At 61.7% G+C, this 56,284-nt stretch carries 53 protein-coding genes and 3 pseudogenes (1 of these 56 running past the window's edge); 35 read left to right on the top strand and 21 right to left on the bottom strand.

Features of this window, described 5'->3' with window-relative positions; translation table 11 throughout:
- Nucleotides 1–166, bottom strand: partial view of a helix-turn-helix transcriptional regulator gene (locus K0H47_RS25400; protein WP_219273812.1) — the 5' portion only. Its footprint begins 527 nt before the window's first position; 166 of the gene's 693 nt are visible here — the first part of the coding sequence; its start codon is at nucleotides 164–166; its stop codon lies off the left edge, out of view.
- A gap of 138 nt (nucleotides 167–304) precedes the next feature.
- A complete protein-coding gene (locus tag K0H47_RS25395; protein ID WP_063033286.1) occupies nucleotides 305–1,234 on the bottom strand; it encodes a LysR family transcriptional regulator in 930 nt (309 codons plus the stop codon).
- A 117-nt stretch (nucleotides 1,235–1,351) separates the two neighbouring features.
- On the opposite strand from K0H47_RS25395, the gene K0H47_RS25390 reads away from it, so the two are divergent.
- The 3 genes from K0H47_RS25390 to K0H47_RS25380 all read left to right on the top strand — a co-directional run bounded on the left by K0H47_RS25390 (nucleotide 1,352) and on the right by K0H47_RS25380 (nucleotide 3,012).
- Nucleotides 1,352–1,645, top strand: a complete 294-nt coding sequence (locus K0H47_RS25390) for a putative quinol monooxygenase (RefSeq protein ID WP_218263907.1) — start codon at nucleotides 1,352–1,354, stop codon at nucleotides 1,643–1,645.
- 28 nt (nucleotides 1,646–1,673) lie between these two features.
- Nucleotides 1,674–2,687 (top strand): zinc-binding alcohol dehydrogenase family protein, encoded by a 1,014-nt coding sequence (locus tag K0H47_RS25385; protein ID WP_063033288.1) that lies wholly within the window; start codon nucleotides 1,674–1,676, stop codon nucleotides 2,685–2,687.
- Nucleotides 2,688–2,832: 145 nt separating this feature from the next.
- Nucleotides 2,833–3,012 (top strand): hypothetical protein, encoded by a 180-nt coding sequence (locus K0H47_RS25380; RefSeq protein WP_063033289.1) that lies wholly within the window; start codon nucleotides 2,833–2,835, stop codon nucleotides 3,010–3,012.
- Between the two features lie 5 nt (nucleotides 3,013–3,017).
- Here the strand turns inward: K0H47_RS25380 and K0H47_RS25375 are convergent, their stop codons facing one another.
- Nucleotides 3,018–4,211 (bottom strand): multidrug effflux MFS transporter, encoded by a 1,194-nt coding sequence (locus tag K0H47_RS25375; RefSeq protein WP_063033290.1) that lies wholly within the window; start codon nucleotides 4,209–4,211, stop codon nucleotides 3,018–3,020.
- 86 nt (nucleotides 4,212–4,297) lie between these two features.
- Complete coding sequence (locus K0H47_RS25370) at nucleotides 4,298–4,498, bottom strand: heavy-metal-associated domain-containing protein (protein ID WP_063033291.1); 201 nt, start codon at nucleotides 4,496–4,498, stop codon at nucleotides 4,298–4,300.
- A 147-nt stretch (nucleotides 4,499–4,645) separates the two neighbouring features.
- Between K0H47_RS25370 and K0H47_RS25365 the strand changes: the two genes are divergently transcribed.
- A complete protein-coding gene (locus K0H47_RS25365; protein WP_063033292.1) occupies nucleotides 4,646–5,026 on the top strand; it encodes a hypothetical protein in 381 nt (126 codons plus the stop codon).
- A 6-nt stretch (nucleotides 5,027–5,032) separates the two neighbouring features.
- Here K0H47_RS25365 and K0H47_RS31215 read toward each other — a convergent pair.
- Nucleotides 5,033–5,125 (bottom strand): annotated as a pseudogene (locus K0H47_RS31215) (outer membrane lipoprotein carrier protein LolA); the annotation flags it as partial.
- 98 nt (nucleotides 5,126–5,223) lie between these two features.
- Here K0H47_RS31215 and K0H47_RS25360 point away from each other — a divergent pair.
- Both K0H47_RS25360 and cueR read left to right on the top strand, forming a co-directional pair.
- Entirely contained in the window at nucleotides 5,224–7,425 is a 2,202-nt protein-coding gene (locus tag K0H47_RS25360) for a cation-translocating P-type ATPase (protein WP_219273811.1), read from the top strand.
- Nucleotides 7,422–7,823 (top strand): Cu(I)-responsive transcriptional regulator, encoded by a 402-nt coding sequence (cueR, locus tag K0H47_RS25355; RefSeq protein WP_177070053.1) that lies wholly within the window; start codon nucleotides 7,422–7,424, stop codon nucleotides 7,821–7,823. Before K0H47_RS25360 ends, cueR begins: the two co-directional genes overlap by 4 nt.
- Nucleotides 7,824–7,966: 143 nt before the next feature.
- Here cueR and K0H47_RS25350 read toward each other — a convergent pair whose 3' ends face one another.
- On the bottom strand, nucleotides 7,967–8,866 hold the full coding sequence (locus K0H47_RS25350) for a PA4780 family RIO1-like protein kinase (RefSeq protein ID WP_017478460.1): 900 nt from the start codon (nucleotides 8,864–8,866) through the stop codon (nucleotides 7,967–7,969).
- Between the two features lie 151 nt (nucleotides 8,867–9,017).
- Nucleotides 9,018–10,295, bottom strand: a complete 1,278-nt coding sequence (locus tag K0H47_RS25345; protein ID WP_063033295.1) for an acetyl-CoA C-acetyltransferase — start codon at nucleotides 10,293–10,295, stop codon at nucleotides 9,018–9,020.
- Nucleotides 10,296–10,409: 114 nt separating this feature from the next.
- Between K0H47_RS25345 and K0H47_RS25340 the strand changes: the two genes are divergently transcribed.
- From K0H47_RS25340 to K0H47_RS25320, 4 genes are all read left to right on the top strand, one after another.
- The gene (locus K0H47_RS25340) at nucleotides 10,410–11,762 is read left to right on the top strand and encodes a 3-oxoacyl-ACP reductase (protein WP_201142971.1); all 1,353 of its coding nucleotides are present in this window, start codon (nucleotides 10,410–10,412) and stop codon (nucleotides 11,760–11,762) included.
- 2 nt (nucleotides 11,763–11,764) lie between these two features.
- The gene (locus K0H47_RS25335; RefSeq protein ID WP_177070051.1) at nucleotides 11,765–12,613 is read left to right on the top strand and encodes a MaoC/PaaZ C-terminal domain-containing protein; all 849 of its coding nucleotides are present in this window, start codon (nucleotides 11,765–11,767) and stop codon (nucleotides 12,611–12,613) included.
- A 292-nt stretch (nucleotides 12,614–12,905) separates the two neighbouring features.
- A complete protein-coding gene (locus K0H47_RS25325) occupies nucleotides 12,906–14,624 on the top strand; it encodes a collagen-like triple helix repeat-containing protein (protein WP_257626730.1) in 1,719 nt (572 codons plus the stop codon).
- 175 nt (nucleotides 14,625–14,799) lie between these two features.
- Nucleotides 14,800–16,485, top strand: coding sequence for a ShlB/FhaC/HecB family hemolysin secretion/activation protein (locus K0H47_RS25320; protein ID WP_063033300.1), 1,686 nt, complete (start codon nucleotides 14,800–14,802; stop codon nucleotides 16,483–16,485).
- Between the two features lie 99 nt (nucleotides 16,486–16,584).
- Here the strand turns inward: K0H47_RS25320 and K0H47_RS25315 are convergent, their stop codons facing one another.
- Nucleotides 16,585–16,992, bottom strand: a complete 408-nt coding sequence (locus tag K0H47_RS25315; protein ID WP_017478453.1) for a response regulator — start codon at nucleotides 16,990–16,992, stop codon at nucleotides 16,585–16,587.
- A gap of 67 nt (nucleotides 16,993–17,059) precedes the next feature.
- Nucleotides 17,060–17,251, bottom strand: a complete 192-nt coding sequence (locus tag K0H47_RS25310; protein ID WP_063033301.1) for a Flp family type IVb pilin — start codon at nucleotides 17,249–17,251, stop codon at nucleotides 17,060–17,062.
- Nucleotides 17,252–17,566: 315 nt separating this feature from the next.
- On the opposite strand from K0H47_RS25310, the gene cpaB reads away from it, so the two are divergent.
- Genes cpaB through K0H47_RS25270 form a run of 8 tightly spaced genes read left to right on the top strand, consistent with a single transcriptional unit; the run spans nucleotide 17,567 to nucleotide 25,013 of the window.
- On the top strand, nucleotides 17,567–18,499 hold the full coding sequence (cpaB, locus tag K0H47_RS25305) for a Flp pilus assembly protein CpaB (RefSeq protein ID WP_177070049.1): 933 nt from the start codon (nucleotides 17,567–17,569) through the stop codon (nucleotides 18,497–18,499).
- Nucleotides 18,500–18,519: 20 nt separating this feature from the next.
- Nucleotides 18,520–19,743: a type II and III secretion system protein family protein gene (locus tag K0H47_RS25300; RefSeq protein ID WP_177025955.1), complete on the top strand. Its 1,224-nt coding sequence runs from the start codon at nucleotides 18,520–18,522 to the stop codon at nucleotides 19,741–19,743.
- Nucleotides 19,740–20,930, top strand: coding sequence for a pilus assembly protein (locus K0H47_RS25295; protein WP_177025954.1), 1,191 nt, complete (start codon nucleotides 19,740–19,742; stop codon nucleotides 20,928–20,930). Before K0H47_RS25300 ends, K0H47_RS25295 begins: the two co-directional genes overlap by 4 nt.
- Nucleotides 20,927–22,198 (top strand): CpaF family protein, encoded by a 1,272-nt coding sequence (locus K0H47_RS25290; RefSeq protein WP_063033305.1) that lies wholly within the window; start codon nucleotides 20,927–20,929, stop codon nucleotides 22,196–22,198. Before K0H47_RS25295 ends, K0H47_RS25290 begins: the two co-directional genes overlap by 4 nt.
- Nucleotides 22,199–22,209: 11 nt before the next feature.
- A complete protein-coding gene (locus K0H47_RS25285; protein WP_063033306.1) occupies nucleotides 22,210–23,094 on the top strand; it encodes a type II secretion system F family protein in 885 nt (294 codons plus the stop codon).
- A gap of 1 nt (nucleotide 23,095) precedes the next feature.
- Nucleotides 23,096–23,980: a type II secretion system F family protein gene (locus tag K0H47_RS25280; RefSeq protein ID WP_063033307.1), complete on the top strand. Its 885-nt coding sequence runs from the start codon at nucleotides 23,096–23,098 to the stop codon at nucleotides 23,978–23,980.
- 11 nt (nucleotides 23,981–23,991) lie between these two features.
- Nucleotides 23,992–24,714: a tetratricopeptide repeat protein gene (locus K0H47_RS25275; RefSeq protein WP_063033308.1), complete on the top strand. Its 723-nt coding sequence runs from the start codon at nucleotides 23,992–23,994 to the stop codon at nucleotides 24,712–24,714.
- 20 nt (nucleotides 24,715–24,734) lie between these two features.
- Nucleotides 24,735–25,013 (top strand): DUF3613 domain-containing protein, encoded by a 279-nt coding sequence (locus K0H47_RS25270; RefSeq protein WP_063033309.1) that lies wholly within the window; start codon nucleotides 24,735–24,737, stop codon nucleotides 25,011–25,013.
- Here the strand turns inward: K0H47_RS25270 and K0H47_RS25265 are convergent.
- Both K0H47_RS25265 and K0H47_RS25260 read right to left on the bottom strand, forming a co-directional pair.
- Complete coding sequence (locus K0H47_RS25265; protein ID WP_063033310.1) at nucleotides 25,010–25,798, bottom strand: response regulator transcription factor; 789 nt, start codon at nucleotides 25,796–25,798, stop codon at nucleotides 25,010–25,012. The two genes, K0H47_RS25270 and K0H47_RS25265, sit on opposite strands and share 4 nt — an antisense overlap.
- A 113-nt stretch (nucleotides 25,799–25,911) precedes the next feature.
- Nucleotides 25,912–26,397 carry a prepilin peptidase gene (locus K0H47_RS25260; protein ID WP_219273808.1) on the bottom strand — a complete coding sequence of 162 codons (486 nt, stop codon included), beginning with the start codon at nucleotides 26,395–26,397 and terminating at the stop codon, nucleotides 25,912–25,914.
- A gap of 71 nt (nucleotides 26,398–26,468) precedes the next feature.
- On the opposite strand from K0H47_RS25260, the gene K0H47_RS25255 reads away from it, so the two are divergent.
- Nucleotides 26,469–26,909 (top strand): TadE/TadG family type IV pilus assembly protein, encoded by a 441-nt coding sequence (locus K0H47_RS25255; protein WP_063033311.1) that lies wholly within the window; start codon nucleotides 26,469–26,471, stop codon nucleotides 26,907–26,909.
- The gene (locus K0H47_RS25250) at nucleotides 26,906–29,656 is read left to right on the top strand and encodes a PAS domain-containing sensor histidine kinase (protein ID WP_219273807.1); all 2,751 of its coding nucleotides are present in this window, start codon (nucleotides 26,906–26,908) and stop codon (nucleotides 29,654–29,656) included. The genes K0H47_RS25255 and K0H47_RS25250 overlap by 4 nt, the downstream gene beginning before the upstream one ends.
- Here the strand turns inward: K0H47_RS25250 and K0H47_RS25245 are convergent.
- The 5 genes from K0H47_RS25245 to K0H47_RS25225 form a co-directional block, all read right to left on the bottom strand.
- Nucleotides 29,653–31,662 (bottom strand): pilus assembly protein TadG-related protein, encoded by a 2,010-nt coding sequence (locus tag K0H47_RS25245; protein ID WP_172834533.1) that lies wholly within the window; start codon nucleotides 31,660–31,662, stop codon nucleotides 29,653–29,655. The genes K0H47_RS25250 and K0H47_RS25245 overlap by 4 nt on opposite strands.
- 129 nt (nucleotides 31,663–31,791) lie before the next feature.
- Nucleotides 31,792–32,349 carry a DUF4136 domain-containing protein gene (locus K0H47_RS25240; protein ID WP_003212927.1) on the bottom strand — a complete coding sequence of 186 codons (558 nt, stop codon included), beginning with the start codon at nucleotides 32,347–32,349 and terminating at the stop codon, nucleotides 31,792–31,794.
- Nucleotides 32,350–32,394: 45 nt separating this feature from the next.
- The gene (locus K0H47_RS25235; protein ID WP_219273806.1) at nucleotides 32,395–33,000 is read right to left on the bottom strand and encodes a DUF4136 domain-containing protein; all 606 of its coding nucleotides are present in this window, start codon (nucleotides 32,998–33,000) and stop codon (nucleotides 32,395–32,397) included.
- Nucleotides 33,001–33,024: 24 nt separating this feature from the next.
- Complete coding sequence (locus K0H47_RS25230; RefSeq protein ID WP_003212930.1) at nucleotides 33,025–33,774, bottom strand: methyltransferase domain-containing protein; 750 nt, start codon at nucleotides 33,772–33,774, stop codon at nucleotides 33,025–33,027.
- On the bottom strand, nucleotides 33,771–34,076 hold the full coding sequence (locus tag K0H47_RS25225) for a MazG-like family protein (RefSeq protein ID WP_017478435.1): 306 nt from the start codon (nucleotides 34,074–34,076) through the stop codon (nucleotides 33,771–33,773). The genes K0H47_RS25230 and K0H47_RS25225 overlap by 4 nt, the downstream gene beginning before the upstream one ends.
- Before the next feature lie 162 nt (nucleotides 34,077–34,238).
- Between K0H47_RS25225 and K0H47_RS25220 the strand changes: the two genes are divergently transcribed.
- From K0H47_RS25220 to K0H47_RS25215, 3 genes and pseudogenes are all read left to right on the top strand, one after another.
- Nucleotides 34,239–34,529, top strand: a complete 291-nt coding sequence (locus K0H47_RS25220; protein ID WP_003212934.1) for a hypothetical protein — start codon at nucleotides 34,239–34,241, stop codon at nucleotides 34,527–34,529.
- Nucleotides 34,530–34,678: 149 nt separating this feature from the next.
- A pseudogene (locus K0H47_RS31210) lies at nucleotides 34,679–34,861 on the top strand (DUF6124 family protein); the annotation flags it as partial.
- A 155-nt stretch (nucleotides 34,862–35,016) separates the two neighbouring features.
- Entirely contained in the window at nucleotides 35,017–36,363 is a 1,347-nt protein-coding gene (locus K0H47_RS25215; protein ID WP_177039731.1) for an MATE family efflux transporter, read from the top strand.
- On the opposite strand, the gene K0H47_RS25210 is transcribed toward K0H47_RS25215, so the two are convergent.
- From K0H47_RS25210 to K0H47_RS25190, 5 genes are all read right to left on the bottom strand, one after another.
- Complete coding sequence (locus K0H47_RS25210; protein ID WP_219273805.1) at nucleotides 36,347–37,210, bottom strand: alpha/beta hydrolase; 864 nt, start codon at nucleotides 37,208–37,210, stop codon at nucleotides 36,347–36,349. The two genes, K0H47_RS25215 and K0H47_RS25210, sit on opposite strands and share 17 nt — an antisense overlap.
- A 167-nt stretch (nucleotides 37,211–37,377) precedes the next feature.
- The gene (speA, locus tag K0H47_RS25205) at nucleotides 37,378–39,291 is read right to left on the bottom strand and encodes an arginine decarboxylase (RefSeq protein WP_017478431.1); all 1,914 of its coding nucleotides are present in this window, start codon (nucleotides 39,289–39,291) and stop codon (nucleotides 37,378–37,380) included.
- Nucleotides 39,292–39,503: 212 nt separating this feature from the next.
- The gene (locus tag K0H47_RS25200; protein WP_177070029.1) at nucleotides 39,504–39,875 is read right to left on the bottom strand and encodes a translation initiation factor Sui1; all 372 of its coding nucleotides are present in this window, start codon (nucleotides 39,873–39,875) and stop codon (nucleotides 39,504–39,506) included.
- 173 nt (nucleotides 39,876–40,048) lie between these two features.
- Nucleotides 40,049–40,585 carry an NUDIX hydrolase gene (locus K0H47_RS25195; RefSeq protein WP_219273804.1) on the bottom strand — a complete coding sequence of 179 codons (537 nt, stop codon included), beginning with the start codon at nucleotides 40,583–40,585 and terminating at the stop codon, nucleotides 40,049–40,051.
- A 2-nt stretch (nucleotides 40,586–40,587) separates the two neighbouring features.
- The gene (locus tag K0H47_RS25190) at nucleotides 40,588–41,655 is read right to left on the bottom strand and encodes a DUF2333 family protein (protein WP_063033321.1); all 1,068 of its coding nucleotides are present in this window, start codon (nucleotides 41,653–41,655) and stop codon (nucleotides 40,588–40,590) included.
- Nucleotides 41,656–41,929: 274 nt separating this feature from the next.
- On the opposite strand from K0H47_RS25190, the gene K0H47_RS25185 reads away from it, so the two are divergent.
- From K0H47_RS25185 to K0H47_RS25130, 12 genes and pseudogenes are all read left to right on the top strand, one after another.
- Entirely contained in the window at nucleotides 41,930–43,600 is a 1,671-nt protein-coding gene (locus K0H47_RS25185) for a PleD family two-component system response regulator (protein WP_063033322.1), read from the top strand.
- Nucleotides 43,601–45,119: 1,519 nt separating this feature from the next.
- Nucleotides 45,120–45,614: pseudogene (locus tag K0H47_RS31505) on the top strand (methyl-accepting chemotaxis protein); the annotation flags it as partial.
- Nucleotides 45,615–45,878: 264 nt separating this feature from the next.
- Nucleotides 45,879–46,334: a type II 3-dehydroquinate dehydratase gene (gene aroQ / locus K0H47_RS25175; protein ID WP_219273803.1), complete on the top strand. Its 456-nt coding sequence runs from the start codon at nucleotides 45,879–45,881 to the stop codon at nucleotides 46,332–46,334.
- Between the two features lie 25 nt (nucleotides 46,335–46,359).
- Complete coding sequence (gene accB / locus K0H47_RS25170) at nucleotides 46,360–46,821, top strand: acetyl-CoA carboxylase biotin carboxyl carrier protein (RefSeq protein WP_003217309.1); 462 nt, start codon at nucleotides 46,360–46,362, stop codon at nucleotides 46,819–46,821.
- Between the two features lie 17 nt (nucleotides 46,822–46,838).
- On the top strand, nucleotides 46,839–48,200 hold the full coding sequence (gene accC, locus K0H47_RS25165; RefSeq protein WP_010174033.1) for an acetyl-CoA carboxylase biotin carboxylase subunit: 1,362 nt from the start codon (nucleotides 46,839–46,841) through the stop codon (nucleotides 48,198–48,200).
- Nucleotides 48,201–48,489: 289 nt separating this feature from the next.
- Entirely contained in the window at nucleotides 48,490–49,368 is an 879-nt protein-coding gene (gene prmA, locus K0H47_RS25160) for a 50S ribosomal protein L11 methyltransferase (protein WP_017478425.1), read from the top strand.
- A gap of 30 nt (nucleotides 49,369–49,398) precedes the next feature.
- Entirely contained in the window at nucleotides 49,399–50,661 is a 1,263-nt protein-coding gene (locus tag K0H47_RS25155) for a DUF3426 domain-containing protein (protein WP_063033324.1), read from the top strand.
- Between the two features lie 185 nt (nucleotides 50,662–50,846).
- Nucleotides 50,847–51,860 (top strand): tRNA dihydrouridine synthase DusB, encoded by a 1,014-nt coding sequence (gene dusB / locus K0H47_RS25150; RefSeq protein ID WP_017478423.1) that lies wholly within the window; start codon nucleotides 50,847–50,849, stop codon nucleotides 51,858–51,860.
- Nucleotides 51,857–52,177 (top strand): DNA-binding transcriptional regulator Fis, encoded by a 321-nt coding sequence (fis, locus tag K0H47_RS25145; RefSeq protein WP_003186237.1) that lies wholly within the window; start codon nucleotides 51,857–51,859, stop codon nucleotides 52,175–52,177. Before dusB ends, fis begins: the two co-directional genes overlap by 4 nt.
- An 81-nt stretch (nucleotides 52,178–52,258) precedes the next feature.
- Nucleotides 52,259–53,866: a bifunctional phosphoribosylaminoimidazolecarboxamide formyltransferase/IMP cyclohydrolase gene (gene purH, locus K0H47_RS25140; RefSeq protein WP_003217323.1), complete on the top strand. Its 1,608-nt coding sequence runs from the start codon at nucleotides 52,259–52,261 to the stop codon at nucleotides 53,864–53,866.
- Nucleotides 53,867–54,007: 141 nt separating this feature from the next.
- On the top strand, nucleotides 54,008–55,300 hold the full coding sequence (gene purD, locus K0H47_RS25135) for a phosphoribosylamine--glycine ligase (RefSeq protein ID WP_063033325.1): 1,293 nt from the start codon (nucleotides 54,008–54,010) through the stop codon (nucleotides 55,298–55,300).
- 102 nt (nucleotides 55,301–55,402) lie between these two features.
- A partial coding sequence (locus K0H47_RS25130; RefSeq protein ID WP_374106777.1) for a 7TM-DISM domain-containing protein occupies nucleotides 55,403–56,284 on the top strand: 882 nt, incomplete at its 3' end.

Genomic DNA, 56,284 nt, shown 5'->3' with positions numbered 1-56,284 from the left:
TCAATCGCGTCAGGTGAGCATTGGCCGAGGCCGGCGACAGCCCCGCCAGTAGAGCCAATTCATCGGAGGGTTTGGCCGAGCCATCCATCAACGCCCAGACCATTGCGGTACGTTTCGGGTCCGCCAGCAAAGTGGCAATCTGACTGATGCAAGGTGCCTGTTCCATGTGCTCATTCACTCCCTGTTGAATCATTCGTCTGCTGCAGTTCGCAGAAAAGTATAAGCGTGAAAACGCCCGGTTCCGTGCCGTCTTACAGCGCAACCAAGGACAGAGGCTGAAGGAAATTTCCCGATATTCCCGGAGTCAGGGTGTAGAGGCCGACCGCTCCGGCAACTGCGCAGTCAATGTCGCACAACGAGCAACGAGCATTTCCCGCAGAAGATTGATCGGCTTGCTCAGCTGCGCTCGATGGGCGCACAACAGGTTGAGCGGCGTGCGCTCGCCCCGCAGCTCCGGCAGGATCAGGCGCAGGCGCCCGGCCAGCACATCAGAGCTCACATCCAGCCAGGACTTGTAGGCGATACCCACCCCAGCCACCGCCCAGCGCCGCACCACATCGGCGTCGTCACTGAATCGGTCACCGGTCACCGTCAGGCTGACGTCGCGCTTGCCATCGTTGAAACCCCAATGGTCATGCACCCGGCTGCCGAGCATATACAGCAGGCAATTGTGTTGGGTGAGCTGCTCCAGATGGCGCGGTTCGCCATGCCGCGCCAGATAGCTGGGGGCGGCGCAGAGCACGCGGTAGTTGTCCGGGGCGATGGGCAGCGCGATCAGGCTGGAGTCTTCGGGTTCACCGTAGCGCAAGGCGATGTCCACCGGCTGGCGGAACAGGTCGGCAATCCGGTCGCCCAACAGCAGGCGTACGCTCAGGTCGGGGTATTCACGCTGGAACTCATCCAGCCAAGGCAACAGTTGATTACGCCCAAAGTCCGACGGCGCCGACAGTTGCAGCACCCCGCTGACCTGGTCCTGGCCACTGGCCAATAAGCGCCGGCCTTCATCCAGGCTGCTCAGGGCAGCTCGGGCGTATTCCAGAAAGCCTTCACCCTCGGCGGTCAGGCGCAGGCTGCGGGTGGAGCGCGCCAGCAAACGTGCGCCCAGTTGCTGCTCGATACGCTTCAACGCCGCGCTGGCCACCGCCGCCGACATGTCCATTACCCGCGCCGCCGCCGAAAGGCTGCCCAGGTCTGCCGCACGCACAAACAACTGCAAGTCATCAAAACGCAGCACCCTGACCGCCCATTATCAAAAAAACATTGAAAGAGACTGCTCTTTTAGCGGGTTTTATCTTCCAGAGAAATAGCCAATCATCTGTCCATCCCGTTCATCACGTGTCTGGAGTCGAATATGTCCGCTGCCTTTAACGTCATCGCCACGCTGATCGCCAAACCCGGCCAACAGGCCACCCTGGAAACCTTGCTGCGCGAACTGCTGGAACCCACCCGCATCGAAGCCGGCTGCCAGCAGTACGACCTGCACCAGGACCTGCAACACCCCGATACCTTCTACATGCTCGAACGCTGGAGTGACGACGCCGCACTGGCCGACCACGACCAGAGCGCGCATATCCAGAATTTCCGCGCCAAGGCTGCCGACGTGCTCGAGCATTTCGAACTCAAGCGCCTGAAGTTTCTTGCCTGATCAACCGCCCCCTTTTTTGGAAACCCTCATGAAAGCCATTGCCTACTACGCCGCACTGCCCATCAACGATCCAAAGTCCCTGCAAGACATCGAACTGCCCGAACCGGTCGCCGGCCCCCGCGACCTGCTGGTGGAAGTCAAAGCCATCTCGGTGAACCCGGTGGACACCAAGGTGCGCCAGAACGTCGCCCCGGAAAACGGTGCAGCCAAAGTGCTGGGCTGGGACGTGGCCGGTGTGGTCAAGGCCGTGGGCAGTGAAGTGAGCCTGTTCAAGGTCGGTGACAAGGTGTTCTACGCCGGCTCCCTGGTACGTCCCGGCGGCAACAGCGAACTGCACACCGTGGATGAGCGCATCGTCGGCCACATGCCGAAAACCCTGGGTTTCGCCGACGCGGCCGCCCTGCCGCTGACCGCCATCACCGCCTGGGAGTTGCTGTTCGAACGCCTGCAGGTGCGTGAAGGCAAGACCGACGAAGGCCAAAGCCTGCTGATCGTCGGTGCGTCCGGTGGTGTGGGATCGATCCTGACCCAATTGGCGAAACAGCTCACCGGCCTGACAGTCATCGGCACCGCCTCCCGCCCTGAAACCCAAACGTGGGCCAAGGACCTGGGCGCCGACCTGGTGATCGACCACAGCAAACCGCTGAGCGAAGAGCTGAAAAACGCCGGCCATCCGCAGGTGAACTACGTCGCCAGCCTGACCCAGACCGACCAGCACCTGGACCAACTGGTGGAAGCGCTGATTCCCCAGGGCAAACTGGCGCTGATCGATGATCCCAAGGTGCTGGACGTCAGCAAGCTCAAGCGCAAGAGCCTGTCGCTGCATTGGGAGTTCATGTACACCCGCTCGATGTTCGAGACCAGTGACATGATCGAGCAGCACAACCTGCTCAATCGCGTCGCCGAACTGATCGACGCCGGCACCCTGAAAACCACGGTGGGCGAGCACTTTGGCGTGATCAACGCGGCCAACCTGCGCCGCGCCCACGAACTGCTGGAAAGCGGCAAGGCCAAGGGCAAGATCGTGCTGGAAGGGTTCTAACGAAAGGTTCTGTCAGTGTCGTCTGTTATTCATGTGAGTAATGGACGACACCGCTAGTCAGAGACTTGATCCTTGTCATATTTGTGAGCGTATTCGGGTTTATATTGGCCGCCTTTGCCACGCAATTTACGTGAGGAAGTCAGCAATGAAGATCCTGATAAAAGCGCTAGCAAGATCCGAAGGCAACAAATGGCAGGTCCGTCTCGACCACAACGCCTTTACCTTCCGCAGTGAGGCCGAAGCCCGCGCGTTTGCCGACACCCTGCAAACCCGTATCCAGGCCCCTCACCGATTCCCCGAAAGCCAGCAGCGTTCTGCTGGCTGACCCGCTCAGTCCGCCGCTTGCAGTGCCCGTTGGCGCTGCAGGCGCCGGGTCAGCATCGCGAACGTCACCGCAAGCACGCCACACAAGCTGATGACCATTGCCATCGGCATCGCCGTGCCGTCGTGCAACACGCCGACCAACGATGCAGCGCCTGCTGCCACACCGAACTGAATGCACCCGAGCAACGCCGACGCGCTGCCCGCCCGTGCGCCCTGCCCGCTCATAGCGCAGGCCGACGTATTCGGCAGAATGCAGCCCAGGCTGGCGATGCAGATAAACAGCGGTACCAGCAGTGGCCACAAGGCGTCAGTGCGCAAAGCGGTAATGGCCAGCAACGACAGGCCCGCCGCCAGGTAGACCCACACCGTGCGCGACAGCAGAAACGCCGGGCCGCGCGAGGCCAGCAGACGCGCATTGACCTGTGCCACCAGGATAAAGCCGGCGGCGTTGGAGCCGAATACCCAGCCATAGTGCTCGGCGGGCACGCCATAGAGTTTGATAAAGACGAAAGGCGAGCCCGCGATGTAGGCAAACATGCCGGCAATCGAGATGCCACCGGTCAAGGCATAGCCCAGGTACACCCGGTCCGACAGCAACCGACCGTACTGGCGCAACGCGCCCGAAAGCGGCTGGCGCGGTTGATGGGCCGGGAAACTTTCCGGCAGCCCGACCGCTACCGCGATGGCCGCCATCACGCTGAATGCCGTCAGCGCCAGGAATATCGACTGCCAGCCCCAGATACCGACCATCACCCCGCCCGCCAACGGCGCGAGGATCGGGGCCAGCCCGGTGACCAGCATCAATTGGGAAAACACCTTGGCCGAGCCCACCGCGTCGCATTTATCGCTGACCACCGCCCGGGAGATCACCATGCCTGCGCAACCGCCCAAGGCCTGGACGAAACGCGCGCCGATCAGCCACTCCAGGGAAGGCGCGTACGCACACGCGAACGACGCCAGGGTAAACAGGGTGACACCGCTGAGCAGCGGCCCGCGTCGACCAAAGCGGTCCGCCAGCGGCCCATAGATCAACTGGCCGATTGCCAGGCCCGTGAAGTACACGGCCAAGGTCAGCTGAATGTGTTTTTCGTCGGTACCGAATGCCACGGCCATGGCCGGAAAACCCGGCAGGTAGAAGTCGATGGCCAACGGCGCAAACGCGCTCAAGGCCCCCAAAATCAGAATTATACGAAGGTTCATCAGGCACCCAGGTGAGTCGGCAGCCCGACAGTCTAGCCGGGCATGGGTGCCTTGAACATTAAGTTAGCTCGCTAACTATCAGAAAGTCAGGCGAGCTTGACGCTGTAGCCTTCCTCGCTGATCAGGTTGATCACCTCCGCCGGCGACAGCAGGCTGCTTTCCACGCCGACTTCCTTTGCCGCGAGGTCGACGCGCACGCTGGCCGCCGGGTCCTTATCCTGCACCGCCTGGGTGACCGAGCGAACGCAGTGGCCGCAGGTCATTCCTTCAACGCTGAATACTTGCATGACATGACTCCTTTGATGAGGTTGCCCGCAGTTTTGACCTTGCCACGATGGCAAGGTCAAGTTCTGAAAACATCGGCCGGGCTGGCATTCATTCGCGCCCTCGGCCAAGCTGCACCTATCCACGATGTAAACCTCGGAGAATTCACCATGCGCTGGTCGTTTTTTGGCCTTGTCAGCCTGATGGGCTTGTTTGCTGCTGTGCCACCGGTCAGCGCAGATGAAGATTATGCGGTGCTGATTATTTCCCGGGAGCGCCTGGAAGTGCCCACCAACTGCGAGATTGGCTTGTACATCCAGGACCAGTTGGCCGGGCGGCTGTTCCAGGAGCAGGCCACCTCGTTCAACTTGCCGGCCGGGAATGTGTCGTTGCGCCTGAAGTTGTTGCCGGGGCAATCCCAGGGGTGCTTGCCGGGCATGCTCGCGCCACCTGCGCAAAACATCACATTAAAGGCGGGCGACGTGCGCAAGTTGCGTATCGCGCAAGGTCCGGACGGCATGTACCTGAAGCCGGCAGCACTGGAGTATTAAGCCCCGAAAACCTGTAGGAGCGAGCTTGCTCGCGAAAAACCTGAGAGCGCCGCGTTCATTCAGGATAGGCGCGTTATCGTTCACGACCTTCGCGAGCAAGCACTAGGCGTCCCCCTCGCTCCTACAGTAAAAAGTGCCTTGACCTTCCCCACAGGTCAAGGTTGATCCTATGGGCAATCTCTCCTGGAGTACTGCCCATGAACGGATCCACCACCTTCGACCTGCCGATCAGCGGCATGACCTGCGCCAGCTGTGCCGGGCGGGTTGAACGGGCACTGGGCAAAGTGCCCGGGGTGCAAAGCGTCAGCGTCAACCTGGCCAACGAACGCGCCCACATTGAAGTGCTCGGCCAAATGGACCCCAGCGTGCTGATCGCCGCCGTCGACAAGGCCGGCTACACCGCCACCCTGCCCCAAAGCGAAACCGCCACCCAGGCCAGCCAGGAACAACGCCTGAGCCATGAGCGTTGGTCTCTGCTGCTGGCGATCCTGCTCGCCGCGCCGTTGGTGCTGCCGATGCTGGTGCAACCGTTCGGCCTGCACTGGATGCTCCCGGCCTGGGTTCAATTTGCCCTGGCCACCCCGGTGCAGTTCATCTTCGGCGCACGCTTCTATATCGCCGCCTGGAAAGCCGTACGCGCTGGGGCCGGCAATATGGACCTGTTGGTAGCCATCGGCACCAGCGCCGGTTACGGCCTGAGTATCTATGAATGGCTCACAGCGTCCGCCGGCACGATGCCCCATCTGTATTTCGAAGCCTCGGCCGTGGTGATCGCCCTGGTGCTGCTGGGCAAATACCTGGAGAGCCGCGCCAAGCGCCAGACCGCCAGTGCCATCCGCGCCCTGGAAGCCTTGCGCCCGGAGCGGGCGATTCAAGTGATCGATGGCCGCGAGCAGGACGTTGCCATCACCGCCCTCAAGCTGAATGACCTGGTGCTGGTCAAACCCGGCGAACGCTTCCCGGTGGACGGCGAAGTAGTTGAAGGCCAGAGCCATGCCGACGAGGCGCTGATCAGCGGTGAAAGTCTGCCGGTGCCGAAGCAGCCTGGCGATGCCGTCACCGGCGGCGCCATCAACGGCGAAGGCCGGCTGCTGGTGCGCACCCTGGCTCTTGGTGCAGAGAGCGTATTGGCAAGGATCATCCGCCTGGTGGAGGACGCCCAGGCCGCCAAGGCTCCGATCCAGAAGCTGGTGGATAAAGTCAGCCAGGTGTTCGTGCCGGTGGTGCTGGTGCTGGCCGTGGCCACGCTGATCGGCTGGTGGCTGTATGGCGCGCCGTTGGAAGTTGCGCTGATCAATGCCGTGACCGTGTTAGTCATCGCTTGCCCTTGCGCCCTTGGCCTCGCAACTCCCACCGCCATCATGGCCGGCACCGGCGTCGCCGCCCGCCATGGCATTCTGATCAAGGACGCCGAAGCCCTGGAACGCGCCCATGAAGTCAGCGCCGTGGTGTTCGACAAGACCGGCACCCTGACCTCCGGCACCCCGAAAATTGCGCACTTGGCCGCCGTCGATGGCAATGAAGCGGTCCTGCTGCAACAGGCCGGCGCGTTGCAACGTGGCAGTGAACACCCGCTGGCCAAGGCGGTGCTGGATGCCTGTGCCGATCAAGGCTTGAACGTCGCAGATGTCAGCGCCAGCCAGTCCCTGACCGGGCGCGGCATCGCAGGCACTCTCGACGGTCGGCAACTGGCGCTGGGCAACCGTCGCCTGCTGGAAGAAACCGGCTTGAGCACCGGTGATCTCGCCGACTCGGCCAGCGCCTGGGAGGCCGAAGGCCGCACTTTGTCCTGGCTGATCGAGCAAGGCCCGCAGCCTCGCGTACTGGGTTTGTTCGCCTTCGGTGACACGCTTAAACCGGGCGCCCTGCAAGCGATACAAGCACTCAAGGCGCGGCATATCAGCAGCCACCTGCTGACCGGCGATAACCGTGGCAGCGCCCGCGTGGTCGCCGACGCCCTGGGCATCGATGAAGTGCACGCCGAAGTACTGCCCGCCGACAAGGCCGCCACGGTCGCCGAGCTGAAAAAGACCGGCGTCGTCGCGATGGTCGGCGATGGCATCAACGACGCACCGGCCCTGGCCGCGGCCGACATCGGCATCGCCATGGGCGGCGGTACCGACGTGGCCATGCACGCCGCCGGGATCACCCTGATGCGCGGCGACCCACGACTGGTGCCCGCCGCCCTGGAAATCAGTCGCAAGACCTATGCGAAAATTCGACAGAATCTGTTCTGGGCCTTTGTGTATAACTTGATCGGCATTCCGCTGGCCGCGTTCGGCCTGCTCAACCCGGTGATGGCCGGCGCGGCCATGGCCCTGTCCAGTGTCAGCGTGGTGAGTAATGCGCTGCTGTTGAAAACCTGGAAACCCAAGGATCTGGAGGACGAACGTCCATGAACATTGGCCAAGCAGCACGCCAAAGCGGCCTGAGTGCCAAGATGATTCGTTACTACGAGTCCATCGGTTTGTTGAAAGCCGCCCATCGCACCGACAGCGGCTACCGCATTTATAGCGCCGATGATTTGCACACCCTGGCGTTTATCAAGCGATCGCGGGACCTGGGGTTCTCCCTTGAGGAGGTCGGCAAGCTACTGACCCTCTGGCAAGACCGAGGGCGCGCGAGTGCCGACGTGAAGGCGCTGGCCCGCCAGCACATCGATGAGCTGAACCAGAAGATCCGCGAGTTGGGGCAGTTGCGCGATACGTTGCAGGACCTGGTGGAACACTGCCAGGGTGATCATCGGCCGGATTGCCCGATTCTCAAGGAGTTGGCGTCAGGCAGTTGTTGCGCCTGACGAGACTTTACTGACTGCACAAAACAAATGTGGGAGCTGGCTTGCCTGCGATGCAGTCACCTCGGTCTGTCAGCCAAACCGAGGTGATGCTATCGCAGGCAAGCCAGCTCCCACATGGACCGGGATCCTTCCCGGTTATTGGATCACTGCATCCAAGGCGGCGGCGGTGGCTCTTCCGACGCTTTGCTCGGTGGAGCATCATCGGCCGCACGGATCGCCTGGCGACGCTCTTCATCGAGCCGCGCCGCTTCGATCTCGCGGATAACACCGCCCACGTCAGCCAGCTCTTCCGGCTCGTCGAACTCGCCGGTCAAGACACTGGCCGGGTGCAGAGTGCCGGCTTCGTACAGCGCCCACATCTCCTTGGCGTACTTGGTCTTCTTCAACTCCGGGGCAAAGCGCCCGAAGTAGGAAGCCATGTTGCCCACATCCCGTTCCAGCATGGTGAACGCGTGGTTGTTGCCCGCCGCATCCACCGCCTGGGGCAGATCGATGATCACCGGGCCCGTCGGCGTCAGCAGCACGTTGAACTCGGAAAGGTCACCGTGCACCAGGCCGGTACACAACATCAGCACGATCTGGGTAATCAGGAAGGCGTGGTATTCGCGGGCCTGGTCCGGCTCCAGCGTCACGTCGTTCAGCCGTGGCGCCGCGTCGCCGTATTCATCGGCCACCAACTCCATCAGCAGCACGCCTTCAAGGAAGTCGTACGGCTTGGGCACGCGAACGCCCGCACCGGCCAGACGAAACAGCGCTGCTACTTCGGCGTTCTGCCAGGCGTCTTCGGTTTCTTTTTTGCCGAACTTGGAGCCCTTGGCCATGGCCCGGGCCTGGCGGCTGTTGCGGACCTTACGGCCTTCCTGGTATTCGGACGCCTGACGAAAACTTCGTTTATTCGCCTCCTTGTAGACCTTGGCGCAACGTAACTCGTTGCCGCAGCGCACCACGTAAACAGCTGCTTCTTTACCACTCATGAGTGGGCGCAGCACCTCGTCGACCAGACCGTCCTCGATCAGGGGTTCAATGCGTTTAGGAGTCTTCATCAGCTTTTATTGTGGGTCCTTTATTACCAAACACGCGTATGGCACTCGTTATACGGCAATCCTCTCGCCGCGGGGAGAGGGTACCGACCTTTGACCGCTTAAGAATGCATCCAATATGCCAAATTGACCGGCGGCCGAATCATAGCCGAGATCAGCGCTCAATAATCGCGGTGACGCCCTGGCCTCCGGCGGCGCAGATCGAGATCAGGCCCCGGCCCTTGCCAGCCGCGTCCAACAGCTTGGCCAGGTTGGCGACGATCCGCCCGCCAGTGGCGGCAAACGGATGACCGGCGGCCAATGAGCTGCCTTTGACGTTCAAGCGGCTGCGGTCGATGGAGCCCAGCGGTGCGTCCAGCCCCAGGCGGGTCTTGCAGTATTCCGGATCTTCCCAGGCCTTAAGCGTGCACAACACTTGGGCAGCGAAAGCTTCGTGGATCTCGTAGTAATCGAAGTCCTGCAGCGTCAGGCCATTGCGGGCCAGCAAGCGCGGCACGGCGTACACCGGCGCCATCAGCAGGCCTTCGGCACCGTTGACGAAATCTACCGCCGCCGCTTCGCCATCGCGCAGGTAGGCGAGGATCGGCAAGCCGCGCTCCTTGGCCCAGGCTTCACTGCCCAGCAGCACCAACGAGGCGCCATCGGTCAACGGCGTCGAATTACCGGCGGTAAGGGTGCCCTTTTCGCTGCGCTCGAAGGCCGGCTTGAGGCTGGCGAGTTTTTCCAGGGTCAGGTCAGGGCGCAGGTTGTTGTCGCGGGTCAGGCCAAGAAAGGGCGTGAGCAAATCGTTTTGCCAGCCCTCAGCGTAAGACGCGGCCATTTTGTGGTGGCTTTCCAACGCCAGCTGATCCTGCTCGGCGCGGGGGATCTGCCAGGTCTGCGCCATCAATTCACAGTGCTGGCCCATGGACAACCCGGTGCGCGGTTCGCCGTTGCGCGGCAGTTCCGGCTTAAGGTGATGGGGGCGAAGTTGTAACAGGACTTTTAATTTATCCGCCATGGATTTGCTGCGATTGGCCTGCAGCAAGATTTTGCGCAACCCCTCATTCACCCCGATCGGCGCATCAGACGTGGTGTCGACGCCGCCAGCAATCCCGCTTTCGATCTGCCCCAGGGCAATCTTGTTCGCCACCAGCAACGCGGCTTCCAGCCCCGTGCCGCAAGCCTGCTGGATATCGTAGGCCGGGGTTTGTGGTGACAGCCGCGAGCCCAGTACACACTCGCGGGTCAGGTTGAAGTCCCGGGAATGCTTGAGCACCGCCCCGGCGGCCACCTCGCCAATGCGCAGGCCGTGCAGGTTGTAGCGTTCGATCAGGCCTTCCAGGGCGGCGGTCAACATCGCCTGGTTGCTCGCCGTGGCGTAAGGGCCATTGGAGCGGGCGAAGGGGATGCGGTTACCGCCAATGATCGCTACACGGCGCAATTGAGTCATGGAAAGCTCCCTTGAGGTTATGGGGTGAATCTCTGAGCCTAGCCTAGGCTCAATCGAACGACTTTCACCTATTGATGGTCCACCGTTTGAACCCCAGCACTCGGAGAGCGTTCCATGTCTGACCGTTATATCGACTTCGCCAACTCCAGCCTCGGCCATCGCCTGGTCGCCGCCATTGGCCTGCCGTCACCGGTGCGCCTGGAACGTTGGCAGGCCGGACGCCTGCGCCCGGTGGAGGGTGCGCTACTGATCGGCGGCGGCCCGCTGGCAACAAAAATCCTGCCATTCGCCAATAAGCTGACCGACGCTATCTATAGCTACGGCACCGAATCGTCGACGGCAACCACCTGGATTCCCGGCCACGGGCCCAAGCTCAAGGCCGTGGTGTTCGACGCCAGCCAGTTGCAGCACACCGATCAACTCAAGCAGCTGCGGGAATTCTTTCAGCCGTTGATGAAGAACCTCGATCACAGCGCGCATCTGGTGATCCTTGGCCGCGCTCCGGAACGCCTCAGCGACCCGTTCGCCGCCAGCGCCCAGCGCGCCCTTGAAGGCTTCAGCCGCTCGTTGGCGAAAGAGCTGCGCAGCGGCGGAGTCCTGCAGTTGCTGTATGTGGGCGAAGGCGCCGAAGACCAGCTGGAAGGTGCGTTGCGGTTCTTCCTGTCACCCAAAAGCGCCTACATCTCCGGCCAAGTGATTCGTTTGAATGCCTGCCCGACCCAGGTCGAGGATTGGACCCGACCACTGGCCGGGCGCAAGGCACTGGTGACCGGGGCGGCCCGAGGCATCGGTGCCTCGATTGCCGAAACCCTGGCTCGTGACGGCGCCGAGGTGATTGTGCTGGACGTGCCCCAAGCCAAGGCCGACCTCGATGCCCTGGCCGCGCGCCTGGGCGCCCGCAGCGTCGCCCTGGATATCTGTGCCGAAGACGCCGCCACCCAGTTGATCGAACACCTGCCGGACGGCCTCGACATCGTGGTGCACAACGCCGGCATCACTCGCGATAAAACCCTGGCCAACATGACGCCCGAATACTGGGACGCGGTATTGGCAGTCAACCTCAACGCGCCGCAAGTGCTGACCAAGGCGCTGCTGGACAGCGGCACCCTTCACGACAACGGCCGCGTGGTGCTGCTGGCGTCCATCAGCGGAATCGCCGGCAACCGCGGGCAAACCAACTACGCCGCGAGCAAGGCGGGGCTGATCGGCCTGGCACAGGCGTGGGCGCCGTTGCTGGGGGAACGCGGGATCAGCATCAACGCCGTGGCCCCAGGCTTCATCGAAACCCAGATGACCGCACATATTCCCTTCGCCTTGCGTGAGGCCGGGCGGCGCATGAGCTCCCTGGGCCAGGGCGGCTTGCCCCAGGACGTTGCCGAAGCGGTGGCCTGGCTCGGCCAACCTGGATCGGGCGCGGTCAGCGGGCAAGCGTTGCGGGTGTGTGGGCAAAGTCTATTGGGAGCGTAAGCATGGAGTGGCACACATTAGGCAGCACCCCGTTTCTGCCGCCGCTGTATTGGCGTGCGGCGCTCAAGCGCAAGATCACCGGTACCACGTTGCCGCAACAAGGGCTGCGCTGCCGGGTCAGCGTTAACCCCAAGGATGTGGACGCCTATCGCAAGGTCTGCGGGTTTGCCGAGAGCCCGGTACTGCCGGCCACTTATCCCCATATCCTGGCGTTCGGCCTGCAGATGCAATTGCTCACCGACAAGGCGTTTCCATTCCCGCTGCTGGGGTTGATCCACCTGAGCAACCGGATCCGCATCCTGCGCCCAATGGGAGGTGTGAGTGACCTGACCGTCGGTGTCTACACGCAGAACTTGCAGCCCCATGCCAAGGGCGCGACCTTCGATATCGTGACCACGGTCGAGGATTCACTGGGGCTGCTGTGGGAAGCCGAAAGCCGAATGCTCTGTCGCGGGGTGAAGCTCGATGGGGCTGCGGCGGACCACACCCTGCAAGCCCCTACCAGCGTCAGCGAGCTGACCCGCTGGAAAGCCCCCGCCGACATCGGCCGCCGCTACGCCCGGGTGTCCGGCGACTACAACCCGATTCACTTGAGCGCTCTCACTGCCAAGTTGTTTGGCTTCCCTCAGGCCATCGCCCATGGGTTGTGGAACAAGGCACGCGCACTGGCCGCGCTGAGCGAGCATTTGCCTGCGGCCAATATCGAAATAGACGTCGAGTTTAAAAAACCGGTGCGTTTGCCCAGCGAGGTAACTTTATTGACAAGTGCTGCGGGCTCAAGTGGTGAGTTTCAACTAAAGGGTGCTGGGGATATTGAACACATGGCCGGGCGTTGGCGGCCAATCTCCTGATAAATTGTATATATACATCCTAAGTTATAGCGGGCTATCGATAGCTCGCTATCTTTATTAACCCTATGATTTTAAACACCTCGCAGCTTCTAAACCCTCCCCCACTACATCCTTGGTATTAGTCGCTAAGCAGACTAACTCTATCTGTATATAAATTGTTAATACCAAGTTGAGCATTGCGAGATAACGCACCCGGGTCTGTTATAGCCACAACGGACGAATGTATCGCTGCCCCTAGAAACAGCGAACTTCGATAACAGCAAAGGCTGTACCTGGTGCAAGGAACTCAATCATGAAAACTCAAGTCGTGTTGTGGAAAGCAAGTACCGCGCTGGCCCTGATTCTGGCAGTTAGCCTCGGAGGCTGCAGCAGCGGTGGTGGTGGTCATCACAGTAGTGTCGCGGCGTCATCTCCGGATGCTGGCAGTGGTAGTGGCGGCGGAACGGGTGGCGGCACTGGCGGCGGTACCGGCGGTGGCACTGACGGAGGCACTGGCGGTGGTACCGGTGGCGGCACAGATGGAGGTACTGGTGGTGGCACCGGCGGAGGTACCGGTGGCGGCACAGGTGGTGGCACCGGCGGAGGTACTGGTGGCGGCACAGGTGGTGGCACCGGCGGAGGTACTGGTGGCGGCACAGGTGGCGGCACCGGCGGAGGTACTGGCGGCGGCACAGGTGGTGGTACTGGCGGTGGCACCGGTGGCGGTACAGGTTCGACCACTCCTCTGGTCACCGGCCAGGTAGTGGGCGCTGTAGGCGGTGTCGTCGGTAATGTCGGCACCGCGGTGGGCGATCTGGGTACGACCCTGACCACGGTGCCAATTGTCGGTACTACCGCTGGCGGGTTAGTCACCGCTACGGGCACTGCCGTCAACAGCATCGGCAGCGGCCTGACTAACGGCCTGGGCACCCTGGGTACCAATAGCAACGCCTTGGGCACCACCGTTGCCGGTGTGGCTGATGGCGTGGCCGACCTGGGTACCGGCGTGTCCAACACCGGCAAGTCCCTGGGCACTACGTTGGGTGGCATTCCCGTGGTCGGAGGTTTGACCGGCGGTGTAGGCGGCGCGGCAGGTGGCCTGGTCGATAAAGTCGGCCAAACCGTGACCATGCTTGGCGACACCTTGAGCACGGCCAGCACCACCGGGCCACTGGGCGGCTTGACCAATACGGTCGGTAAAAGCGTACTGGTACCCGTCGTCTCTCTGGTGGAAAACACCACGGGTAATTTGGGCAATAAGACAGGCCTGGGCAATCCGGTCGGTGGCTTGATCGACAAAGTGGGCGCCACTGTCACCGGCCTGGGTGGCCAGGTGGCCGGTGCCGGCGGTGCAGGCAACCCTGTCGGGACACTCGTCGGTGGCGTGTTGACTGGCGTCGGCACCACCCTTGATAAGTCGAGTGGCTACGTCAATCCGGCAACCACGACCCCGCAATCGGGTCTGCCTGAGCTGGTCGGTGGCCTCGTCGCCAACGTCGGCAACGGGCTGAACATCGGCAACACCAATGGCACTGTCAGTGCTGCGGGCGTAACCGGTGGTGCCGTGGGCAACACCGTCGCGTCCCTCGGCACCCTGATTGGCGGCAATGGCGTAGCCAACACCGGCGCCACGGCTCCGGTCGCGGGTCTGGCGACCAATGTCGGCGCCGCACTGAACCCAGTGACGACGGGCGTTACCGGGCTGACCCAAAACATCGGCACCAGCACGGGTATCGGTGCACCGGTGAACGGCCTGGTGACCCAAGTCGGCGGCGCAGTCAGCGGTCTGGGCACCAACCTGACGGCAGCCAATGCCAACCCGATCACCAACGCCGTAGGCGGTACCCTGAATGCAGTGGGTAATACTGTCGGCTCGGTGGGTGGCTTGGTCACCGGAGGTACCAGCAGTAGCGGTGGCGGCCTGCTCGGCGGCTTGAACGTGGGTGCCAGCGCATCCGCCGGAGGCACTGCAAACACAAACACCGGTGGAGGCCTGGGCGGCTTGCTCGGCGGGCTGACCGGCAAAAAATAGAATTGCACCTGGCCATTAGACGGCCTCCCCTCCAGCGCCTACGCTTGGTTGAGACGAGAGATTCCAATGAGTCTCTCGTCTTTTTTATTGGCCAGTGAAAGGCCCTCCCGAACCGCGCCCCAGAGCCCGGCGGGAATCCGCGAAACGCTGCTGCAGTTTGACCATGGAGTGTCCTATGCGCGCCTTGACGCCTTTGTTTCTACTCACCCTGATTGCTGCCAGTGTCCACGCCGAGACCCTGCCCAGCTTCCTCAACAGCAACGACACCATTCGCAACCTGCCGGTGCCCAACCTCCCCGCCGACGCCTATCGCCCGGTCACGCCGCAGACCCAGTTGCCCGAGCCGGCCGCCACCCAGAACCAGCCGCTGTTGATGGACACCAAAGTGACCATCCGCAAGCTGCAAATCGACGGCGGCACGATCTATCCACTCAAGGACGTGGCCCAGGTTTTCGAGCCGCTGATTGGCCACGAAACCACCCTCGCCCAACTGATCGAAGCCACCCGCGGCATCACCCGCCGCTACCAGCAGGACGGCTACCTGTTGTCTTACGCCTACCTGCCCGACCAGCGCTTCGAAAATGGCCTGGTGCACGTGGTGCTGGTGGAGGGCTACATCAAGGATTACAACGTGCAGGGCGACATCGGCTCAGTCTCGGCCTACGTCGACAAGCTGGCGGCCAAGCTGCTGGGTGAACGCCCGCTGACCCGCAAGACCTTCGAGCGCTACACCACGCTGATGGGGCGTATCCCGGGTGTGACGTTGCAGGCACAAGTGCCGCCACCCGGCACCACCGATGGCGGCACGCACATGCAGATCCAGGCCAGCCGCAAACCGTTCACCACCAGCATGAGCCTGGACGAAGACAACCGTAGCGGCACGCAGGCGCTGCTGGCCGCCACCAGTAACTCCCAGACCTCGATGGGCGAGCAATTGAGCCTCAGTGGCCTGTTCCCGCCGGGCAAGGATGATGAGCATTACTACCGCCTGGGCTACAGCCAGTTCATCAATGCCGAAGGCAGCCAGTTGGTACTCAACGCTGAACGCTACCGCGCCGACCCCAACAGCAACGTACAACTGGACGGTGGCTTTGAGCTCAAGCCGCACCAAGCGATTGACCGCTACTCCATCGGCCTGTCTCACCCCTTGATTGCCTCCCCCACGGAGTCATTGACCCTTGGCACGCGCCTTTACGCGGTGGACCAAACCACCCGCTATCAACTCGTGGGTTACCCGCTGCGCTTCGACGTGGAAACCGACCTGCGAGCCCTCGCGTTCGAGGGCGACTGGCGCAAGTCCGACGACCGCCAGCTGCGGATTCTCAGCGCCGGGCTCTACCAGGGAATCAACGGCCTGGGGGCACGCACCCACAGCGATATCGAAGGCACGCAGCCGGACCTGGAATTCTTCCGCCTGCGTCTGTCGGGGGTGCAAAGCAACAAGTTCTTCGACCACTGGCAAGGCGTGGCATCGGGTGCCTTCTACTGGAGCAACGACACCCTGCCCGACAGCGAACGCGCGACATTCGGCGGGCAGAATTTCGGGCGTGGTTATCCGGATGACCAGGGCTCGGGCGACAAGGGTTGGGGCGTGGCGTATGAGGTCAACTACAGCTTCAACCGCAGTGGCGAGTGGGTAAAAATCCTGCAGCCGTATGTGGTGCTGGACAAGGCCAAGACCTGGTTCAACGAGCTGCCGGTCAAGGGCAACAACATGTCATCGGCGGCGGTGGGCCTGCGCTTCGGGGATAACAAGTACTACAACATTGCGCTGGAAGCGGCCAAGCCGATGTCGGACATCGCCCTGGACAGCTTCAATCGGCGGCCGCGGTATACGCTGAGTTTCAGCTACCAACTCTGACCCCTGGAGGAGCGAGCTTGCTCGCGAAGAGCGTCCAGACAACGCGGGGAACCAGACTGCCCGCGTTATCGTTGACGTTTTTCGCGAGCAAGCTCGCTCCTACATCAGTCTGATTTTCGGGATGGGGAAGAGGTTGTTGAGGGTGTCGATCAGGCGCACCAGATAGATCGGCTTGCGAAACAGGTCCAGCACCTGCAAGCGCAGCATGTCGCTGACATCATCCATCTCGGCATGGCCAGACATGACGATCACCGGCAGGTGCTGGCGAGCGGTGTGTTCGCGCAGGCGCTTGATCAAGGAAATACCACTCTCCTCGGGCATGCGCAGGTCGGTGATCACCAGGGCGATATCGGGGTGCAGGGTCAGCTCCTGCAAAGCGAAGGTGACCGAGGTGGCGGTAAAACAGACAAAGCCCTCATTCTCCAGCGACTCCGCCAGTTCAATAAGGGCGTCCTCTTCGTCATCCACCAAAAGGATTTGTTGCCGGGGAGACAAAGAGGCGTTCATGGGAAAATGCCTGATACGCAATAGATCATTCAGCGGAACCTGCACGTGCTTGCGCGAGGACCAGGGGTCAGGTGTGAATGGCAGCCTGTATCGCAGTAAAGACGCCGGTTATCGCCGTCCGGATGGGTGTAATAAAAGCAGCCAGCGCCACCGCAACCATCGCCGCTACCAGAGCATACTCGATACCCGACGCGCCCTCTTTCGAATAGAAAAAAACCTGGACTTTGATGAAACCCATGCGAATAAGATCAAGGAACATAATGACTTCTCCTTTGCGCCAACGGCGCTGGTATCGCGGCATCACAAAAATGATTTCGGTGTGCCACTAGAGCATTGTCAACAAACCCCATACCAACAACTGTAAGAACTGATTAATCACAAAGTATTAGTCGGCGGGCTGACGCCAAAAATCCAACTTTTGCAGAGGTTCTGGAGATATTTTTCGCCCGGTAATGGCGTTTTGTCCTAGCTGAACTACCTTCAAATAGCGAAATAGTTAGAAGCTCGAAGCGATCCGAATACGCAGGCATTAGTAGGAAAGCGCAGTGGATGCAGCAGGAAAGGGAGAGCCTTCATGAACAGTCGGATTAGCTTGATCCTCGCCGGGCTGCTATTGGTAGGTGCACTGATTGCAGGCTACTGGGGCCTGGTTCTCAGCCGCCCTGCCCCTGCCCCCCCGCCCGTGGCCCAATCACCTGAAGTGGTGCAGCCCGTCACCGAAGACCAGACACGCCAACCGGTGGTGGTCCTGGCCCATGACGTTGCACCTTTTGTTGAGCTCACCGCCGCCGACCTGGTCCTGGAAAGACTGCGCACCGTACCTGCCGGCAGCCTGACCCGCCTCGACCAGGCCGTGGGCAAAGTCCCTTGGCGGCCGCTGTCGGCCGGTACCTGGCTGACGGAGGAAAGCTTCAACCCCGGCGGCACCCTGGCGCGGATGATCCGTCCCAACGAGCGCGCCCTCGCCGTAGCGGTGGATGAAGTGATCGGTGCCGGCGGGCAACTGACCCCGGGCGATTATGTGGACGTCCTGCTCTTCCTGCGTCAGGAAGGCGGCAACCCGCAGCAGTCTGCACAAGTCATCGTGCCCGCCTTGCGTCTGCTGAGTGTGGGCGACCAATTGGGGCTGACCAACGATGGCCAGCCAGGCTCTGTACCACCGACCACCGCGGATGAAAAACTCAAGGCACAACAGAGTCGTGCCAGCGCACGTACGGTCGTCCTCGCCGTACCGGAGCAGCTCATGAGCCGGCTGATGCTCGCCGCCCAATCCGGCGTATTGCGCCTGGCCGTACGCAGCGCCGACGAACAATTGCTGAGCCAGTACTGGGCCGGTGAAACGGAGTCCGCGATCAACCTGGAAAACACCAAGCGCGATCTCTATCAGTTCAACCAACTGTCCTTCAGCCCGGTGCCCCTCAACAGCATTGGCCCAGCCAATGGCGCTCCAAAACGCTCGGGGGTCGAGGTAATACGCGGCAACCAGGTGACTCAACAAACGCCCTGAAAGAGCTAAGGATGCCTTGAATGAGCAGTCGTTCCGTGTGGTTTTTTTCACGAGTACTCTGGGGTCTCTTCGCCTTGAGCCTGCCTGTCGAGGTGGCGCTGGCGGCGTCCGGCAACTGCACAGGCCTGGGCCAACTGCCGGCGGTACTGGAGGTGGGTGAAGGCGCTCAACAGGCGATCCAATCGCCGGTACCGATTACGCGGCTGGCCATTGGCGATCCAAAAGTGGCCGACGTGCAGGTCAATGGCAACCAGGCGTTCCTGCTCACTGGCGTCGCCTCAGGCACCACCAGCCTGATGGTCTGGACGGCCTGTTCCAGCAGCCCGCGCCAGAGCATGGTGTTCGTCCAGGGCAAGGCCACGTCCGCCCTGACCAGCCTGGCCCTGTCGCCGTCCGATGACCCGACGCTACCCAGCCAGGTGCAAACCGACATCCGCTTTGTGGAAGTGAGTCGCACCAAACTCAAGGAAGCCAGTACCTCGATCTTTGGCCGGGGCGGCAACTTTTTGTTCGGCGCCCCCAACAATGTCGCCAACGCGGCGGCCACGGGATTTCGCGGGCTACCGGTGAACAACGACACCTTCAACATCGGCTTCGGCGGCGGCCGTGTCTCGGCCATGATCAACGCCCTGGAAAGCAGCGGGTTCGCCTACACCCTGGCCCGTCCGAGCCTGGTGGCGCTCAGCGGGCAAAGTGCGACCTTCCTCGCCGGTGGTGAAGTGCCGATCCCGGTGCCCAGCAGCGGCAGCAACACCATCTCCATCGAATACAAGGAGTTCGGCATCCGCCTGACCCTGACCCCGACCGTCATCGACCATGGGCGAATTTCCCTGAAGGTCGCGCCAGAGGTCAGTGAGCTGGACTACAGCAACGCAGTCACTATCCAGGGTATCTCGGTGCCAGCACTGACGGTCCGGCGCACCGACACCAGCATCTCCCTGGCCGACGGCGAAAGCTTCGTGATCAGCGGCCTGATCAGCACCAACAACACCTCAAGCGTCAGCAAATTCCCCGGCCTGGGGGACATCCCGATCCTCGGTGCGTTCTTTCGCGACTCCAACGTCAGCCGCCAGGAAAAAGAGCTGCTTATGATCGTCACCCCGCACCTGGTACAGCCGCTGGCCGCCAACGCCAAGCTGCCCTCATTGCCGGGTGAAAAACTGCGCAATTACGACCCGAACTGGTACCGCCTGTATTTCCTCGAAAACGGTAATTTCGACCGCCGCAGTGGACTGTCCGAATGAGCGAAAGCCTGAGCCAGACCTTTTTGGCAATTACCCGCAACACCACGGATCTGGAATGGCTTCAGGGGGCGCTTGCGCCCTTGGGACAGGTGGTCAGCGCCGGCGCCGGCAGCCTCGACGAACTGCTGGCACTGGTGGACGTGACGTTTGCCAACCTGGTGTTTATTGGCCTGGACCGTGAACACGTGACCACCCAGTGCGCCCTGATCGAAGGCGCCCTGGAGGCCAAGCCTCTGCTTGCCATCGTGGCCTTGGGCGATGGCATGGACAACCAGCTTGTGCTGAACGCGATGCGTGCCGGTGCGCGGGATTTCGTCGCCTACGGCTCGCGCGCCAGTGAGGTTGCCGGCCTGGTTCGGCGCCTGAGCAAACGCTTGCCGGCCGTTACCCCGAATGCCCACTTGGGCGGGCTGACCGTACTCTACGGCACCCAAGGCAATGCCGACGGTGCGCTGATCGCCAGCCACCTGGCGTTGGTGGTGCAAAAAAGCGGGCAGCAAACGTTGTTGCTCGACCTGGGCCTGCCTCTCGCTGACAGCCTGGCGCTGCTGGGGCTGGAAAGCTCTTTCCATTTCGGCGACGCCCTGCGCCACTTGCGACGCCTGGACTCCACCCTGATCAACAGCGCCTTTACCTCGGCCGAAGCCGGCCTGCGCATTCTCGCCTATCACAATAACGATGAGCCGCTGGACCGCACCAGTGCAGCCGAGCTGTACATGTTGCTCAGTGCCCTGCGCCAGCACTTCCAGCACATCGTGGTGAACCTGACCGGCCAACCCGACAGCGAAGCCTTGCGCACCTTTGTCAGCCATTGCGACAAACTATTGTGGTGTACCGACCAAAGCGTACCGGACTGCCGCCGTAACCTGGCGGTACTCAACCTGTGGCGAGAAAAAGGCATGAAGCTGGACCATGCCCGGCTGCTGGTCGACCGCTACCTCAAGGGTGCCGCCCCCGACTCGGAAGCGCTGGGAAAAAGCTTCGGGCTGGAAGTGATCGCCGTATTGCCCCTGAGCCCGGAAGTTCGCCTGAGTGCCAAAAACCAGGCGCAAACCTTATTCTCGCTGGCCCCGCGGGAAAGCCTGACGCAAGCGCTGCGTGCCTTGGGCGAGCGCCTGGCAAAACGCTCCGAAGGCCTGGAAAAACCCTCCACCAACTGGCTTAACCGCCTTCTGAGGACCAAATGAACGGCGAGAAGCTGTTTGGCGTTACCCCGCGCGGTAGCGCCGGCAACACCGATCACGACGGCCTGAAACTGGTGCTGCATCGCTACATCATCGATGCCATCGAAGAGTCGGGAAAAAACCTCCTGGAGAGCTCACGCCAATCCCTGGCGCAGTTCGTGATCGACAAGGTGGCCGAATACATCACACGTATGCACCTGGCGATTTCCCGCTACGAGATGGAACGCCTGGCAGAAGAGATCGTCGATGAACTGACCGGTTTCGGCCCGCTGGAAGTACTGCTGCGGGACCCGACGGTCACTGAGATCCTGGTCAACGGCCCGCACCGGGTGTTCGTCGAGCGCGATGGCCTGCTGCAACAAAGTGATTTGCGCTTCATTGACGACCACCATGTGGAGCGGGTCATGCAGCGCATCCTAGCGCCCCTGGGACGCCGGCTGGATGAGTCGTCGCCGATGGTGGATGCGCGCCTGCCCGATGGCAGCCGGGTCAATGCGATCATCCCGCCGATTGCCCTGGACGGCCCCTGCCTGTCGATTCGAAAGTTTCGCAAAGACATGCTGAAGAGCAGCGACCTGGTAGCCATGCAAACCATCGACCAAGGGATTTTCGAATTCTTCCAGGACGCCGTCGGCAAGCGCTGCAACATCCTGATCAGCGGTGGTACCGGCACCGGTAAAACCACACTGCTGAACATTCTCAGCCAGTTGATCAACCCTCGCGAGCGCTTGGTCACCATCGAAGACGTGGCCGAGTTGCAGCTGGGCCATCCCCACGTCGTGCGCCTGGAAACCCGGCCGCCCAACGCTGAGGGCCATGGTGAGGTGAAAGCCAGTGACTTGATCCGCAACGCCCTGCGGATGCGGCCCGACCGGATCATCCTCGGAGAGATCCGGGGCGTGGAAGTCATCGATGTGTTGACCGCCATGAACACCGGCCACGACGGATCAATGAGTACCGTCCACGCCAACAATGCCCAGGACGCGTTGCTGCGACTGGAAACCCTGGTGGGTCTCACCGGGCGGGTGGTGGCGGAAAAAACCCTGCGGCAAATGATTTGCGCGGCCCTGGATGTGGTGATCCAGCTGACGCGCCTGCCCGATGGCCGCCGCTGTGTCAGCGAAGTGGTGGAAGTGGTGGGCATACGCGAGGACGTGTATGTCACCAATACCCTGTTCCGCCACGACAAGCGCACCGGCTTCGGCTTCCTGCGGGAAGCCGTCAACCCGGCCGGTGACAAGTTGCGCCAAGAAAGTCACCTGCCGGGTTAGGAGGCCATCCCATGATCGGTCCGATTCTGCTTAGCCTGCTCGCCGTGGCCCTTCTGGTGCTGGGGATAGGCCTGATGCGCAACGGTTTGCGCAAGGCCCAGACCGACAGGGTGTTGGAGCGCTTGGCCGAAGGGCAACCCCAGTCCCTGAAAGACAACACAGTAGCCACCCGCCTGGAACGCACCTTTATCCGTGCAGGCCTTGGCAGGCCGACCGAACGCCTGGGCCTGTGGCTGAGCCTTTGGGCCTTCGGTGCCCTGCTGGGGTGGCTGGTAGGCGAGTGGATAGGCCTGTTTGTCATGGTGGCGGCACCGCCCTTGGCACTGCGCCTGTACATCGCCGTACGCTACCAGCGCCGGCTGCGCCGAATGGTCGAGCAACTGCCGCAGTTGCTCGACCACGCAGTGCGCAGCCTCAAATCCGGACGCACCCTGGCGGACGCCATCCTGAGCGGCATCGATGCCAGTGACGACCCGTTGAAAAAATCCATGGGCCGCATCAAGCGCAATGTGCAACTGGGTGTCAGCCTGCCAGAGGCCGCTCATGACTATGCCGAATTTTATGAACAGGATGAACTGCGCCTGTTTGCCCTGGGCCTCAAGGTCAACCACCGCTACGGAGGCAACGCCAGCGAGCTGCTGGAAAACCTGATCAAGATGATTCGCGAGCGCGACCAGGGCGCACGGCAATTACGCGCCATGACGGGTGAAACCCGGGTGACCGCATTGGTACTCGCAGTGCTGCCGGTGAGTGTTGCGGGCTACTTCCTGATCGTTAATCCGGTGTACCTGATGGCCATGTGGGATGACCACAGCGGCCAACGCCTGATGCTCGGTGCGTTCGCCTTGCAAGTCATCGGCTGCGTGGCGCTGTGGCGCATGTTGCGGAGTATCTGAGATGGCGATAGTGATCAGTGCCGTATTATTTCTTGCCGCGTTATTGCTGCTGGTGACCAACATCTTGAGCAGTCGTCGTCAGCAACGCCTGGTCACCCAAAGGCTGCAAGGCGAGCCAAGCCGTAACGACAAAATGAGTGAGTGGTTGCACCAACTGGGCAGCACCCGGATCGGCCAGCGCACCGTCAGCCTCGATAACGAAACCCAAACCCTGCTCAACCGCATGGGCTGGAGAAAGGCCAGCCAGCGTTCGATGTTCGCCGCCTGCCAGATCGCTTCGCCGATACTTCTGATGGGCCTGACCGCGCTGGCACTGGAGCTGTTTTTTCCCGGCACCGAGCATGGGTGGGTGATCCCCCTGCTGGCCCTGATCATCGGCTACCTGCTGCCCAAGCGAATCCTGGTTTCACTCGCCAAAAGGCGCCAGGACAAAATCGCCCGGGAAGTGGCAACCTTCATTCCCCTGGTGCGCATTCTGTTTGAGTCAGGCATGGCCGTAGAGCAGGCGCTCAGGGTCATGGCATACGACGCGCAGAAACTGTTGCCGGTGCTGACCGCCGAACTGCGCCTGGTGCTGGCACGCGTCGATTCCGGGCTGGAGTTGGGCGAGGAGTTGAACAAGGCCAGCGAGATGCTGGCCGTCGATGAGCTCAGCGACACGTGCCTGATCCTCCAGCAACTGCTGCATCAGGGCGGTGGTGCGATGAAGTCGCTGCAGTCGCTCAAGCAACTGCTGGATGACCGGCGCCTGACCCGCTTGCAGGAATACATCTCCAAGATGTCCGCCAAGATGTCCGTGGTGATGATGCTGTTCCTGTTTCCTGCGTTACTGATCGTACTGGCCGGCCCTGGCTTTATCGCCATTGCCAAAGCCTTCGCGCCTTGAGAGGACATGCAATGAAGACATTGATGATCGCCTGCAGCCTGTTGTTGTTAGGCGGTTGTGCCAGCAACGGGCAACTGCCGTGGGCGGGCTTCAGCGCACAAGGCAGTTGTGCCAAGCCAAACTCCAATCAGGAGTTGTCACTGAACCTGGCCGACGACATGGCCAACGAGGGCAAGCTTCACGCCAGCCTGGCCAACCTGCAAAACCTGCCGGACAACCTGCCCCAGGTGCGCCAGCGCCAGGCCAAGGTGTACCGCCTGCTGGGCCGCAGCGAAGCCGAACCGCTGTACCGCAGCCTGCTCGGCACCTGCATGGCCGCCGAAGGCGAGCACGGCCTTGGGCAGCTGGCTGCTGCCAGGGGGGACAACGGCCAAGCCATGGCGCACTTGCAACGCGCGGCCAGGATGTCGCCCACCGACGAGAAAATCCGTAACGACCTGGGTGTTGTGTACCTCAATCAAAGGCGCCTGGAAGACGCACGCTTTGAATTCCTCACAGCCATGGAGCTCAAGCAGAGTGATCAATTGGCGGCCATCAATCTGGTGACGCTGATGATCTATCAGGACAATTGGGAACAAGCCGCACAAGTGGCCAGCCGCATGGGCCTGAGCCCGGAACAAGTGACGCAGGCCCAAGCCCGGGCGCAGCAACTCAAGGCACCGGCCTCACCGGCGACACCACCCAAAGATCAGGTCGCAACCGTAAGCGACGCACTGCAAGCGCCGGTCAAATAGGTTTGAAGGGAGTACACAGGATGAAACTCACACGGCTCGCCACTCTGCTGTTCGCCAGCCTGCCGCTGACGGCGTTGGCTATTGAACCAGGACCTTCGTCGCCACAGCAAAAACAGACCGAAGGCTGGCTGCAACTGCAAGTCAGCGGCGAACAAGCATCCACCCACCTGCAAAAGGCCACGCCCGCTGAACGTGACCTGACCATGCAACGCCTGCTGGAGAGTTACAAACACCCTATTCCTGAGTATTACGACCAGAAACAGGGCGGCAACACCCCAGGCGGCGGCAGCAGTAACTAGTGGGCAGTCACGCGCTGGCGTGCCGGTGAGTTATTCGGCGATAGCGCCAGCGCCAACTGGGTGCGGTTGTGCATATGAGTCAGGCGCAGCACCTGGGACACGTAGAGTTTCACCGTGTTTTCGGTGATGCCCAGCTCACAGGCAATCTGATAGTTGGTCTGGCCCTTGCCTACCAGCCTGGCGACATCCAACTGGCGTGGGGACAACTGATTGAAGATCGCCGGTATTTCAACGCGGTCAGTGTCGCTGACTTCGCCATCGGCTTCATTCGAAAGGGTCGACTGCGGGCTGCTGCGCACCTTGTCGAGGTCATGATAAAGATCGTCGATGGACGCCGAGAGAAACTGCAGCTTCTGGTTCAGATGCCCCAGGTCGAGGTTTTTCTGCCGGTCTTGCAGCGCCACAACCTGGCGTTGCAACCCTTCAAGCAATTCGCCCAGATTGATTGGCTTCTGGTAGTAATCGGCAATCCCGGCACGCAGGGCCTTGATCACATCTTGCTTGTCCGCACGCCCCGTCAACATGATGGCCTCAAAGACCCGTTGCTTGCCGGCCAGGCGTTGCAGAGCCTGGACCAGTTCGATGCCATCCATGTCCGGCATATGCAGATCGCACAGCACCAGGCCGATCTCGGCATCGTCGCGAAAACGCTCGATGGCTTGCTGGCTGGAGGCACAAGGGACGCAACGGTAACCGTTGCTTTCAAGAAATTCGCAAAGCTCTTCCACGATCAGGGGCTGATCATCGACAACGAGCACTTTCACTTCAGAGGTAAGCTTGTTCACGCGCTACTCCATGCCTGGGCAAGCCAAAGACCGACCGATCCATTCCGACCACTTTCCTATACAACATACCCATAAACGTAGACGTACTTTCCTACTATGTACATAGCGATAGCCTACGTGGCGACTAATGGGATCCAAAGCCAGGCCAGGCAAAACCCGACCCATAAAAACGGCACGAACGGCTGTCTGGCCGAGCGTTCCGGATGCAGGTACTGCAAGGTGTTCTTAAGCCCTTGATTCATCAGCGGCCACAGCCTGGGGGCCAGCAGCAGCCACGCCGCGCTGGCGAGGCCTGCGCCGATGAAAGTGCCCAATAAGTAGAGGTAGTTGGTCGCCAGCCCCAATGCCGCGATCAACTTCACGTCACCGGCCCCCAGACGGCCCAGCGCGTAACCCGGCAGGGTAAACAACAGCGCCAGGGCAAATGCCCCGCCACCCTCGGCGGCAGGCGCGCCGAGCCAGGTGGTACCGCTCCAGAGCAGGTAAACCAGCGCCAGCAAGCCTGCGCCGAGGGTCAAGCGGTTGGAGATCTGACGTAGACGGATATCTTGCACAGCGCACAGCGCCAGCCAAACGAATAGGACGAGGCTTTGAATCACGTAAAAAAAATCCCTTTTTGCTGATTGATTCTATGCTGATATCAGGTAGTGGTAGTCAGGGTAGACGAGTCATGAAAAAAGACCTCCCTAGAAAGCAAAAAGGTGCCGCCGCGCTGGAGTTCGCGATGGTCTTCATGATTTTTTTTGCCGTGTTTTATGGTCTGGTCAGCTACAGCCTGCCGTTACTGTTGATGCAGTCCTTTACCCAAGCCGCCGCTGAAGGCGTAAGGCGTAGCGTCGCGCTGGACCCCTCCACGCCTAACTACATAACGGCACTGCCCAATCAGGCCGTCGCCGCGGCGCAGGCACAATTGTCCTGGATCCCCTCGTCGTTCAAGTTCCTGCCCACGTATGTCACGGCAACCTATAGCGCGAGCTCGCTGCTGACGGTGCAAATCAACTATCCAACGTCCAGCCTTCAGAACGTGTTGCCGTTTCTGGTACTGCCAGGCTTTGGGACCGTCCCCGCCCTGCCTCCCACGCTTTCGGCCCAATCGAGCATGCAGTTTTGACCTCAGGGGATAAATTGTTCGGCCGCCTGCTCGGCCGTGGCAACCACCTGGATGCGGACGCGCCGGCAGCACTGCCCACCACCGCCGCCCTGTTGTTCTACCTGGACGCCCAAGGCCGCGTACTGGACATCCAGGGCCCGCTGCGCCATCGGCTGGAACAGCCCGCCGCGCAACCGCACCAGCTTGCCTTGCTGCTCGAATACCTCACGCCGATGAGCAGCCTGGTGATTGAAGGCACGCCCGGCGACTGGCAGGGGCAAAGCCTGGACCTGGAGTTCAAAGGGCTTGCCGGGCAAACCCTGCATACCCGCGGCTGGGTTCAACCCGAGGGCAAGGCTTGGCTCCTTCAATTGCTGGACATTGGCGACCTGATTGCCCATCGCCAACTGACTCAGCGACGCGAACACAATCAGCGCGTAAACGACCAGATCAGCGAGCAACTACGGGTCTGCAGCCTGACGCGCCTGCCCGAGGTGCTGCAAGACACTCTCCAGACCATCTCCCAGCACTGGCACGTCCCCTGCACTGCAATTGCCTTGCTGGACGAGCAGGGCCAGGAGTGGTGTATCCAGGGCTGTTACACATCCCACGACGCTCCGGCACTTTGGAGCAACGGGCAAGCCCTGGGCGCCAGCCTCGACAGCCTGGGCGGTACAGCGCCGGTGAGCCTGGGGGTAAACCGAGGCCACAGCGACCACCCGCGCCTGCAAGGGCTGTTTGGCAATACCGATGGTTTTCTGGTGCCCTATCACGATGGTCATGGCGTGGGTGCATGGTTGCTGTGCGGCCTTTATAGCCGCCAGGAACACACCAGCGACCGTGACTGGCTGCAACTGACCGCCGCCCTCGCCGCACCGTTGCTCGGCCGCCTGCGCGAACAGCACCATCAGCAGCAACTGGAGCGCCTCGACGCCCTGCAGGGACTGCTCGGCACCGGCTGGTGGGAACTGCCCCCCCACAGTGAGGACATTGAACTCGCCCCGCAGTTGCTGCACACCCTCAACCACGGCGAGTCCACCACACGGCTCTCGTTGCCGATGTGGCTCAAGCTGATTCACCCTGCCGACCGGGAAGAGCTCGCCAGCCGCCTGCAAGACCTCAAGACCCTGGGCAAGCCGCTGTCCACCAGCGTTCGCCTGCAACCTACAGACCCGACGCAAAACCCCATCTGGTACCGCGTACAGGGGCAAGCGCTGGGCTCGGGCGGGCACCGCCGCCTGGTGGGCTTCATGCTCGACATCAGCGATATAAAAAACCAGGCGCAACAGGCCGCCGCCGCCCACGCACGCCTGGACAACCTGATCGCCAGCTCCCCGGCCGTGATCTACGTGCAGCGCTACGTCGAAGGCACGCTGCAACCGGTGTTCTTCAGCGACAGCCTGCTGCCGCTGCTGGGCCGCACCCTGGCCGACTTCACCCCGGCGACGCTGAACCAATGGATCCACCCCGAAGACCGCGACCTCTACTTCGACCGTACCCGCCGACTGCTGCGCGAAGGCAACGTGCGCAGTCGCTACCGAGTGCTCGACAAACAGGGCGATTACCACTGGCTGCTGGATGAAGCCCGACTGCTACGCGACGATCTCGGGTTGCCCGTGGAAGCCGTGGGCCTGTGGCTGGATGTGACCGAGACGACCCTGGCGGCGCAACGGGTCAAGGAAAGCGAGGAACGCTATCGAATCCTGGTGGAAGACTCCCCTGCGATGATCTGCCGTTACCGCCCGGACCTGACCCTGACCTTCGGTAATACCCCCCTGGCCAACTACATGGAGTGCCTGCCTGAACAACTGCCGGGCATGAACCTCAGCCAGTGGTTGTCCGAAGAACAACGCGAGGCATTTGTGCAGCGCATCCGGCAGTTGACCCCGGAGTTCCCCGTGAGCACCGCCGAAATCAGCCTGCAATTGCCGGGGCGCACACATGCCTGGTGGGTGTGGTCGGACCGGGGCGTATTCGACGAACAGGGCCAGTTGCAGGAAGTGCAGGCCGTGGGCCGCGACAACACCGAAGTGCGCCGCTCCCAGCAGCAACTGACCCAAAGCGCCAAAATGGCCACCCTCGGCGAAATGGCCACCGGCCTGGCCCACGAGATCAACCAGCCGCTGAATGTGATGCGCATGGCCATCGTCAACGTGCTCAAGCGCTTGAGCAACGGTGATGCACAGATCGACTACCTGACGGAAAAACTCCAGCGCATCGACTCCCAGGTCCAGCGAGCCGCCCGCGTGGTGGATCATATGCGCGTGTTCGGCCGCCGCTCTGAAGTCGAACAACAGCCCTTCAACCCGGCGCAGGCGGTGGAAGGCACCTTGTCGCTGCTCACTGAAGGCCTGCGTGGCAAAGGCATAGAACTGCGGGTGACGCAGACGGACATTGCGGTGCAGGTCAAAGGCTACGTCGACCAGTTGGAGCAGGTGCTGATCAACCTGATGGTCAACGCCCGAGATGCCCTGCTGAGCAAGCGCGAACACGACCGCGACCTGCGGCCGTGGATCTCGGTGCAGATCGAACACGACAGCCGTCACGTGCGCATCTGGGTCGAGGACAACGGCGGCGGGATTGACCCTCGGCTGCTGGAGCGGATTTTCGAACCGTTCTTCACCACCAAGCCGATTGGCGTGGGCACCGGCCTGGGGTTATCAGTGAGCTATGGCATTGTCGAGAACATGGGCGGCCGGTTGAGCGTCGCCAACAGTGAACATGGGGCGAAGTTTTGTGTGGAGTTGCCGGTGGTGAGCGAGGTTTAGATCACCAGATACGCATTACCCGAGTGGCAACTGAGGTTGGCGCCCACGCCGACCTGGTTAAGGTCGACTCCCAGCCCCAGCAACAAGGTATTCACCAACGAATTGATCAAGGGTATCAGCGTGGCATTCAACACGTTGAGCAACGCCGTGGTCACGCCGCTTAAAACCGATCCAAGGCCGCCGATCAGGTTGCCCAGCAGGTTCGCGTTGCCGGGGGTAGGCCCGTACATATTCAGGTTAAGCCCGGCCGTCACGCCGTTCACCGGATCGGTCAGGCCGCTGACGATATTGGTGGTGCTGTAGCTGGAGTAATACGGTGGCTGGGAAATCTCCGGCAAATTCGGCGATTGGTAGGTGTAGGGAATGTTGTAGGTACCGCCTGCCGAAATATTGGCCGATAACCCCAACCCTCCGCCTACGCCCATCACCACCGGATTGCAGAACACAATTAATGTGCAGGTCTTCGTACCGATATCGACGATCTTCAACGGCGTCACCACCACCGTAGGGGGTGTAGGGCCAGTCCCGAAAACGCTGCTGCTGGCAATCTGGCCCATCCGCAGATTGACCAGTGATGTGTTGGTGGCCGTGGTCAGGGTTTTAGTGGTCGGGCTGGCGCAGCTGTAACCGGTGACCCAACTGGCGGCACTCGCCGCATCCAGCTCGATATCGATACCCACCGGCGGCGGCAGCACTTGCAACACCGGCGAAGTACACGAGATCGCACAGGTCAACGAATTGATCACCCCGACCAGGTTCAGGCTGAGCAGCGCGTCCAACGTACCCAGCAGCGGGCTCACCAACCCGGTCACCGCGTTAGTCAGCGTGGAGACGGTGTTGAGTATCGGCAGGTTAACCGACAGCTTCGTGCGTAACTGAGCCGTTTGTACGTAAATCCGGTTTGGGCCGGTCATGGGATTCTGCCCGGCCGCCGTGGCAAGCGCCGGGTTACCGATGGCCGACAGCTGTGGCGGCTGCAACACCTGGACGCTGGCAGTGATTTGCGCCACCCCCGGCAAGTTGATAGGGAAACTGGCCACCAGTCCGTTTTGCTTGTTGGCCAATTGCACGAACCCCTGAATCAAGTCGAACACCCGCATGTTGACCGCCAGGGCGGCGACGCTGGCACCACTCTCCACCGACAGCACATTGCCCAGCACCACCGTGGTCGCACCCGCTGCGACTTTCAGGGCCTGTAGGCTGGCAATGGTCGCAGTGGCCGACAATGTATGCGTGGGGTCCAGCACATTGATTGCCGACTGAATCAGTTGGCCAACCGCGATGGTGTTGCCCAGTACCTGTGTATAACCACCGGCCGTCAGCCCCAGGTCGAGCTTCAGTTGGTTCAGGTAACTCAGCAAAGAAATATTGGTGTTGATCAGGCCGTTCCAGCCCGCCACCGAGAGATTCACGGCGCCGCCCAACAATCCGCCGGTCAGCGCGTTAAGCAGGGGCGCGTTGTTCGTATCCACGACCAACGCCGTGCTGCGAATGGTCAATGACGCCAGCGGCGGCCCCAGTGCGGCGACCGCCACTGCATTCACCGTCGTCTGCGCGGTCACCGCAGTACCGTTGACCATGTTCCATATGCCGCCGGCGACGCTGGTCGCCACGGTCTCGGAGGCTACCACCTGAATCGCATCGTTTTTAGTGGCGTTGGCGCTGAAGACCCGCTGATTGCTGGCATTGGTCACCAACGTGCCGCAGGTGACCGCCAGTGCCCGGGTGTTGGCGACAATCGTGAAGCCATTGCGCGTGGCGTTCTGCGTGGCGTAATCGTTGGCCGTGGTGCTCGGTGCGCATTGCCCGCCACGATTGGCAGCCTCCAGGGCTGCCGTATCGGCCACGGACTGCAACTTGCGCTTTTCCAGGTACAGGCGACTGCTATCGATAACCAGCAACAGGAATACCAAGGCGATGCCCAGGGTCACGGCCGCAATCAAGCCAATCGCACCACGCTGCCTTGCATACCCGGGCAGGCGACCGGAACGAAGTCGAAGAGACATCGAGCACTCCTTTGCCGGCAGATTGCCGAGCGCTTACTCTCCTGTGTTGCCTGGGAGTGTAGTCAAGAGCGGCGGGGGCTGCAGGCCAGTCGCCATAGATCGGCGACTGGCGGAGGGCTGATCAAGCAATTAATGAGGCGGGTAGTTGGACAGCACCTTGGTCACCGTGGCACGAATAGCGGCGCTGCGGTCCTGTGGCTCGGGCGAGCTGGCGAGGATTTGCTCATCGCTGCCACGCCACACCAGTTTGCCGTCCTTGCCGTCGAGCAAGTCGATCTGGATGGTGGCGACCTTGTAGGTAATGTTGCGGGTTTCGTTATACATCGGCGCGCCCCAATAACCATTCCACGGGCCACCCCAGGCGCCGCCGTAGTTGGTGGTGACTTGTTGCTGGCGGTCTTCGACGATCAGGTAGGTCTGCACATTCAGGTCAGCCTTGGTACCCGGCGCCGCAGGGCGCAGGCCACGCTGGTCGAGTTGCTCGCCCACGGCCTGGCGGATGCGCTGTTCGGTGAGGTCACTCTTGATCCGCGGGTCATCCGGGCGGTATTGCAGCGCGGGTTCTTTCCAACTCCAACTGCGGTACGCGCCAAAGTCCCGGCTGGCGTCGAAATCATGGTTGACCTGGCTGGTCTGGCAACCGCCCAGCAACACAACAACAGCAAGTGCAGCAATACGACGAAGCATGGTTGTTCTCCAAAAGACGATCCGGGCCTGAGATGAGAATAGCTGCTAACTGGGTGGGTAGGCAGTCATTGCCTTTTGCATCGCCTCACGCAGGGAGTCGGCGCGTTCGCTGAGGCTGCCCTGGCTCGTGGTTTCGGCGCTGGTGCTCCATACCGGCTGGCGGGTGCGCGCGTCGAACAGGCTGATGCGCGCCACGGCCACCGTCACTTCATAAGTGCGTACCACCGGCACACTGTTGTACATGCCGTAGCCGTTGCCGTAGCGGTTATAGCCGCCGTAACCGTAGCCATAGTCGTCCTGGACCTGGCGCAGGCGTTTTTCCAGGCGCACATCGGCGCTTACCAGCAGGTCGGGGGTGCGATTGTCATGCAAGGGGCGCAGGCCGCGCTGATCGAGGGCGCCGCTGACGGCCTCGGCGATCTGCGCCGAATCGGCCCAGGCCGAACCCGCCGGCAGTTGGTTGTTGAGCCAGGCCCAACTGCGATAGGCGCCATAGTCGCGCACCGGCGCAGGGTAGGCGCTGGCATCAAAGGTGTTGGCCGCCTGGGCAGGGGCCGGCGGCATCGGGGCGGATGCCGCCACATACGGGTTGGGGCTATGGCAACCCGCCAGGCCCAGGCCCAGCAGGATCAGTCCAAGACAGCGCTTCATTTCGACCTCCGCAGACTGGGCCGCTTAAACCGGACGGCAGATCCAGTGCAAATAACGCCCAAGTCCGGCAAAGCTTGGGTGACGACGATGTGCGAGCTCCATCTCCAACAAATCCAGCAACTCGGCGCGGGCCTGGAATTCCACCGGCATATAGTCGTGGAACACCCGCACGCCACTTTGGGTTTCGACCTGCCACAGGCCCTCTAGTTGCGTCGCCAACTCCCGTGGGTCCAGGGGTTGCTGCGGCGTGAGGCTCTGTTTTTCACCGGCCATGTCGTTCTTGCGCATTTTGCGGAAGTGGCCTTTGAGCAGGTTGCGGTAAATCAACGCATCGCGATTGTAGAAGGCCAGGGACAGCCAGCCACCGGGTGCGGTCAACTGGTGCAACACCGGCAGGATCGCGTGGGGTTCGGCCAGCCATTCCAGCACGGCGTGGCACAGCACCAGGTCGTAGGGTTCGGTGAGCTGGCCGAGCAGGTCTTGCCAGGGTGCCTGAATGAAGGTGGCGGTCTGCCCGGCTTCGGCGAAACGCTGGCGGGCGCCTTCGAGCATCGGCTCAGCGGGTTCCGCCAGGGTCACGTCGTGGCCGCGCTCGGCCAGCCACAGTGACATATGGCCCAGGCCGGCACCGATATCCAGTACCCGCAGCGGACGATCCGGCAGCGCTTCAATCAGGTCGGCCTGGAGCACCGCCAGGCGAATCGCGCCCTTGGCGCCGCCGTAGATCTTCTCGGCGAAACGGGTGGCAAGCTGGTCGAAATGACGGTCACTCATTTGGCAAACCGCCGTTCGCTGTCGGCCAGTTTGGCCTGTACCACCTGATCCATGTCCAACCCCAATTCGCTGCACAACAGCAGCAGGTACAGCACAATGTCGCCCACTTCCTGGCCGGCATGGGCGAGTTTGTCGGCGGGCAACTGGCGCGACTGGTCTTCGCTCAGCCACTGGAATATCTCCACCAGCTCGGCCATTTCAACGCTGGCGGCCATCGCCAGGTTCTTGGGGCTGTGGAACTGCTTCCAGTCGTTGGTATCGCGGATGCGGTGCAGGCGTTCGGTGAGGTGGTCGAGATTCATGGGGGGCTCCTGAAGGTGTATAGCTTCGGGCGCAAGCCGCGCGAAGGCAAGTGAATCCCTGCGGCCCGTAAACCTCTATGCTAGAAGGGAACTAGCTTGGGCCTATAACGAACAAAGGCTCAGGTTCGGCAGCTACGCCCACCGTCTTATCAGGACACACACATGCAAACAGATTTTTTCGGATGGCTGGGTCTCAAGATCGGCCAGATCATCCACTTTATCGTCGAGTTGTTCAGCGGGCTGTTCAACACCCTGTCCCACGCGGGCGGCGACTTTGTCGACGGGCTGTCCAGATCCTTAGGGATGGACACCTCGATCATCAGCATCCTCATGCTGATTATCGGCTTGATGCTGCTGTACTCGGCGGTGCGCGCGTTTATGCGGGCTTCAATCATCATGGGGATTATCTGGTTGATGCTCGGGCTCTGGGTGCTCAGTTGGGTGGTGCATTAATAAAGGGCCAGCAAGGCAAATCCCTTTAATTTGAGGGACGTTTCCGAGACAATCTTTCAGCCTTGTGCCTGCCCGGACCGGTGGCTAGTCTTCGCTCCTTCACTGCCTATCAGTGATCGGGTTTAGTCGCCCGGAATTAGTGAGCGCAATTCGAAGATTCCCTGCTCTACACCGCCAGCCTGCTGAGCAGCGCCTCGGCGACTGCGCTTGATTGCAGCGAGCTGCTGGAGAGTCCACAGCGGGCGAAGATCCTGGCGGTTTGGCATCTGCTGGAAATTGCCAAGACCACCGTCGACCGCTCAATCGAATGCCTGCACCCGCGTAAAACTTAAGCCTTCATTGCCTGGGTGATCGCTATCGCAGGCAAGCCAGCTCCCACAGGGGAATGCATTCCAAGTGTGGGAGCCGGGCTTGCCCGCGATAGCGATCGCCCAGGCAACAGATGAGCGTGCAGCCAGTTACACTACCGCTCCCCAAAGGAGCCCGCATGACTTCCCTGCTAACCGACTGGCGCGACCGCCCCACCCACCGCCGCGTGTGGGCCCTCGCCGCGCCGATGATTTTGTCGAACATCTCCGTACCACTGGTAGCGCTGGTGGACAGCATGGTCATCGGCCACCTGCCCCACGCCCATCAACTCGGTGCCGTGGCCGTCGGGGCCAGCCTGTACACCTTCCTCGCCTGGGCCATGGGCTTCCTGCGCATGGGCTCCACCGGTTTTGCCGCCCAGGCTGCCGGGCGCGGTGACGGCGCCGCGCTGAGGCAGATTCTGTTGCAAGGACTGCTGCTGGCGCTGGGCCTGGCGATGTTGCTCGGCAGCATCGGCATTCCGTTAAGCGGCCTGGTGCTGGACTGGATGCAGCCCTCCCCCGAGCTGAACCAGCTGACCCGGGAATTCTTCCACACCCGCCTCTTCGGCCTGCCCGCAGCCCTGGCCAGCTACGCGCTGGTGGGCTGGTTCCTCGGCACCCAGAACGCTCGCGCGCCGCTAGCGATTCTGCTGACCACCAACCTGGTGAATATCGCCCTCAACCTGTGGTTCGTCCTGGGTCTGGATTGGGGCGTGGTTGGCTCGGCCCGCGCCTCGGTGATCGCCGAATGGACCGGCGCCCTGCTCGGCCTGGCCCTCACCCAAAAAGCCCTGCGAGCCTACCCCGGCCATATCGCCTGGGCCGCACTCAAGCTGTGGCAAAGCTGGCGCCCGCTGCTGGCGGTAAACCGCGATATCTTCATTCGCAGCCTGGCCCTGCAATCAGTGTTTTTCATGATCACCGTGCAAGGCGCCAGATTGGGTGATGCGACGGTGGCGGCGAACGCGCTGCTGCTGAATGGTCTGTTGCTGACGGCTCACGCCCTGGACGGACTGGCCCACGCCGTGGAAGCCTTGTGCGGCCACGCCATCGGCGCCCACGACCGCCAGGCCTTGCGCCGCTCGCTGGTGGTGGCCTGTGGTTGGTCACTGCTGGCGAGTATCGGTTTCGCGATCCTGTTCGCCGTGTTCGGCCACTTGTTTATCGCGATGCAAACCGATATCCCAAGCGTGCGCGAAACCGCCGACATCTACCTGCCCTACCTCGCCGTGCTGCCGTTGATCGCCGTGTGGAGCTACCTGCTGGACGGCCTGTTCATCGGCGCCACCCGCGCCCGGGAAATGCGCAATGGCATGCTGCTGACGGTGGTGATTGTGCTGCCCTTCGCCTGGGCCTTGCAGGGCCTTGGCAACCACGGTTTGTGGATAACCTTCCTGCTGTTCATGGCCCTGCGCAGCCTGACGCTGTGGGCAATTGCCTGGCGCCTGAACAAACAGGACCGCTGGCTTACTGGCCCGGCGTGAACTTGATAAACGCCGTGACCCGGTCCAACACGGGCGCCAGCCAGCGCAGCGGCCGGGAGATCGAGGCCACCAATGTCGCGTGGCTGGTCTTGGTGAAGTAGAACGCCTCCACCGGCACGCCCGCCGCCCGCAGCTTGTTCGCCAACCCGCCGGTATTACGCGTGGGGTTGACCAGGTTGTCGTCCACCGAGGCAATCAACAGGCTCGGCGGCGCGTCATCGCTGACGTGGTTGATGGGTTGGGAATCGGGTGGCGAATCCGGGAAGAAGAACACCGGGCGCACCTCGCGGTTTTCAATCGGCAGGAAATCATACGGCCCGGCGAGGCCGATCCATCCCTTGAAGACTGACGGCGACAGGCCGACCCCGGCCAACCACTGTGGGTCCAGCGCCAGCATTGCCGCGTTGTACGCACCGGAACTGTGGCCCATCACATACAGCTTGCGGGGATCGCCACCGTACTCGGCACTGTGCTGATGCGCCCACGCAACTGCTTGGGCGCCGTCCTGCAAAAACAGTGGGTAGCGCACTTGTGGGTAAAGCCGGTAGTCGGCGATCACCACCACGATGCCGCGCGAAGCCAGGGCTTCGCCGACGAAACCGTAGTCATCCTTTGAGCCGCTGTTCCAGCTGCCGCCATAGAAAAACACCACGACGGGCGCGTCGGGCAAGGCGGTGACGGGGCGGTAGATATCGAGTTTCTGGCGGGGGTCGTCGCCGTAGGCGATGGAAGATGTTTTGGTGAAGGTGCTGGTGGGGGTGAGTGCGTTGAGCACTTTGATCGGGGAGCAGGCTGCGAGCAGCGTCGCGATGGCCAGGGTGAACACTTGCAGGAGTTTGCTCGACATCGTTCAGGCCCTATAAGGAGGGTACTGCCAAAACGCTGATCAAAGGTGGGAGCTGGCTTGCCTGCGATGGCGGTGGGTCAGCTAGCCCATTGGCTGCCTGACACTCCGTCATCGCGGGCAAGCCCGGCTCCCACATTAGAGCCGGGTCTACCTTGAAGTCGGTGTACTTACGAGGACAGGTACGACGAACGCGTCAAACCAAGACGCAACGCATCCAGGAACTGAGTCCGCTCCGCCGCCGTGATCTTCGCGCTGGCGCACTTGTCACGGTAGTGAGTCATCAACTCCTCCGGCGACAAATGCACGTAGCGCAGCATGTCTTCGATGGTGTCGTGGGTCTCGATCCCGGCGCTGTACACCGAACCGTCTTCGCGCTGGTAGATGTTCACCGAGTCGGTGTCACCGAACAGGTTGTGCATGTCGCCAAGGATTTCCTGGTAGGCACCCACCAGGAAGATCCCCAGCAGGTAGTCCTCACCTTCTTTCACGGCGTGCACCGGCAGGCTGGTCTCGATGCTTTGCTCGTCGACGTACTGCTTGATCTTGCCGTCGGAGTCGCAGGTCAGGTCCTGCAGCACCGCACGGCGCAGCGGCTCTTCGTCGAGGCGATGCAGCGGCAGGATCGGCAGCACCTGGCCGATGGCCCAGGTGTCAGGCAGGCTCTGGAATACCGAGAAATTGCAGATGTACTTGTCGGCCAGCTTGTCGTTGAGTTCGTCCAGCACCTGGCGGTGGGAACGCTGGCGGGCTTTCAACGAGTCGTGCAGGCGGCGGCAGACGGCGAAGTAGCACTGCTCGGCCAGGGCTTTTTCTGCCAGGGTGATCTTGCCGTCGGCGTACTGGGTGGCCACGTCGCTCATGTAGTGAGTGGCGCGCCAGTAGGTTTCGGTGACCATTTCAATGTCGGTCGGGCCCAGCAGGTCCACCAGCCATTGCACGGTTTCCGGCAGGCTTTCCTTGTTCTCGATCAGCGGCACGTCGTCGTTGTGTTTCTCGACGTCGGTGACTTGCACCACCAGCATGGCGTGGTGGGCGGTCAGGGAACGGCCGCTCTCGGAGAAAATGTGCGGATGCGGCAGGCTTTGCGCGTCGCAGAATTCCTTGAGCATGCCCACGACCACGCCGGCGTAGTCGTCCATGTCGTAGTTGATGGAGCTGGCGTTACGCGAGTGGGTACCGTCGTAGTCCACGCCCAGGCCGCCGCCCACGTCGATGTGGTCCACCGGCAGGCCGAGGTTGCGCAGTTCGCCGTAGTAACGAATGGCTTCCTTGAACCCGTGCTGGTAGTCGGCCAGGTTGGCGATCTGCGAACCCATGTGGAAGTGCAGCAGGCGGATGCCCTGGTCCAGGCCCGCCGCGCGGAAGCGCTCGACCACCGACAGCAGTTGCGCCGCCGACAGACCGAATTTGGATTTCTCGCCACCGGTGTCTGCCCACTTGCTCGACGCCAGGGACGACAGGCGCACCCGCAGGCCCACCTGAGGCTTGACCTTGAGGTTGGCGGCTTCTTCGATCACCAGGCCGACTTCGGATTCTTTCTCGATCACGATGAATACGTTGTGGCCGAGCTTCTGGCCCATCAGCGCGAGGCGAATGAACTCACGGTCTTTGTAACCGTTGCAGACGATGGTGCCGCCTTTCGGGGCCAGGGCCAGCACGGCCAGCAGCTCAGGCTTGGAGCCGGCTTCCAGGCCAATGGACACGTCCTGGGTGGCGATGATGTTCTCGATCACCGCTTCCTGCTGGTTCACCTTGATCGGGTACAGCGCGGTGTATTGGCTCTGGTATTCCAGGCGCTCGATGTTGGAATCGAAGGCACCGGTCAACTGGCGCACGCGGTCTTGCAGAATGTCGGGGAAGCGCACCAGCAACGGCAGGGACAAGCCGCTTTTGCGCAGCTCGTCGACTTGCTCGTACAGGTCGACAGGCGTGCTGTTCGGGCCGTTCGGACGGACTTCAACGCGACCGGCATCATTGATCGCGAAATACCCGGCCCCCCAATGGCGAATCCCGTAAACACTGCGGCTGTCCGCAACTGTCCATTGGCTGCCATCGTCTTTGCGTGTGCGTCGTACGGACATCGAAGTCCCCTATAAATGAAGTCGAAGTGCACCAGCCTGATCAGAGGCTGGCGCAGTCTAAAGAATGAAAATGACGATTTGCCTGTGAGAGGGGTAGACCCCACTTGCAGGACAGAGTTTAGACACCGGTCAGGAACAGGCTCTGTGAAAACCATGGAGACGACAGTTCGCGTTCAGCAAGCGGGTCATCGGGGTGGTTTTCACAGAGGCTGCTAGCCGCCGGATTTCTTCGCCTTGTAACCCAGCTTGATCAGCTCGGCCAACAGCAACTCGACGTGGTCGCCCTGAATCTCGATGATGCCGTCTTTCAAGGCACCCCCGGTGCCACAGCGCTTTTTCAGCGTCGTGGCCAACGCCTTCAGGGCGTCTTCGGCCAGGGGCACGCCGGTGATGGTGGTCACCGTCTTGCCGCCACGGCCCTTGCTCTCGCGACGTACGCGGGCAATACCATCGCCTTCGGGAATCAGGGTTGTTTTGCAGGTACACGCGTCCACGGGCTGGCGACAGTCCGGGCAGTGTCGACCTGCGTCGGTGGAAAATACCAGGCCACCAAGGGCGGCGAAGGATGCGGCTTTTTTGGCCACCGGCAATCCTCTTGGGAGGACAAAGACTGATCGATGGGATCATCGACCGCGAAGCCCCACTCAGGCAGGGGCAGCGCTACTGAACCGCGAGAGCGGTTCAGCCTGAAAAGTCGCGCAGTGTAACGGCAAAAAGGCCCCTTGCTAAGAGCCAAATGGCGCCAATTTATGCAACTTTAGCGACGCAGGGCCAAATAACGACGCAAGCCTTCCTGGGCATCCGGGCAATAGGGCTTTTGCTCAGCCTCCTGAAGCACCGTCGCCAGGGGTAGAAAGCGCGCCTCCATGACTTCTTCCGGCTGGATCCGAAGGGGCCCGTCCCATACGGCCGAGAACGAGGTGCACCAGAGCCGGCTGTCGCCGTCTTCGAAGTAGAAGTGATCGTGGGCGGTCAGTTCGACGCCGCTGACACCCAGTTCCTCTTCCAGCTCACGGGCCGCCGATTCGGCGTAGGACTCGTGGGCCGCCACCATTCCGCCCGCCGCCGTGTCCCAAAACCCCGGGTACATGGCTTTGCTCAGGGTGCGCCGGTGCACACACAGCTCACCGGCAGAGTTGAACAGGAAGATAAAGGTGCAGCGCCCGATCAGCCCGCGCTGGCGCAGGTCGGAGCGCACCAGGCTGCCGAGCAGGTTGTCCTGCTCGTCGACCCAGGCAATCAGTTCGGCGTCGGAGGCGGCGCGGTGCGCAGCCTCCCTGGTGGAAGCGTCCATCATCAACCCTGGTTCAGGAGCTGACGCAAGTCGATCACTGCAGCGTTGGCCCGGGAAATATAGTTGGCCATCACCAGCGAATGGTTGGCCAGGATGCCAAAACCACTGCCGTTGAGAATCATCGGGCTCCACACGGGTTCCTGCGAAGCTTCCAGCTCACGAATGATCTGGCGCACGCTGACGGTGGCGTTCTTCTTGGCCAGCACATCAGCGAAGTCGACTTCGATGGCGCGCAGCAGGTGGGACAGGGCCCAGGCCTGGCCGCGGGCTTCGTAGAACACGTTGTCGATCTGCATCCATGGGGTTTCCACCACTTCTTCATCGACCTGCGGCACTTCACCCGGCGCCAGCGCTTCGGTTTTCAGCGCGGTGTTGAGCTTGACCCGACCCACACTGGCCGACAGCCGTTGCGACAGCGAACCCAAACGGGTCGCCACATCACCCAGCCAGTTGTTCAGGTTGTCGGCACGGGCATAGAACAGCGCGCCGCGCTGATTCGGGTCAGACAAACGCGCTTCGTAGCGGCTCAGGGAATTGATGCCTTCCTGGTATTCCGACTCGCTGGACGGCAGCACCCAGCTCTTGTTGTCGAAGTTGAAGCGCGGCTCGGCCTTGGCCAGGTCCGCGTCTTCCGCCGACTGCGACTGGGAACGGGCGAAGTCTTTGCGCAAGGCACGGGTCAAGTCACGTACCTGCACCAGCACGCCGTATTCCCAGCTCGGCATGTTGTCCATCCACAGGCCCGGTGGGAAACGGTCGTTGGAAATGTAGCCACCCGGCTTGTTCAGCAGGGTGCCTACCACGGTCTTGAGGGTTTCGACGGTGGTAAAGCCCACCACCATCTGCTTGCCATCCTTCTCGGCGGCAATTTGCGCATTCTGCTGGACCGGGAACAACGCAGGCTCTTCGCTCCAGTACCAACCCAGGGCACCGGTGACCAACAGGTACAACGCAACCAGCGAGAGCAACGCGCGGCTCATCAGCAGGTTACGGAAATAGCTGCGGGGGGCCGACTTGGTTTCAGGGGCCGGGCCCTTTGCACTGCCTGCGCGGTTTTTCCAGTCCAGCATGGCGATATCCTTTCAATCACTTGAGTTCAATAGCTACGACCACAACCCTGCCCCATCGTGCCGAGCAGTGCGGCGCTTTTAGCCAGGGTGGCGCGAGTACGCGGTTCGACTATAAAGGATGCACGCTGTTTACGCCCGCGCGACTGCATGGTCGATAAATGAATCTCTGCGACCTTGCAGTTAATTGACGTATGACACTCGTGCAACGGAAAAGAGGTGCTAGCATAGAGCCATCAGTTCGACCTCAGCATGCAGCCTAACTAGTAGTCAGGATATGACCGAGCCAGAAGACCCCAGCCGTGAGCGTCTCAAGCACCATTTTGCCCAGCGGGTAATTCATCAGGCACGTCAAATTCTTGAGATCTGGCAGCGCCTGCAACGCAGCGAATGGTCGACCGCCGACTTGACCGAACTCGGCGAGGCCAACCTGCGCCTGCTGCGTTTTGCCGAACGCTTCGAGCAGCCGGAGCACGGCCAACTGGCGCACCAGATCAACGCTTCACTCAAGGCGGTGGACGACAACCGCGGCCGCCTGAGCAGCCACCTGATCACCGAACTCAATCGCCTGATGCAGCGCCTGTCCCGCACCGGCCTGCGCCAGGGCGACCACTTGGAACAAACCCTCCTGCCGCCGATGCGCAAGCCGATCTACGTGATGCTGGCCGACCACGACCGCGCCGAGCGCCTGGCCAAGCAGTTGGAGTTTTTTGGCTTGAGTGCCCAGTCCCTCGACAGCGTGGCAGCATTTCGCTCATCGATGGCCGAGCGATTGCCGGCAGCCATCGTCATGGATGTGGATTTCTGCGGCACCGGCCTGGGCTTGAAACTCGCCGCCGAAGCCCAGGAAGGCCTGGAGCAAAAACTGCCGCTGCTGTTTTTCAGCCTGCACGAAACCGACACCCCCACCCGCCTGGCCGCCGTGCGCGCCGGCGGCCAGGAGTTCCTCACCGGAACCCTGGAGGCGTCGAGCCTGCTGGAAAAAATCGAAGTACTGACCTGCGTCGCCCAGTACGAACCTTATAAAGTGCTGATCATCGACGACTCGCGGGCCCAGGCGATGCACACCGAGCGCCTGCTCAACAGCGCCGGCATCGTCACCCGCACGCTGATCGAACCGATCCAGGCCATGGCCGAGCTGGCGGATTTCCAGCCCGACCTGATCATCCTCGACATGTATATGCCGGCCTGCACCGGTACCGAGCTGGCCAAGGTGATCCGCCACAATGACCGCTACGTCAGCGTGCCGATCATCTACCTCTCGGCCGAAGACGACCTGGACAAGCAACTGGACGCCATGAGCGAAGGCGGCGACGACTTCCTCACCAAGCCGATCAAGCCGCGGCACCTGATTACCACCGTACGCAACCGTGCGGCGCGGGCGCGCAACCTAAAAGCGCGGATGGTGCGCGACAGCCTCACCGGGCTGTACAACCACACGCACATCCTGCAATTGCTCGAAGACTGCAGCTTCCGCGCACGCCGCGAGAGCAAGCCACTGAGCTTTGCGATGCTCGACATCGACCACTTCAAGCGGGTCAACGACAGCCACGGCCACCCCATGGGCGACCGGGTGATCAAGAGCCTCGCGCTGTTTCTCAAGCAGCGCCTGCGCAAGACCGACTATATAGGCCGTTACGGCGGTGAAGAATTTGCCATCGTGATGCCCGACACCGATCTCGACGCCGCCTGCAAAGTGCTCGACGAAATCCGTGGGCGCTTTGCCGAGATTCACTACCCCGCCCAGCCCCAGGATTTGTGGTGCACCTTCAGCGCCGGCGTGGTGGAACTGTGTGATGGCTCCGACAGCCTGATGATGGCGGCCCAGGCCGACGAGGCGCTGTACCGCGCCAAGGATGCGGGGCGTAACCGGGTGATGTCGGCGCGCGCATCAAAGCAAAGTGCCACCTTTTCACCGGAATCCACCGAATCCGTCATAACTCTGTAATAGAAACGCAATAACTTCAGGCACTTACTTCTGCTGTCGGTTGAAACCACGCATGCGCCTGAAGCTGCTGACGAATCTGAACACCCTCCTTCTGGTCGCTGTTTGCCTGGCTCTGGGCGCGACGCTCTGGTGGTCGCAACGCGCCCTGGAGCGGCCCTATCTGTTGATGGAGCGCTACCTCGGCCTGTCGCAGACCTTTCAAAACCAGGCCGCGCGCAATATCGACGATTACCTGGCCAGCGGCGACGCCCTGCGCCTGAGCAGCGCCAGCCAGAGCCTGGAAAACCTGTTGCAGCATCTGGATGAGTTACCCGCAGACCTGGCGCAAAACCTGCGCCCCAGCCTGGTAGACCTGGATAACTTCAGCAAGACCGACCTGCTGGCCGCCGGCAAGCTGGCGGGCGACCCGCAGGCCTTGCTGCTGCAAGCCGAACGCGAGCTCGGCGCCAATCTGGAGCAAATGAATCAGTACGCCAGCGGTGTCACCTCCCCCGACGCGGCGCGTTATCTGCCGCCGTTGCTCGCGGCGTCCCAGCACCTGGCCAAACTCTCCCTGGCCCGGGACAAGCTGGTAAGCAGCGGGCGCAGCGAACTGGCTGACGATGTGGAGCGCGAAGTCAGCAATATCCGCAGCCAGGCTGACCTGCTGGGGCAACTGCCATTACTGGGGGTGACCGCCAGCAGCGAGTCCAGTACCGACGATTTCTCGGCCATGATGGGCCTGGAAAACACTGAAAAAGCCGTGGCCCAAGACACCGGCGTCGACCTCAAGCGCGAACTCAACAGCCTGCTGACTCGCTACCCCGCCGAGCTGAAACGCACCCGCGAACAAATCCAGCAACGCACCGAACTGGCCAGTAGCACCCACCTGAAAATCAACGCGGTGCAGCAAGCCATTGCCGGGCTGGAGCCGGTGGTGCGGGCCCAGCATGCGCAGATCCAGGGTGAAGTGCGGCTGATGCAAGGCGTCATGATCGGCCTGATTTTGCTGATCGCGCTGTTGATCGACACCTTGCAGCGGCGCCTGGCGCGGGTGCTGACCAACCTGGCGCCCGCCTTGTCCACCTGGGCCGAAGGCGACTTCAGCCAACACATTGCCTTGGGCAAGACCAACCGCGAACTGCACGATATCGAAGAGTCCCTGAATCGCCTGCGTGCTTATCTGGTGGACCTGGTGGGCACCATCCGCGGCAACGCCGAGCAAGTGGCCGGCAGCAGCAGCGCCCTGGCCGAATTGAGCAGCGGCATGCACGACGGTGCCGAGCGCCAGGCCGGTGACACCGCGCAGATTCGCGATTCCCTGGGCGAACTGGAAGCCACGATCCAGCAGGTTGCCGGCGACGCCAGCCAGGCCGCCCAGGCCAGCCGCAGTGCAGGCCAAGCCGTGGAACAGGGCCAACGGGTGATCGGCCTGAGCCTGAACGGGTTGCACGCCTTGGTCGGCGAAGTGCAGATAAATGCGCAGATGATCGAGAAACTCGCCGAGGAATCCGCAACCATCGGCGGCGTACTCACGGTGATTCGCTCAATTGCCGACCAGACCAACCTGCTGGCGCTGAACGCCGCCATCGAAGCCGCCCGGGCCGGTGAGGCCGGGCGCGGGTTCGCCGTGGTAGCCGATGAAGTGCGCTCCCTGGCCCAACGCACCGCCGGCGCCACCGCCGAAATCCAGCACCTGATCGCCGGCCTGCAAACCGCCGCCCGGCAATCGGTGGAAGGCATGCGCGCCCAGGTCGAACACGCCGAAGCCACCGCCGAGCAGGCCCAGGCGGCTGACGGCGCACTGGATGAAATCGTCGGGGCGATCCAGACCATTTCCGACACTGCGGTGCGGATTGCCGATGTCACCGCCCAGCAGAGTGGTGCCGTGAGCGAAATCCGCGATAACAGTGAGCGGATTCACCAGCTGGGCGAGGACAACTTGCTGCGAATTGGCCAGGGACGCCGCCAGGGAGAGCACTTGCTGGTACTTGGCGGGCAACTCAATACCGCCGTGCAGGCATTCCGCGTCTAACCGGCTCTCCTGTCTTATGAAGATCAAAATGTGGGAGCGGGCTTGCTCGCGAAGGTGGCGCACCCGTCAACGCATGTGGCGGCTGAACCACCGCCTTCGCGAGCAAGCCCGCTCCCACACTGACCGGATTCAGTCTTGCGGTCACATATTTTGCGCAATCCTCGCTAATCGTGCTGCCTACTGCATAGAACTGGACAGTCACAAAGCCTTTGCGGCATAGTCGCCGGGTTCTACCGTGCCCACATCAATAACAAGGAACAGCCGATGGCGACCTTACTGGTTCTTCACGGACCCAACCTGAACCTGCTCGGCACCCGCGAACCGGGCGTCTACGGGTCAGTGACCCTCGAACAGATCAACCTCGATCTGGAACGACGGGCACGTGATGCCGGCCACCATCTGCTCTACCTGCAAAGCAATGCCGAGTACGAACTGATTGATCGCATCCATGCCGCGCGCAGCGAAGGCGTGGACTTTATCCTGATCAATCCAGCCGCTTTTACGCACACAAGCGTTGCATTACGTGACGCGCTGCTGGCGGTGAGCATCCCATTCATCGAAGTGCATTTATCGAACGTGCACAAACGCGAACCTTTCCGCCATCACTCTTACTTCTCCGACATTGCGGTAGGAGTGATCTGCGGCCTTGGCGCCAGCGGTTACCGACTGGCCCTGGAGGCCGCCCTGGAACAGCTTGAAGACACGGCCAAGCGCCCCTGACCGACCCTTTGGGAGTTGATGATTCATGGATATCCGTAAAGTTAAGAAACTGATCGAACTGCTGGAAGAATCCGGTATCGACGAGCTGGAGATCAAGGAAGGCGAAGAATCCGTACGGATCAGCCGTCACAGCAAGACCCCGGCCCAACAGTTCTACGCACCTCAGATGCAAGCGCCGGCTCCGGCCGCTGCGCCAGTGGCTGCTGCTCCGGTTGCGGCTGCTGCCGAAGCCCCTGCTGCTCCAAAACTGAACGGTTTCGTGGTCAAGTCGCCAATGGTCGGTACGTTCTACCGCACCCCGGCACCGACCTCGCCAGCCTTCGTTGAAGTCGGCGCAACCGTGAAAGTGGGCGACACCATCTGCATCGTTGAAGCGATGAAGATGATGAACCACATCACGGCTGAAAAAGCCGGCGTTATCGAATCCATCCTGGTAGAAAACGGTCAGCCGGTTGAGTACGACCAGCCGCTGTTCACCATCGTTTGAACCGCGGAGCGCCTTCGATGTTGAAACCTGCGAAGAAACTGCAAAAAGTCCTGATCGCCAACCGCGGCGAGATCGCGCTGCGTATCCTGCGCGCCTGTAAGGAAGAGGGCATCAAGACCGTCGCTGTTTACTCGACGGCCGATACCGAATTGATGCACGTGAAACTGGCGGACGAAAGCATCTGCATCGGCCCGCCACTGGCCACGAACTCGTACCTGAAAGTCTCGAACATCATCGCCGCCGCTGAAGTGACCGGTGCCGATGGCATTCACCCGGGCTACGGCTTCCTCGCGGAAAACGCCGATTTCGCCGAACAGGTAGAGAAATCCGGGTTTGCCTTCATCGGCCCGAAAGCTGAAACCATTCGCCTGATGGGCGACAAGGTATCGGCCAAGGACGCCATGATCGCGGCCGGCGTGCCAACCGTTCCAGGTTCCGACGGCCCGCTGCCTGAAGACGAGGCAACCGCCCTGCGCATTGGTCGCGAAGTCGGTTACCCGGTGATCATCAAGGCCGCCGGCGGCGGTGGTGGTCGCGGCATGCGCGTGGTGCACAAGGAAGAAGACCTGATCGAAGCCGCCAAGCAGACCCGCTCCGAAGCGGGCGCCTGGTTCGGCAACCCGATGGTCTACCTGGAAAAGTACCTGACCAACCCACGTCACGTGGAAGTACAAGTACTGTCCGACGGCCAGGGCCACGCCATCCACTTGGGCGACCGCGATTGCTCGCTGCAACGTCGTCACCAGAAGGTACTGGAAGAAGCGCCGGCGCCGGGCCTGGATGAAACTGCTCGCCAGGAAGTACTGGCTCGCTGCGTCAAGGCGTGCATCGACATCAACTACCGTGGCGCGGGCACTTTCGAGTTCCTGTACGAGAACGGTCGTTTCTACTTCATCGAGATGAACACTCGTGTGCAGGTAGAGCATCCGGTTTCGGAAATGGTCACCGGTATCGACATCGTCAAGGAGATGCTGAGCATCGCCGCTGGCAACAAGCTGTCGTTTACCCAGGATGATGTGAAGATCCACGGCCACTCCCTGGAGTGCCGGATCAACGCCGAAGACCCGAAAACCTTTATCCCAAGCCCTGGCCTGGTCAAGCATTTCCACGCGCCCGGCGGCAACGGCGTACGCGTGGATTCGCACCTGTACAGCGGCTACAAGGTTCCGTCCAACTACGACTCGCTGATCGGCAAGCTGATCACCTGGGGCGCCACCCGCGACGAGGCCATGGCCCGTATGCGTAACGCCCTGGACGAAATCGTGGTAGACGGCATCAAGACCAACATCCCGTTGCATCGGGATCTGGTTCGCGATGAAGGCTTCTGCGAAGGTGGTGTGAACATTCACTACCTGGAACACAAGCTGGCTAATCAGTAAGCGAAGTGATCCACCCAACAAAGCCGCCTTCGGGCGGCTTTGTTGTTTGTGCCCACCCGCCTTTCCTGGATGGATACATTCCCCTTGTGGGAGCGGGCTTGCTCGCGAATGCGGTGTGCCAGTCAACACATCCATGACTGACACACCGCATTCGCGAGCAAGCCCGCTCCCACATTTTTGTTTTGTGTACCCCAGCAGTACAGTCGTCTTCTGCTGTTCGCTCGCGTAAACTTGCGCGTCTTTCGCAGCCCTACCCCGCTGCACACTCATTTTTTCAAAGGTGCCCGCCATGCCTTGGCTGCAAGTCCGTCTCGCCATCAGCCCAGAACAAGCCGAAACCTACGAAGACGCGTTCCTCGAAGTGGGCGCCGTGTCGGTGACCTTCATGGACGCCGAAGACCAGCCGATCTTCGAGCCCGAGCTCAACACCACCCCGCTGTGGTCCCACACCCATCTGCTGGCCCTGTTCGAAGACGGCACCGATGCCGCCAGCGTACTGGCCCATATGGAGCTGCTCACCGGCGGCCCACTGCCGGAGCACCACAGCGAAATCATCGAAGACCAGGATTGGGAACGCAGCTGGATGGACAACTTCCAGCCGATGCGTTTTGGCCAGCGCCTGTGGATCGTGCCGAGCTGGCACGCCGCCCCCGAGCCTGACGCCGTCAACCTGCTGCTGGACCCGGGCCTGGCCTTCGGCACCGGCACTCACCCGACCACCGCCCTGTGCCTGGAATGGCTTGACGGCCAGGACCTGAAAGACTGCAACGTGCTGGACTTCGGCTGCGGTTCAGGGATCCTGGCCATCGCCGCCCTGCTGCTGGGCGCCAAGGAAGCCGTCGGTACCGATATCGACGTGCAAGCCCTGGAAGCCTCCCGCGATAACGCCGGGCGCAATAACATCGCCGAAGAGAAATTCCCGCTGTACCTGCCGGAGCAATTGCCCCAGGTGCAAGCCGACGTACTGGTGGCCAACATCCTCGCCGGGCCGCTGGTCGCCCTGGCACCGCAGCTGTCGAGCCTGGTCAAGCCGGGCGGCCGCCTGGCGCTGTCGGGCATCCTCGCCGAACAAGGCGAAGACGTTGCCGCCGCCTACGCCCAGGATTTCGAGCTGGATCCGATCGCCAACCGCGATGGCTGGGTACGCATCAGTGGTCGTCGGCGCTAGAATGAGCGCCTGCATGAATCGGATGGCCGCATGACCGACAGTTTCGTCACCCAGTGCCCACATTGCCAAGCACGCTTTCGCGTCAACCACGCTCAATTGAGCGTGGCCCGTGGCGTGGTGCGCTGTGGCTCATGCCTGCAAGTGTTCAATGCCGCTCGCCAACTGCTGGAGCAGCGCGCCAGTGCGCCCGTGCCCCAGGCACCAACAGCGGTAGAGCCACCACCAGCAGCAGAACCGCCACCCGAAGCACCGCGGGCCATCAGCCAGAAGCAATGGAACGCCGAAGAGCTTGACCTGGATAACCTGGACCTCGACGAAGAACTGGCCAAGCTGGAACGTCGCGAGATTCAACACACCCAGCCTGTGGGTGCAGACCGTCGCCAGCCCGGCGCCGACCGCCGGCAAAAGGAAGACGCCCTCAGCGCCAGCCGCGATACGGCCAAGGCCGAGGAAGAGCAATGGGCCGCCAGCCTGTTCAGTGAGCCACGGGATGAACGGTCGCAAGCCCCGCAACCGGCCGATGATGAACCGCAACCGGCCAAGGCAAGCCCCGGCAAACCCAAGCGCACCGAACCGTCGATGTCGTTTGAAGCGGTCGAGCCCGACGACGAACCAGTGCTGCACGCGAACACCACCGATGACGAACTCGATCCACCGGTAACCGCCGTAGCAGAAGAGCCGGAAGCCGAACAACCCGAACGCCCGCAGCCCAAACGCAAGCGCCCTCGCCCCGAAGCCGGCGCCCATGACGACCTGCTTTCGGATCTGGAAGACGATCCGCTGCACCTCTACTCCCAGAAGCGCGCCTCCGGCTGGGGTCGCCGCCTGTTCTGGGGCTTGCTGGTGTTGCTGGCCGCCGCCGGCCTGGCGGGACAATACGTCGCCTACCAATTCGACGACCTGGCACGCCAGGACGCCTACCGCCCGTGGTTCCAGGAACTGTGCCCGAAACTGGGCTGCACCGTGCCCTCACGGGTCGATATCGCCCACATCAAGAGCAGCAATCTGGTCGTGCGCAGCCACCCGGAGTTCGCGGGCGCCCTGGTGGTGGACGCGATCATCTATAACCGCGCGACATTCTCCCAACCGTTCCCGCTGTTGGAGCTACGCTTTGCCGACATGAACGGGAATATGATCGCCAGTCGTCGCTTCAAACCCGCCGAATACCTCAGCGGCGAGTTGGCCGGCGTGACCGAGATGCCCTCCCAGACGCCGATCCACATTGCCCTGGACATCCTCGACCCGGGCAACAAAGCGGTGAATTACAGCCTGAGCTTCCACTCTCCCGAGTGATCCGGCACACGGGGTAAGGTTTGACGGCGGATTCTTGACTGCACCGCCCTTGACCAAACCAGCGGCGATAAGAAAATAACTGTTCAGATTTTATCCAATTCAGCCTTTATCCAGTCATCGAGAGCGGGTATCATGCCAACCCTTTTTCGAACTCTAATGATCCGGCCCCACAACAGGGAAGTCCTATGTCGGCGGTACGCATCGGCCCATACACATTGCACAACGGCTTGATCCTCGCCCCGATGGCGGGCGTCACCGACCAGCCCTTTCGTCAGCTTTGCAAGCGTTTGGGCGCAGGGCTTGTAGTCTCGGAAATGGTCACCAGCGACATGAGCTTGTGGAACACCCGCAAGTCGCGGATGCGCATGATCCACGAAGGTGATCCCGAGCCCCGCTCGGTACAGATCGCCGGCGGTGATGCGCAAATGCTGGCGGATGCGGCCCGGGCCAACGTGGAGTTGGGGGCACAGATTATTGATATCAACATGGGTTGCCCGGCCAAGAAGGTCTGCAACAAGGCCGCAGGTTCTGCCCTGTTGAAGGATGAGCAGTTGGTGAGCGAGATCCTGCATGCCGTGGTCGCTGCAGTGGATGTGCCGGTCACCCTGAAGATCCGCACCGGTTGGGACCGGGACAACAAGAATGGCCTGACGGTGGCGAAGATCGCCGAGCAGGCGGGCATTACAGCGCTGGCGGTGCATGGCCGCACCCGCGCCGACCTTTACACCGGTGAAGCCGAGTACGACACCATTGCCGCGATCAAGCAGGCGGTGTCGATCCCCGTCTTTGCCAACGGCGACATCGATTCGGCCGAGAAAGCCCGGCGCGTGCTGCACGCGACCGGCGCCGATGGCCTGTTGATTGGCCGGGCTGCCCAGGGGCGGCCGTGGATTTTTCGTGAGATCGAGCATTTTCTGCGTACCGGCGAAACCTTGCCGGCACCGGAGCTGATCGAGGTGGAACGTATTCTGCTAGAGCATCTGGCCGCCCTGCACGCCTTCTATGGAGACGTGATGGGCGTACGCATTGCTCGCAAGCATGTGGGCTGGTATCTCGCAACCTTGCCGGGCGCCAAGGAGTTTCGCGCCCACTTCAATCGTTTGGATGATACGGAAGCACAGTGCGCCAACGTTCGTGAGTTCTTCACCGAGCGTTACAAGAGCCTGGTGACAGGGGACGGAGAAGGGGTGGCCGCATGACGATGATGACCGAGACTTTAGTGAGTGGAACAACACCCGTGAGCGACAACGTCAATTTGAAACAGCACCTCAACACGCCGAGCGAAGAAGGCCAGACCCTTCGCGGGAGTGTCGAGAAGGCGCTGCACAATTATTTCGCCCACCTTGAGGGCGCTGCCGTCACGGACGTGTACAACCTGGTGCTCTCCGAAGTCGAAGCGCCGTTGCTCGAAAGCGTAATGAACTACGTCAAGGGCAACCAGACCAAGGCCAGTGAGCTGCTCGGTCTGAACCGTGGCACGCTGCGCAAGAAACTCAAGCAGTACGATTTGCTGTAAGCATTCAATCAAACCAGAAAGGCGCCCGCGTAAAAACGGACGCCTTTTTTGCTGACTCCTTTGCTTTTGATGGAAATTGAAATGACCGACCAGACTACCCGCCTGCCGATCCGCCGTGCCTTGATCAGTGTCTCCGACAAGACCGGGATCCTCGAATTTGCCCGGGAGCTGGAAGCCCTGGGCGTGGAGATTCTCTCCACCGGCGGGACCTTCAAACTGCTGCAGGACAACGGCGTGGCCGCAGTGGAAGTGGCGGACTACACCGGTTTCGCAGAAATGATGGACGGTCGGGTCAAGACCCTGCACCCGAAAATCCACGGCGGGATCCTCGGTCGTCGCGGTATCGACGACGCCATCATGAGCGAGCACGGCATCAAGCCGATCGACCTGGTGGCCGTTAACCTGTACCCGTTCGAAGCCACCATCAACAAGCCAGGCTGCGACCTGCCGACCGCCATCGAAAACATCGATATCGGCGGCCCGACCATGGTTCGCTCGGCAGCCAAGAACCACAAAGACGTGGCCATCGTGGTTAACGCCAGCGACTACGCCAACGTACTGGAAAGCCTGAAAGCCGGCGGCCTGACCTACGCCCAGCGCTTCGACCTGATGCTCAAGGCCTTCGAACACACCGCCGCCTACGACGGCATGATCGCCAACTACATGGGCACCGTGAACCAAGCGGCTGAAACCCTGAGCACTGAAGGTCGCAGCCAGTTCCCGCGCACCTTCAACAGCCAGTTCATCAAGGCCCAGGAAATGCGCTACGGCGAGAACCCGCACCAGAGCGCGGCGTTCTACGTTGAGGCCAAGCCTGCTGAAGTCGGCATCGCCACCGCGACCCAACTGCAAGGCAAAGAGCTGTCCTACAACAACGTGGCCGACACCGACGCCGCGCTGGAATGTGTGAAGAGCTTCGTCAAGCCAGCCTGCGTGATCGTCAAGCACGCCAACCCGTGCGGCGTGGCCGTGAGCCCGGACGCTGAAGGCGGTATCCGCCAGGCGTACGAACTGGCCTACGCCACCGACACCGAGTCGGCCTTCGGCGGCATCATTGCCTTCAACCGTGAGCTGGACGCCGAGACCGCCAAGGCGATCGTCGAGCGTCAGTTCGTTGAAGTGATCATTGCCCCATCCGTCAGTGAAGAAGCCCGCGCCATCGTTGCTGCCAAGGCCAATGTGCGCCTGCTGGCCTGCGGCGAGTGGTCGGCTGAGCGTGCCGCTGCCTGGGACTACAAGCGCGTCAACGGCGGCTTGCTGGTACAGAGCCGCGACATCGGCATGATCGGCAGCGCCGACCTGAAAGTGGTGACCAAGCGCGCCCCGACCGAACAGGAAATCAACGACCTGATCTTCGCCTGGAAAGTCGCCAAGTACGTTAAATCCAACGCCATCGTCTACGCCAAGAATCGCCAGACCATCGGTGTTGGCGCCGGCCAGATGAGCCGCGTGAACTCGGCACGTATCGCTGCAATCAAGGCTGAGCATGCCGGCTTGCAGGTACAGGGTTCGGTGATGGCGTCCGACGCATTCTTCCCGTTCCGCGACGGCCTGGACAATGCGGCCAAGGCTGGCGTGACAGCGGTGATCCAGCCAGGCGGCTCGATGCGTGACGCAGAAGTGATTGCAGCGGCCGATGAAGCCGGCATCGCCATGGTGTTTACCGGCATGCGCCACTTCCGTCACTAACAGATGATCGTTCCCACGCTCGGCGTGGGAATGGAGCCCGGGACGCTCCGCGTCCCAAAGCGTGACGCGGAGCGTCACAAGAGGCATTCCCACGCAGAGCGTGGGAAGGATCAGAATTCAGCGTCATCCGAGGTTTTTGAAATGAATGTTTTGATCATTGGCAGCGGTGGCCGTGAACACGCCCTGGCCTGGAAAGTTGCCCAGGACCCGCGCGTCCAGAAAGTTTTCGTTGCGCCCGGCAACGCCGGTACCGCCATTGAAGCCAAATGCGAAAACGTCGCCATCGACGTGTTGGCCCTTGAGCAACTGGCGGACTTTGCCGAGAAAAACGTTTCCCTGACCATCGTCGGTCCGGAAGTGCCTTTGGTAGCCGGTGTTGTGGACCTGTTCCGCAGCCGTGGCCTGGACTGCTTCGGCCCAACCGCCGGTGCTGCCCAGCTGGAAGGTTCGAAAGCCTTCACCAAGGATTTCCTGGCACGCCACAAGATCCCGACCGCCGACTACCAGAACTTCACCGAGATCGAGCCAGCCCTGGCTTACCTGCGTGAGGTCGGCGCACCGATCGTGATCAAGGCCGACGGCCTGGCCGCCGGCAAAGGCGTGATCGTCGCGATGACCCTGGCCGAAGCCGAAGACGCCGTGCGCGACATGCTCGCCGGCAACGCTTTCGGTGAAGCCGGTTCGCGCGTAGTGATCGAAGAATTCCTCGACGGCGAAGAAGCCAGCTTCATCGTGATGGTCGACGGCAAGAACGTACTGCCGATGGCCACCAGCCAGGACCACAAACGCGTGGGCGACGGCGACAGCGGCCCGAACACTGGCGGCATGGGTGCTTACTCCCCGGCTCCGGTAGTGACTGCCGAAGTGCACAAGCGCGTGATGGACCTGGTGATCTGGCCAACCGTGCGCGGCATGGCGGATGAAGGCAACGTGTACACCGGCTTCCTGTACGCCGGCTTGATGATCGACAAGGCCGGTAACCCGAAAGTCATCGAGTTCAACTGCCGCTTCGGCGATCCGGAAACCCAACCGGTGATGCTGCGTCTGCAATCGAGCCTGGTTCTGCTGGTGGAGGCGGCGCTGGCCCAGGCCCTCGACAAGGTCGAAGCCCAGTGGGACCCGCGCCCAAGCGTTGGCGTCGTGCTGGCCGCCGGCGGCTACCCGGCCGACTACGCCAAGGGCGATGTGATTGAAGGTCTGGATGCGGCTGCTACGCTGGAAGGCAAGGTGTTCCACGCGGGCACCGCGCTCAAGGATGGCAAGGTCGTCACCGCCGGTGGTCGCGTATTGTGCGCAACCGCCATGGGCAGTAGCGTAGATGCCGCCCAGCAACAGGCTTACAAGCTGGCGGCGAAGATCGACTGGAAAGGCTGCTTCTACCGCACCGACATTGGCTACCGCGCCATTGCCCGTGAGCGTGGCGAAAGTCAGTAAACAGCTATCCGTTCGGTTAGGCAGGGGCCCTTGGCCCTTGCCCTACGCTTGTGGCCCCGCGCATAGTTATACCCATGCATCAACCTACGAAGGGATTTCGCCGTGCGCTGGCTCAGGATCGCCATAGGTTTCACTGTCAGTCTGCTGACCTTGCTCTGCTTGCTTCCGGCCCAGGCCGCGGCACAAGGCAGTGGCTGGGCGGTATTGCTTGACGAACAGGCCGATCTGCAACTGAGCGACATCCGCTCGCCCCGCTACATCAATCAATTCAGCCCCATCGAACTGGACCGGATTACCGCCGCGCAACCGGATGGTGCGTTGTGGGTGCGCTTCAGGCTGCAACCCGGCAAGCACGAGCAAGTGCTACGGGTATTCGCCCCAGACCTGGCACACCTGAACCTGTACGTGCTCGACGGCGACACCCTGGTGGAGCAGCAAGCCACCGGCACCCGCCAGCCCCAGGCCGAGCGCCCGCTGCCCAGCAGCGACTTCATGCTGCCGATGCCCCAAAGCCAGAAGCCGCTGGACGTGTACCTGCGCATGGTCTCGGAACACGAGCTGCGCCCCTACATCACCCTGGAACCCGCCGTACTCGCCGCGGCCAACCAGAACCAGACGCTGATCTACGGGCTGCTGTTCGGCTGCCTGGTGATGCTGATCCTGCATAACCTGACCCGCTACGCCTACCATCGCTCCCGCAGCAGCCTGTGGCTCGCCGCCTGTGAAGTGTTGCTGCTGCTCAGCCTGGCGCTGTTGCTCAATGTGGTCGGCCCGTGGCTGCCGAACTGGCACGCGGTACAAACCCCCGGCGCGTACCTCGCCCTGCTGCTGACGGCGCCGTGCGGGCTGATGTTTGCCTATCGCTTCTTTGCGCCTCTTGGCCCGCATCCGCTGAACAAACTGCTGATGGCCGACATTCTGTTGATCGTCCTCAGCGGGCTTTTGCTGCTGTTCGTCAATACGTTGCCGCTGAACATCATCACC

The sequence above is a fragment of the Pseudomonas sp. Xaverov 83 genome (genome assembly GCF_019352905.1).
Lineage (GTDB): Bacteria > Pseudomonadota > Gammaproteobacteria > Pseudomonadales > Pseudomonadaceae > Aquipseudomonas > Aquipseudomonas yamanorum.
The sequence above is the reverse complement of the archived record's forward strand: the minus strand, read 5'-3'. Positions and strand labels throughout refer to the sequence as shown.

Bases quoted from the DNA above. Each gene is read 5' to 3' on its own strand.
- K0H47_RS25390 (WP_218263907.1), top strand. From the start codon at position 1,352: ATGTCCGCTGCCTTTAACGTCATCGCCACGCTGATCGCCAAACCCGGC.
- K0H47_RS25385 (WP_063033288.1), top strand. From the start codon at position 1,674: ATGAAAGCCATTGCCTACTACGCCGCACTGCCCATCAACGATCCAAAG.
- K0H47_RS25380 (WP_063033289.1), top strand. From the start codon at position 2,833: ATGAAGATCCTGATAAAAGCGCTAGCAAGATCCGAAGGCAACAAATGG.
- K0H47_RS25375 (WP_063033290.1), bottom strand. From the start codon at position 4,211: ATGAACCTTCGTATAATTCTGATTTTGGGGGCCTTGAGCGCGTTTGCG.
- K0H47_RS25370 (WP_063033291.1), bottom strand. From the start codon at position 4,498: ATGCAAGTATTCAGCGTTGAAGGAATGACCTGCGGCCACTGCGTTCGC.
- K0H47_RS25365 (WP_063033292.1), top strand. From the start codon at position 4,646: ATGCGCTGGTCGTTTTTTGGCCTTGTCAGCCTGATGGGCTTGTTTGCT.
- K0H47_RS25360 (WP_219273811.1), top strand. From the start codon at position 5,224: ATGAACGGATCCACCACCTTCGACCTGCCGATCAGCGGCATGACCTGC.
- cueR (WP_177070053.1), top strand. From the start codon at position 7,422: ATGAACATTGGCCAAGCAGCACGCCAAAGCGGCCTGAGTGCCAAGATG.
- K0H47_RS25350 (WP_017478460.1), bottom strand. From the start codon at position 8,866: ATGAAGACTCCTAAACGCATTGAACCCCTGATCGAGGACGGTCTGGTC.
- K0H47_RS25345 (WP_063033295.1), bottom strand. From the start codon at position 10,295: ATGACTCAATTGCGCCGTGTAGCGATCATTGGCGGTAACCGCATCCCC.
- K0H47_RS25340 (WP_201142971.1), top strand. From the start codon at position 10,410: ATGTCTGACCGTTATATCGACTTCGCCAACTCCAGCCTCGGCCATCGC.
- K0H47_RS25335 (WP_177070051.1), top strand. From the start codon at position 11,765: ATGGAGTGGCACACATTAGGCAGCACCCCGTTTCTGCCGCCGCTGTAT.
- K0H47_RS25325 (WP_257626730.1), top strand. From the start codon at position 12,906: ATGAAAACTCAAGTCGTGTTGTGGAAAGCAAGTACCGCGCTGGCCCTG.
- K0H47_RS25320 (WP_063033300.1), top strand. From the start codon at position 14,800: ATGCGCGCCTTGACGCCTTTGTTTCTACTCACCCTGATTGCTGCCAGT.
- K0H47_RS25315 (WP_017478453.1), bottom strand. From the start codon at position 16,992: ATGAACGCCTCTTTGTCTCCCCGGCAACAAATCCTTTTGGTGGATGAC.
- K0H47_RS25310 (WP_063033301.1), bottom strand. From the start codon at position 17,251: ATGTTCCTTGATCTTATTCGCATGGGTTTCATCAAAGTCCAGGTTTTT.
- cpaB (WP_177070049.1), top strand. From the start codon at position 17,567: ATGAACAGTCGGATTAGCTTGATCCTCGCCGGGCTGCTATTGGTAGGT.
- K0H47_RS25300 (WP_177025955.1), top strand. From the start codon at position 18,520: ATGAGCAGTCGTTCCGTGTGGTTTTTTTCACGAGTACTCTGGGGTCTC.
- K0H47_RS25295 (WP_177025954.1), top strand. From the start codon at position 19,740: ATGAGCGAAAGCCTGAGCCAGACCTTTTTGGCAATTACCCGCAACACC.
- K0H47_RS25290 (WP_063033305.1), top strand. From the start codon at position 20,927: ATGAACGGCGAGAAGCTGTTTGGCGTTACCCCGCGCGGTAGCGCCGGC.
- K0H47_RS25285 (WP_063033306.1), top strand. From the start codon at position 22,210: ATGATCGGTCCGATTCTGCTTAGCCTGCTCGCCGTGGCCCTTCTGGTG.
- K0H47_RS25280 (WP_063033307.1), top strand. From the start codon at position 23,096: ATGGCGATAGTGATCAGTGCCGTATTATTTCTTGCCGCGTTATTGCTG.
- K0H47_RS25275 (WP_063033308.1), top strand. From the start codon at position 23,992: ATGAAGACATTGATGATCGCCTGCAGCCTGTTGTTGTTAGGCGGTTGT.
- K0H47_RS25270 (WP_063033309.1), top strand. From the start codon at position 24,735: ATGAAACTCACACGGCTCGCCACTCTGCTGTTCGCCAGCCTGCCGCTG.
- K0H47_RS25255 (WP_063033311.1), top strand. From the start codon at position 26,469: ATGAAAAAAGACCTCCCTAGAAAGCAAAAAGGTGCCGCCGCGCTGGAG.
- K0H47_RS25245 (WP_172834533.1), bottom strand. From the start codon at position 31,662: ATGTCTCTTCGACTTCGTTCCGGTCGCCTGCCCGGGTATGCAAGGCAG.
- K0H47_RS25240 (WP_003212927.1), bottom strand. From the start codon at position 32,349: ATGCTTCGTCGTATTGCTGCACTTGCTGTTGTTGTGTTGCTGGGCGGT.
- K0H47_RS25235 (WP_219273806.1), bottom strand. From the start codon at position 33,000: ATGAAGCGCTGTCTTGGACTGATCCTGCTGGGCCTGGGCCTGGCGGGT.
- K0H47_RS25230 (WP_003212930.1), bottom strand. From the start codon at position 33,774: ATGAGTGACCGTCATTTCGACCAGCTTGCCACCCGTTTCGCCGAGAAG.
- K0H47_RS25225 (WP_017478435.1), bottom strand. From the start codon at position 34,076: ATGAATCTCGACCACCTCACCGAACGCCTGCACCGCATCCGCGATACC.
- K0H47_RS25220 (WP_003212934.1), top strand. From the start codon at position 34,239: ATGCAAACAGATTTTTTCGGATGGCTGGGTCTCAAGATCGGCCAGATC.
- K0H47_RS25215 (WP_177039731.1), top strand. From the start codon at position 35,017: ATGACTTCCCTGCTAACCGACTGGCGCGACCGCCCCACCCACCGCCGC.
- K0H47_RS25210 (WP_219273805.1), bottom strand. From the start codon at position 37,210: ATGTCGAGCAAACTCCTGCAAGTGTTCACCCTGGCCATCGCGACGCTG.
- speA (WP_017478431.1), bottom strand. From the start codon at position 39,291: ATGTCCGTACGACGCACACGCAAAGACGATGGCAGCCAATGGACAGTT.
- K0H47_RS25195 (WP_219273804.1), bottom strand. From the start codon at position 40,585: ATGGACGCTTCCACCAGGGAGGCTGCGCACCGCGCCGCCTCCGACGCC.
- K0H47_RS25190 (WP_063033321.1), bottom strand. From the start codon at position 41,655: ATGCTGGACTGGAAAAACCGCGCAGGCAGTGCAAAGGGCCCGGCCCCT.
- K0H47_RS25185 (WP_063033322.1), top strand. From the start codon at position 41,930: ATGACCGAGCCAGAAGACCCCAGCCGTGAGCGTCTCAAGCACCATTTT.
- aroQ (WP_219273803.1), top strand. From the start codon at position 45,879: ATGGCGACCTTACTGGTTCTTCACGGACCCAACCTGAACCTGCTCGGC.
- accB (WP_003217309.1), top strand. From the start codon at position 46,360: ATGGATATCCGTAAAGTTAAGAAACTGATCGAACTGCTGGAAGAATCC.
- accC (WP_010174033.1), top strand. From the start codon at position 46,839: ATGTTGAAACCTGCGAAGAAACTGCAAAAAGTCCTGATCGCCAACCGC.
- prmA (WP_017478425.1), top strand. From the start codon at position 48,490: ATGCCTTGGCTGCAAGTCCGTCTCGCCATCAGCCCAGAACAAGCCGAA.
- K0H47_RS25155 (WP_063033324.1), top strand. From the start codon at position 49,399: ATGACCGACAGTTTCGTCACCCAGTGCCCACATTGCCAAGCACGCTTT.
- dusB (WP_017478423.1), top strand. From the start codon at position 50,847: ATGTCGGCGGTACGCATCGGCCCATACACATTGCACAACGGCTTGATC.
- fis (WP_003186237.1), top strand. From the start codon at position 51,857: ATGACGATGATGACCGAGACTTTAGTGAGTGGAACAACACCCGTGAGC.
- purH (WP_003217323.1), top strand. From the start codon at position 52,259: ATGACCGACCAGACTACCCGCCTGCCGATCCGCCGTGCCTTGATCAGT.
- purD (WP_063033325.1), top strand. From the start codon at position 54,008: ATGAATGTTTTGATCATTGGCAGCGGTGGCCGTGAACACGCCCTGGCC.